Raw genomic sequence first — 57,671 nt, 5'->3', positions numbered from 1 at the left:
GCGAAGACGCTGCTCGATGCCGACCGGATCCGGTTCCGGTGGCGGATGGATGGACTCTCGGGCGACTGGGTGTATGCGGGAACCCAGCGTGAAGCGTTCTATCCCAGCCTTCCCCACGGCAACTACCGGTTCCAGATCGCGGCATCGGCCGACGGCATGACATGGAGCGAGGCCTCCGCGCCGTTCGAGGTCAACGTCGAGCCGTTCGTCTATCAGACCGCGTGGTTTGGTTTTGCCGTCGTGCTGGGCGCCGTGGGCGTGGTGACCGGCGGCCTCAGGTGGCGACTGCGCCAGCATCGGCGCCTCGAAGAGGAACTCCAGCAGCGCGTGAACCGTGCCCTGGCTGACGTCAATACGCTGCGCGGGCTGCTGCCGATCTGTGCCTGGTGCAAGAAGGTCCGCAACGACGGCGGCTACTGGGAACAGATCGAGGTCTACGTCCGCGACCACTCGGAGGCGACCTTCAGCCACGGCATCTGCCCCGAGTGCCTGGCCCGGTTCGACGCTTCCAGAGAGGCCACTCGGCCGGACAACCGCTGACGCAGAGGACGGAAGTCCCGCTCAGTGAGGGCGCCGCCGCAGCCGGACACTGCTGACGGCGCCCCACGGATACGCCTACTTCTTTCTCACCGTCGACGTCGCCTCGTCCATCGTCGCGTAGTAGAGCGAGTTGAACAGGTATTTGAAGGTCGACCAGGTCTGCGCCCGGTACTGGGGCCGGAAACCGAAGAGCACCACACGACCCTTGCCGAGCGGCGCTTCGACGACCGCCGAACGGCCGTTCAGTTTCTCGCCGCCGAGCAGCCATCCGCTCAGCAGCACCGAACCCTGCGGCGGATAGCTCACGATCGTCTTTGCATTGCCGGAGACTGCGAACGCGGGGCTCTGCTCGAACCAGATCATGCCATCGGGTTCCGCACCGTAGGCGATCGGGCTGTTCACGTCCACCACGGCCTTCAAGATCGAGCCGGGACCATAGAAGGTCGCCGAGTCCGGTCCGAGCGCCTCATGGTTGCCCCGGGTGTCGGCCAGCACGTTCTTCACGGGCAGGCCGAACTGTTCGATCGGCAGCATGCTGGCCGCGTCGAGCGCGATCAACGTGCCTCCCGCCTCGGTGAACTCCTTGAGCGCGGCCACCCCTTCCTTTCCCAGACCGCCGGCGTACTCATCCGGAACCGCACCCGGCCGGTGTCCGTTGATCATGCTCGGCGCGCTCTGCTGCGGGAGCACGACCACGTCGTACTTCGCGCGCAGCGCTCCGGCCCGGACGTCCTTGTTCTCGAGCGAGGTGAACGGGACCTCCCATTGCTCGAAGAGCCAGCGGGTCCATCCTTCATCCATCGACGCGACGTACGACTTGTACATCGCGACACGCGGCATCCTCACGGCCCTGCCAGCCGGCAGCACCTTGTCGGCGATCGCCACGAACTCAACGGGGCACGCCTTGGCCGCCGCCGCCACCGCCTGGTGCACCTGGGTGGCCTTCATCGTCTTCGGCTGGCCCGCGAGCGGCACGACCATCGTGCCCGTCGGGTACTGCACGCCGCCCGAGGTGAACGCCACCGTGCTCCACTCCACGCGCACGCCGAGCTTCGCGAGCCGGGTCAGCGCCATGATGCCGCCGTTGTCGTGCTTGAAGAGGTACGCCTTCGCCCTGGCGACCGGCACGCCGGCCACGCGGCCCGACGGCAGCGCGATCCGTTCCTTCACGAGATCGAGGTCGGCCTGGAAGGGCTCCTGCACGGTGACCGTCTCGACGCCCATCATGAGCGGCATGGTGTAGGCCGTCACGTCGTACGGGCGCTGCGGCGGACCGCCGGGGTACTGGCGGAGGTCGGGATAGTGCTGGATCTCGGTGAGCGTCTTGGCGTAGGAACTGGCCGGCTGCGCCATCAGGATCACGTGCGAGCCGGCCGGATACTGCCTGCCGCCGGCGGTGAACGCCGCCTTCGCGCGCGAGATCTCGACGTCTCCGAACTGGAGCGCCCAGAGCATCTTGAACGTGCTGGCCTGGTCCTTCTGATCCGCGGGGATCACGATGGCATACGGCTTCTGCCTGCCGCTCTCCGGGTCCTTCCGGCCGACGGCGTTCGCGTTGACGCGGTAGAAGTTCGACAGCCACTGCTCGCGGTTTCGCGCCGCGTGTTCGAGCACGCCGTCGATGGCGAGATGCTCGTAGTCCATGATGTCGCGCAGCCGCCAGGTGCCCCCGCGCCACGGTTGCGGGAAATTCCACGACACGGTCTTCGCGTCGTAGCCGATGCCTCGCGCCAACTGATCGAACGTCACCTCGACCGGGTTGGCGAGCTTCACGCTGGCGGCTTCGGTCAGCATCCTGACGCCGCCGTGGTAGTTCACATAGCCGCGCGCCGGGGTCCAGGCGTCGTAGATCGCCTGCACCGCGACCCCCTCTTTACCCGCCCCGATGATCCGGTTGGCCATGGCGCCGCCGAGCCAGGTGACGTTGGCGCGCACGATCGGATCGACATTCGAATCCCACGGGTCGACGTAGGGCGGTGCGAAGATGCGCGCCGCGTTCGAGCCCATCTGGTGGAGGTCGTAGCTGATCTGCGGGTGCCAGTGGTTCCAGATCTTCTCCACGCTGATCTGGCTCTCCTTCTGCGTGAACATGTACCAATCGCGGTTGTCGTCGTGGCCGACGTACTTGTGGTAGAGGAACGGCAGGGTGGACGGGTCCAGCTTGCTGCCTGCCACCTTCCTGTTCCACTCCGCCACCATGTTCATCCCGTCCGGATTGTGCGACGGCGAGAGCACGATGATGGTCTTGTCGAGCACGTCTCTCATCCAGGGCGAGTTGTCGGTGGCGAAGCGGTACGCCAGCTCCGGCGACATCTGTGCCGCACCGACTTCAGTGGCGTGGATCGCCATCTGAATGGCGACGATCGTCTTCCCCTCCGCAATCAGCGTCTTGGCCTGCGCCGGAGTGGTCTTTCGCGGGTCGTAGAGCCGGTCGTTGAGGTCCCGGTAGTAGTCCAGCTTCTTGTGGTTCTCGGGCGACGTGACGATGGCAACGACGTAGGGGAGCCCCATCGAAGTCTGACCGAGCTCCTGGACCTTGATGCGCTCGCTCTTCTCAGCCACGGCCTTCCAGTAGGCGACCGCCTGGTCGTAGCTGATGAGCACGCCGTCGCCTCCGACGGTGACTTTCAGGAAGTCGGACGGCGTCGGAATCGACTGCGCCGCGGCGAGTGTCACGAAGGAGGCGACGAGCACGCACGCAAGCGCGCTGACGCGTCGAATGTGTCGCAAGGCTGTTCTCCTGGGAAATGGCGCCGATATCAAGGGGCAGGTCAGAGGGCGTGCCGAGCCGGTGGCGGGCGGTGACAGACCGCGAGTCTCGGACACATCGGTGCCAGCACAGCCGCGCCCCAGGCGTTCATTATGACGGCCGTCTCACGCACGTCAAGCGGTTTCGCACGCGTCTGTCGAGGCCCGCGCGGTTCCATCCCCTCGTCTCGCGGGGATGTCGGCCGTCGTCCGGCGATGCACCGGCTGCACGCTCCGCCTGACGTTCTCCGTTACGGGGTTCACGCTGCGTGAGAACCGGGTCGGGATCCTGACCGTCACGCCGTTGGGAATGCGTGCCGCCGCCTCGACAGCACGCACGTTCGATTTTCGCAATTCGACGGCGATCTTCGCCGTTCGACAGGGCGGCGCCCGACGTTGGGGGCACTGAGGCAAATCCCTCAGTTCTTCAGCTTCGAATCGTTGGCACCCTTGCTGCAACCGTCGCCAGCACACAGGCCGAACCGGGGAATCGGTCGAGAAGGAGAACGACAGTATGCGGACAAGAACCCTTGCTGCGGTCGTGCTGATCGCAGGTGTCGTCTACGGTTGCGCCAGTTCGTCCGTGCCGGCCAGTCCAACGCCCTCCGTGCTGGGCGGCGGCGGGGGCAGCGCGGTCTCCGTCCAGATCGTCATCCTGGGAGGGAGCCAGAACGCGTCGTTCGATCCGAGTCCGGCTTCTGCCGGCCCGGGCTCGACGGTAATCTGGGTCAACTCGGATCCCGGGAGCACCCACCGCATCGTGAGCACCGACGGGTCATTCGACACGGGAGTGATCGACCTGGAGTCGCTGAGCGGGCCGACGGTGCTGAAGACCGATGGCGCCCACTACTACTGCGTGATGCACCCGACGGAGGTCGGCGTCATCAACGGCGCGAACGGGACGGCCCCGCCGTGCAGCGGTCCTCACTGCTGAGAGCAGGAGGCGTCGAGGCAAATCAGGGCGTGATCGTGCCCCACGTTATGGCGCCGGCGCGGATGCCCAGCCGCGACCCCGCCGGGTCGCGGTCCGGCGGCTGGTTGCCGGGAGGCCGCTGGAATGCGATGCGGCTGGCATCGCGGTCGAAGTCGTTCGGTTCATAGATTGCGGTCGCGTTCATGAACGACTGGCGGCCCGTCACGTGGCAGTAGCCCAGGGCGTGCCCCATCTCGTGAACGCGCAGTGACCGCATGTACGGGCTGTGAGCCGCGTCGAAGTCGCGGTCGAGCATGATGGCCCCGGCCACCACGTCGTTGCCGCGGAGCGCGTATCTGCCGTACCCCCAGTATCCGGTCCCTTGGGACAGCCCACGGAACCGGGCGACGACAATGCGGTCTTCGCGCGAGAAGAGATCGACTGTCGCGCCCGGCGACGGCGATTCGACCGTCACCGAGGCGAACGTCGCGAACGTGTTGCCGGTCACCTGGGACAGCCCCCACCCGAGGTCCGCGGCGATCGATGCGCGCTCCCCGGCCGTCAGGCGTTCGTCGAGCGCTGAGAAGGTCGAATCCGAGACCGCCGTGAACCGCAAGACGGCGTCGATGATGACCAGCGAGGGCGCCGTCGTCCACCGGTGGAGCGCGCCGCCGCTCCGCATCATCTGGTCGAACGTCGCCATGTCGAAGTGCGACGGAATCAGGGACAGCGAGGTGTTCGCCGCCGGCATCCTGATCTCGGTCTCATGTTGGACCACGCCCTGACCGGAGACGGTGACGCTGCACGGGCCGGCCTCCGACGCCGTGAGATGGAATGTGCCATCCGCACCCGTCGTTGCCGACACGCCGTCGTCCAGGCTCACGGTGACCGACGGGAGGGGCGCGCCCGTGAGGGCGTCCACGGTTCGTCCGGTCGCCGTCGATGATGTCGGCGTGGTGGTGACGAGGGACGTCGTCGAGGCGGCAGGGGTGGGCGAGACCGGCGCCGAACTGCACGCAGAGAAGATGGCGGCGACCAGGATCGTGGCGACGGGAATCAAACAGACCTGACGCATCGGTCCTCCCGCGATCTACGCGGCTGGATTCGAGGGGGAGCACGTCAGCGCACCAACACCATGGGCAGGACTCGCGCGTGGGGCGAGGTGCAACACCAGCGGACGAGCGCTCGACACGCCCGCTGCCTGTTGGTGGCCGTGATGCGTTTTCGTGGGGGGCCGTTCGCGGTCGCCTCGGGGGGCCGAGGGGCGACCATCACTCACAGGCTACGCGGCCCGCCGCGATTGCGTCAACCTCAGCCAGGCCGCCTCGACCACTGCGGCTGCGGTTCCACGTGTGAAAACTCTTCGGTCGTTGTTGGTCGCCCGAACGCGGGCACGCCCCCGAGGTTTGCACGGTGAATTCCGGCCGGGCTTGATCTGCTGCCCATTCTCGCCGTATCGTCCCACGGTCAGAAGTTATCTGCGATTGTTCCGATCGGCGGCACTGGCTCTGGGAACCACATGTACAACGGCGCTGTGCGTGAATGGCATCGTCGGCGATGGCTGAGCCTCTCGCTGGCGGTGGCAGGGGCGCTGGTTGCATGGGGGGCTTCTCACGCGTTTCCGCTGCTCGTCGGCCGACTTCCGTTCGCGCCGTTCATGATCGTGGGCGGGCTGCTCACGCTCTATGGCGGCCGGGAGCCGGGACTGCTCATGGCCCTCTTGGGCCTGATCGCCACGACGTGGATGCTCGACCCGCCGGTCAGACCGATCGAGTCTGTCGGCGCCGCTCTCATCTCGCTGCCGACCATCTGGTTCATCGATGGGCACCGACGGGCCGTGCGCGCCCTGCACGAGAGTGAGCGCCGGTATCAGCACCTGTGCGAGTTGTCGAGCGACGTCATCCTGAACGACGACCTCGAGGGCCGCATTGTCTCTATCAATGGTGCCGGGCCGCGTCTCGGTGGCTACGTCGCGGAGTCGATGATCGGCCGGCGCAGTGTCGAATTCGTCCTCCCAGAAAGCCACCAGCAGGTTATCGAAGCCAGGAGAAAGCTGCTTGCGACCGGTCCCGGAGGAGCGGTCGCGCTCGAAGTCAATCTCCGTGGTGCAGACGGCTCGACAATCGTGGCGGATGTGCGAACCGGCCTCGCGGTCTCGGACGGTCGCGTGACCGGGTTCCACACGGTCGTGCGCGACATTACCGATCGCCGCCGGCTGGAAGAACAGCTTCGTCAGGGTCAGAAGATGGAGGCCATCGGGCGCCTGGCCGGAGGCGTGGCACACGATTTCAACAATCTGCTGACTGCCATCGTGGGATTCTCCGACATCGCGCTCGACGGCCTCGGCGCCAATCACCCGCAGGCCCAGAACGTTCGGCACATCATGGAGGCAACGGATCAGGCCAGCCAGCTCGTGCGCCAGTTGCTCGCGTTCAGCCGACGCCAGGTTCTCCAGCCGGTGGTGTTGGATCCGAACGAGGCCGTGGCCAAACTCGGGTCGCTGTTGCAGCGCCTCATCGGCTCCGGTATCGCGCTTGACGTGGTCCTGGATCCGCGCGTCGGCCGGATCACGGCGGACCCGAGTCAGCTGACGCAGGTGCTGATGAACCTGGCGGTGAACGCCCGCGATGCGATGCCGGAGGGCGGGCGCCTGACGATGACCACTCGCCAGGTCACCGTGCCAGACCCCATCGTCCGCGGAGGCGCACGAGTCGCCGCCGGATCGTATGTCGTCGTCGCTGTGGCCGACACCGGTTGCGGCATGGATCAGGGGACGCAGGCACGCATCTTCGAGCCCTTCTTCACAACCAAGCCAGAGGGTGAAGGTACCGGCCTCGGGCTTGCCACCGTCTACGGCATCGTCAAGCAGAGCGGGGGCTACATCTGGGTTGACAGCGAGCCCGGCCGGGGGACGCAGTTCGAACTCTACTTCCCATGCACGAGCGACGCCGGCGAGCAGTCGGCGGAACACGCCGAGACGGCGACGATCAGAGGGTCGGAAACGGTGTTGGTCGCCGAAGACGACCCGTTCGTCCTTCAACTGGCCGTCGAAGGCCTGCTGGCACAGGGCTATCGTGTGCTGGGCGCGGCCGATGGCGCTCAAGCGCTGGCGCTGGCGCACGAGCACCTTCAGAGTATTGACCTCGTACTAGCCGACGTTGCGATGCCTGCGCTGTCGGGGCTGGACCTGGTCGATCGGATCAGGCAGTTGCGTCCCGCCATCAAGGTGCTGTTCATGTCAGGTCACGCCCTGCCGCCCTCGGTGAGCGCGCCATTTCTTTGGAAGCCGTTTACGCCTCACAGCCTGGCTCGCGCGCTCCGCACCGTCCTCGACGGTGCGAACTAACCACCTTGCGGCAGTCCGGCTTGCGCCATGCGGCTGGCGGCCTTCGGCCGTCCTGGCGAAGCACGAGGGAGCCGCCCGGATCGTCACATCACCCTGAGTGGAGTACACGCGGCCGCGCCAGACCGGTGTGTGCGCCGCCCTCGGCGACCGCCTGGCCCGGGCCGGAGTCGGCTATACTCCGCTTCGCAGTTTTGCAGCCCTCGATCTGGTGAACAATCGCTCGTTGACGTCGTGCCGGCAGATCCGGGGACCATCACGTGTTCATATCGCTTCTATTCCTGCTGCAGTTGACCCAATCCGCGCCCTCACTCCCGCCGACCGCCGACTCGCAGGCGAACGCCGGCCCGCGCGCGCCAGCAGTCATCGACGGACGCGGCGCGCCCACGGTAACCATTCCCCGCATCGAAGCTGCGGTGCAGGTGGACGGTCGGCTGGACGAGGCCGTCTGGTCGCGGGCCGCAAGGCTGGGCGGCTTCTCGCAGTATCAGCCCGTTGACGGGCGTCCGGCCGAGGAACAGACCGAGGTCCTCGTCTGGTACTCGCCGACGGCGCTGCACGTCGGGATCGTCGCGCATGACCGGGACCCGTCGTCCATCCGGGCGACGGTGGCCGACCGCGACAACCTCGACTCCGAGGACACCGTCACGGTCTACCTCGATACGTTCAACGACCACCGTCGCGCATTCTTCTTCACCGTGAACCCGTACGGCATTCAGCAGGACGGCGTGCTGAGCGAGGCCGGCTTCAACGCGGGCAACTTGAAACAGGACGGCGGAGCGCTCCGCCAGGCCGGTGGGGCGACCGACAAGAACCCGGACTACCAGTTCGATTCGAAGGGCCGTATCACCGAGGACGGGTACGTGGTTGAGCTGCGCATCCCGTTCAAGAGCCTGCGCTATTCCGGCAACGGGCCACAGCGATGGGGTCTCAACGTCCTGCGGACCGTGCAGCGGACCGGCTATCTCGACACGTGGACCGATGCCCGCCGGGCTGGCGAGAGTTTCCTGGCGCAGGCAGGCGGCATCGACGGCCTGCACGACATGCAGCGCGGCGTCGTGACCGAGATTCAGCCGGTCCTGACGACGGCCGTGAACGGATCCCGCGGTGACGTCGCGTCACCGCTCGTGCGGGGCAACGCGGACATCAATCCCGGGGTCAATCTACGGTTCTCCACAACCAACGTGACGCTCGATGCGACCGTGAACCCGGACTTCAGCCAGGTCGAATCGGACGCGAGCCAGGTGACCGTGAACGAGCGGTTTGCGCTGTTCTTCGCGGAAAAGCGTCCCTTCTTCCTCGAAGGCATTGAACTGTTCGCCGCGCCGAACCAGTTGGTGTACAGCCGAAAGATTGTCAACCCGATTGCCGGGGGCAAGGTGACCGGCAAGCTCGGAGGGCTGAACATCGCGTACCTCGCCGTGAAGGAAAAGGAGGACAGCGGCGGCGCCCTGTTCAACGTCGCCCGCCTCCGGCACGACGTCGGACCGAACTCAACCGTCGGTCTGACCTTCACCGACCGGACCGCCGGCGGCGCCTACAGCCGGGTGGTTGCCGCCGACACCCGCGTGATCTTCAAGCGTGTGTACTACGTCCAGGCGCAAGCCGGGAGATCCTGGACCGCCGACGCGACCGGGACTCACGGGGCGCCGCTGTGGATGCTCGAATGGGATCGCACCGGGCGCGCCTTCGGTTTCAACTACAAGGTGACCGGCACGGGGCCGGGATTCGAGGCCGCCGCCGGGTACGTGCCGAGGAACAACGTCGTCGAGGCGCGTGTCTCCAACCGGTACTCATGGTACGGCGCACGCGGCTCGCGGCTGGAGACCGTTTCGCCCCGCGTCAACGTCACGCGGATCTGGCGATACGACTCGTTCGACCGGGGACCGCTCGAGGGCACCGACCAGTTCACCGTGCAATCGCAGTGGCGCGGCGGCTGGAACGCAAACGCGACGGTGAAGCGGGTGTCCTGGCGATTCGAGCCCGAGGCGTTTGCCGCGTACCGCGTGGCCGGCGACGATCAGGCGATCGCTTACCGCCCGAACGACCGTGTGTCCGGCGTGACGCCGAGCATCACGTTCAAGACACCAATCTTCCGGACCTTCAACGCTCAGCTCGACGCGCAGCGTGGGCCGGTCGCTGTTTTCAAGGAAGGCGCCGGCGGACGTGAAACGCGCCTGAGCGCCACAGTGAGCGCGCGCCCCACCGGGGCGCTTCGGATGGAGGCGACGGCGACGTATTCGAGAATCGCGCGGGAGCGGGACGGCAGCGAGTTCGCGCGAACGGTGATTCCGCGGTTCAAGGTCGAATACCAGGTGCTGCGGTCGGTATTCTTCCGCATGGTCGCCGAGTACCAGTCGCAGCGGCAGGCGATCCTGATCGACGCCGCTGACGGCGTGCCGCTCGTCGTCGACGGTGCGTCCCCGGCCGCGCAATCGAGGACAGGCCTGCGCCTCGACTGGCTCGCGTCGTACAAACCGACGCCCGGCACGGTCGCCTTCTTCGGCTACGGCAGTTCGCTGGCGGCCGATCGCCTGAACCCGCTCGCGAACCACCTCGAGCGGATGAGCGACGGGTTCTTCCTGAAGATCGCGTACCAGTTCCGTCGATAGACCCTGAGCTCGCTTGTACTGACGATGCTTCGCGCCCTGCGCACTCTCTGAAACGGGCGTCCCCTGCGCGAGACGTCGGTCAACACCACTGAGTCGAAGGGGAGAGCCGAATCACTCGGGAATGCCGGTTGACTTCGCGCGGGATCCCCGGCTGGCGAGATCCCGCACGACGGTCCACGAGACCTGCGGCCGGCGACCAGTGAAGCTTCGCCTCAATCCGCCGAACTCGCTTCATTCGTCACGCTCTGGCGCCTGGAAGATATCTAGCCTTGGGTCTGCCGCGCAAACTGTTTCATCCACTCCGCCTGCCGCTGCTCCATCTCCTGGGGCGAGAGGTCTTCCTTGTGCGTCGCGATCGTCCAGCGGTATCCGTGCGGGTCGGTGAACGTCCCGCAGCGATCGCCCCAGAACTGATCGCCCACGGCCCCCATGGGCCCGCCAACAACCTGCGCGCCGGCTGCGACGGCGCGGTTGAACAGCGAGTCGCAGTCCTCCACGTAGATCCAGAGCGAGGCCGGCGACCCGCCCATCGCCTTGGGTCCCTTTCCACCCATCATCGCGTCGTTCACCATGATGCGCGAATCGCCGATGCGCACCTCCGCGTGCATGATCTTCCCATCGGGGCCGACGGCACGCGCCACTTCCTCCGCGCCCAGGGCCTTCTTGTACCAATCGAGGGCCTGCACGGCGTTGTCGAGCGTCAGCTGCGGCGTGACCGTGTGGTACCCTTCGGGAACTGCACTCTTCGCTTTCGCCATCTCGACCTCCTTGGTCTCGAGACCACAGTACTCGATTGTGTGGTGACGTCGACGCGAAGTGCAAGGGTGAGACGGCGCGATTCGTGCTGAGCCTCGATGAGGTTGCCGGGCAGCCGGAAGCCCGGCAGGCCGGGTTCGGGACCGTCACCGACTCGGTCCCCATGTGGCTTGTCAACGTAGCATTGCTCGGCTACGATTGCGTCAACCCTGCGTTCTTCGTCCCGTGCGAGGAGCGCAGGCCTTTCGATTCGCCGCCGGTCCAACCATGCTGCCCCTGGAGCGTGCGATATGGCCGAGGCCGCCCCGCTCCAGTCGGAGCGATGGCCCTGGTTCGTGTTCGGGGTCGTTGCGATGGCGCTCGCCGTTGGAGGCTGGCAGTTCAGCCGATTCCAGGAGCGCGAGGTCCTCGCCGCCCGATACAACGAACTCACCACGATCGGACGCCTGAAGGTCGAGCAGATCGTGGCGTGGCGTGCCGAGCGCGTGGCTGGCGTCCGAGTGCTCGCGGACTGGCCGCTCTTCGCATCGACCGTCGATCGGTGGCTTCGGGCCCGCGACGACAGCAGCCTGCGAGCAGCCGTGCAGCGATACCTCACGGTAACGCAGCGCGATCTCGGCTACGCCGACGTCCTCATCGTCTCCAGGGACGGCGCAGTGCTGATGTCGGCGCGCGGCGAGCCGACGCCGGGGGAAGCCCCGCTGCGGGCGGTCGTCGAGGAGGCCGTCGCCTCCCGGCGCGCCGTGTTGAGCGATTTCTTTCGTTGCGCGACGTGCGCCGACCCACGCCTGGACGCGGTGGCTCCGCTGATCGACAGCACAGGCGGCGTGATGGCCGCCCTCGTCACCAGGTCGGATCCCCGGCTGAGCCTGTATGCCGTCCTGAACACCTGGCCGACAGTGAGTCGAACGGCCGAGTCGTCGCTGGTGCGTCGCGACAATGGCGCGGTCCTCTTCCTGAACGAGCTGCGGCATCGGCGGAACACGGCGCTGAGGTTCCGAATCCCGGTCGAGGCGGGTGAACGACCGGCGGTTCGAGCCACGCTCGGAACCGTGGGCCGATTCGAAGGCGTGGACTACCGTGGGATCCCGGTGCTCGCCGACATCCGTCCGGTCCCGGGATCGCCGTGGTTCATGATCGTCAAGGCGGATCTCGACGAGGTGCTCGCCGAATCACGCCAGAGCACGCGGGTGACGGTGGCACTCGTGACGCTTGGGGTCCTGCTGGCCGGCACGGCGCTCGGGTACCTCTCGCGGCGGCGCCAGCGGAACGTCTACCGCGCGCTGTACGACTCCGAGAGCCGCTTTCGAACCCTCATCGAGCACGCTGGCGAAGCGGTGTTCGTTCAGACCAATGGCCGATTCGCGTACCTGAACCCAGCCGCCCAACGACTGTTCGGCGCCGCGACCGCCGCGGAGCTGGTGACGCAGCCGGTGATCGAGCGGATCCCTCCACTCGACCGGGTTCGCGTGCAGGACCAGATCCTCACTCCGGGCGACGATCGGCAGGCGATGCCCCTCGTCGAGGAGACGTGTCTTCGGCTGGATGGGACGCCGGTGCCCGTGGAACTCTCGGCCGCGCCGATTCTGTACGAAGGGCAGTCCGGCACCGTGATCTTCGCCCGCGATATCAGCGAGCGAGTCGATGCCCAGCGCGCGCTCAACGAGAGTGAAGCGTACTACCGCGCACTGTTTGAGAACAGCCCGTTCCCGATGTGGGTCTTCGACCTCGCGACGCTGGAGTTCCTGGCGGTCAACGCGGCCGCCTGCCAGCAGTACGGCTATACGAGGGACGAGTTCGCGCGCATGGACCTGCGGGACATCCGTCCGCCGGAGGACGTCGAACGGCTGCACGAGATCGTGAGCGTCATCGGGCCGGACACGGCGCCCCGCACCGATCTCGTCCGACACAAGACGAAGGGCGGCGCCCTCATCGACGTGGAGGTCACGGGCCAGCGCGTCCGCTTCGGGGACCGGGACGCCCGGATGGTGGTGATCAACGATGTCACCGAGCGGCGCCGTCTCGAGCACCAGCTCCAGCAGTCGCAGAAGATGGAGGCCATCGGCCAACTCGCCGGCGGAATCGCGCACGATTTCAACAACCTGCTGACGATCATCAACAACTGCGCCGACCTGGCCGCCGACGACCTGACGGACTCACACCCCGCCCGGGGATACCTGACGGCCGTCCGCGAAGCCGGCGATCGAGCAACGCGGCTGACGGCACAGCTGCTCGCGTTCAGCCGGAGACAGGTGCGCCAACCGGAAGTGCTCGACGTGAACGAGATCGTCCGGCGCATCGATCCGATGCTCCGGCGGCTGATCGGCGAGGACATCGACCTCGTGACCGTGTGTGCGGATGCCGTCCAACCCGTCGTGATCGATCGCGGCCAGATCGAACAGGTGCTCGTCAACCTCGTCGTCAACGCCCGCGATGCGATGCCGGACGGTGGGAAGCTCACGATTGAGACGACCAATGTCGAGCTCGACGACCACTATGCCGGCGAGCACGTCGGTGTCGTGCCGGGCCGCCACGTGATGCTGTCGGTGGCTGACACCGGGTGTGGCATGGATGCCGAGACACAAGCCCAGATCTTCGAGCCGTTCTTCACGACGAAGACCCCGGGCAAGGGGACGGGCCTCGGGCTGTCCACCGTCTATGGCATCGTGAAACAGAACGGCGGCCACGTGTGGGTCTACAGCGAGCCCGGCAAGGGCAGCACGTTCAAGGTCTACTTCCCCGGCACGGCTGGAACGCCGTCCGCCCCGCGGCCATCGACGCCTACGCAGAGCAGCGGCGGAACCGAGACGATCCTCGTCGTCGAAGACGAGCCGCAGGTGCGGGGCCTCGTGCAGCGGATTCTCGAGCACAGCGGGTATACCGTGCTCACGGCTGCGAACGCGAGCGAAGCACTTGCCGTGGTGGGCCGGGCGCCCGGGCCGATCGACGCCCTCCTCACCGATGTCGTGATGCCGGAGATCAGCGGGAGGCAACTGGCTGACCGTCTGTGCGCGACCTCTCCTGGACTCAAGGTGCTCTTCATGTCCGGGTACACGGCAAACGCGATCGTGCACCACGGTGTGCTCGACCCGGGGATCGCGTTCATCGGGAAGCCATTCACCGCCGACGACCTGAGGCGGAGGCTGCGAGAGGTGCTGGACACGTAGACGCTCGGCGGCCGGTGCCCGGTCAGCCTCGGTGTCAGCCCCTGGCCCAGTGCGGGGCGTTCTCCAGCGAGGACCGCGAGCGGGCGGCGTGTCGAGCGCCCAACGGGGCGGGCTCCATGAGAGCGCATGGATGTCACGTCCGCGGTGCGCGCGCTTCCGGTCGTCGCGGGCCCGGTCCGACAGTTCCTCCCCACACTCCTCGCACCGTCGGGTTCTCAGGCGGATGAAGTCCGACGCGTCGAGCGTCAGCAGCGTGAGGGGCACGACTTCGAGCGCCGAGAAGCAGGCGGCCACACCCATGTTCAGCGTCCCCCTGGCCCGTGAAATACCAATGGTGGCCGGTGCCGAGGATGCCGCCGCCCTCCACTCGCCGGTGGGCCTGCCGATGGACGGGCGAGGGCGGACACCGCTACACTCCGTGTTCATGCCGATCATCAGACGCCGCACGTTTCTGAAATCCGCCGCGACCCCCGCCGTCGGGCTGGTGTTGACGGCCGGACTCCGAGGTCAGGCGCAACAGGCCGAGCGGGTCTCCCTGGCCGGAGACGGATTGAGCCTCTCGCCGCTGGAGTACGCCCGGCTGCTGACGAGGATCGCCGGCTCGGACGGGTTCCACCGGGACACATATCTTCACGGCGGCCCCGTCGAGGAACTCGAGCGACGATTTGCGGCCGCCCTGGGCAAGGAGAGCGCGCTCTTCCTGCCGACCGGGACGCTGGCGAACCACCTCGCCGTGCGCGTGCTGGCGGGCGAACGGCGCCGGGTCCTCGTCCAGGCGGAGAGCCACTTCTACCGGGATGAGGGCGACTGCGGGCAGCTGCTGTCCGGGTTGAACCTCGTGCCGCTGGGGCCAGGCCGGGCGACGCTCCGCCTCGACGAGGTGACGCAGGCGGTGGCGCAGGCTGCAGGGCCGCCGTACCCGGCGCCGGTCGGTGTCATCGCGATCGAATCACCGGTCCGCAGGACCAAGGGACAGGCGTTCGACTTCGACGAGATGAAGCGAGTCTGCGCGTATGCGCGGACGCAACAGATCGGGACGCACCTCGACGGCGCGCGGATGTTCCTGGCGTCGGCCTACACGGGCGTCTCGCCCGCGCAGTACGCGGCGGAGTTCGACACGGTCTACGTCTCGCTCTACAAGTACTTCAACGCGCCGTTTGGCGCCATCCTCGCGGGGTCGCGCCAGGTGGTCGATCGCGTCACCACGCTGCGCCACCAGTTCGGGTCGCTCGTCTACCAGGGGTGGGAGACGGCCGCCGTGGCGTTACACTACCTCGAAGGCTTCGCGGAACGATACGCCGCGGCGGTTCGCCAGGGAGAAACGCTGCTGCGGCTCCTGGAGGCCGACACGAGATTCCGGGTCGAGCGGGTGAAAGGGGGCAGCAACGTGTTCGGGTTCGCGCTGGCCTCCGGCGGCACGCTGGACGCACTCAGAGAGCGCCTGGCCCAGGCAGGCATCGTCCTCGGCGGCGCCAAGGGCGCGACCGAGGGCACGCTCCAGATCAACGAGACCATCAGTCGGCGGCCGCCCGAGGAGATCGCACGCGCGTTCGGCGTCCGGCCGTGAGCGGGCCTGAGGTTCCCACAGCCTCCAATCGTCCTGACGAGCGCAATCCGTCGAACGCGACGACGACCGCGGCCGGCGCACCACGAGGGCAGGTTGAGCCCACGGGCTTCCGAGTGTTTCTTCCGAGGGAGCCGTCATGACTTCCGCTGAGATCAGGATCAAGGTCGGTTCGCGGCTCGCCAGGTGATTGTCGAGGGCGCGCACGATGTCGAGAGCCTCACCCGCCTCCAGGAGAGCGCGTATCTGCGCTCGCGGTTGCGGTACTTGCTGTCATCCATGAAAGCGCTGGCGCCGCCAGACCTCGCGCCCACGGCTGGTCGTTTTCAAGAGTTCGGTCTCGAACACCTGACGCCGATGATCCGCGGCCTGGGTGGAGAACGGGAACTGCTGGCGCTCCTCGCCTGGGGACCCGACCAAGCCGGTCACATGGCGGTTTCAAGCCGCCTTGGTGGGGATCGGTTCCGACTGCCGCCCGTCGACGACCGACCGTGGGCAAGCGATGCGGACGCCGCGGAGCGTTTTGCGCGGGGAGCCTCCGAGGTGGAACCGGACCACGGTCTTCAGATTGCTGAGGATCAAAACCTGATTCTCGCGTCACCGCTGCTCGAATGCGCGCCTGGCGTATCTCCCTCGAGCCAGGACAGCGAGTTTCTTCACTTCTGTGTTCAACTGCCGCGGTCGGTCACGGCCGCGTCATCCGACCTTGCGGCGATCTGCTTGATCAGGCTCGACAGCCACGGGACCGTTGTGGCGTCGGTGCCGACCGTCTGCGGACGACCGGTCGGCGGAAGCGCGCCGATGATGACGATCCGCTGCAACATGGGACGTGCCCTGACCACCAGGCCCGACCGGCCCGGGCGAGGCGTGCAGCTGTTCGTCAGCCAGTGGCTCGAGCCGGAAGCGCGTCTGTCAGGTGAACGGAGGGCATCGTGAACTCGACGGCCGTCCGGTCCACCGTGGTGTTCGTGCACGGTATCTTCTCGTCGGGCGTCATCTTCAAGGACATGAGCGACGCCTGCACGGCGCGGGGCGTGTTCGAGGCGTGCGTGACCTTCGAGTACGACTATCACCGCGACCTGGAGGACAACGCGCAAGCCCTGACCGATCTGCTGGCGAGGATCGAGGGACCGGTCGTCCTCGTGTGTCACAGCATGGGAGGCCTGGTGGCCCGCCTCGCCGTGCTCTCGGGGGACGCGCCGACCGTACGGCGAGTCATCATGCTGGCGACCCCGAACTTCGGCGCCATGAGGACCGCAACGGCCGGCTTGCTCGCGCAACTCGTCCTCCAGGCCACCGGGCGGGTGTCAGCCGTCTTCCGTCACCCCGGGATCCTCGAATTGACACGCATCTCACAGCTCATGAAGGAGCCGATTGCGACGGGGGAGACATTCGCGCGCGGCGTCGAGTACGTCTCGCTTCCAGCACGCTATTTCCACGAGGGGCGTGCAATCCTGGATTGTGGGGACTGGGCCGATGGAAGGATGTCGACGAGGCTGTTCGCTGCACTTGGAGTCGGATTCGAACTGCTGGCGCTCTTTCCCCTGTGGGCCCCCCAGATCCAGCGGCCACACGATGGCATTGTCGAAGAGCGGAGCAACGCGTTCGTGCCGGAGGGCGCAGGGCGGCGCTCGGAGAAGCACGCCTCGATTGTGGATCCGGAGAAGTGGGGATACACCTACGCCCACGTGTCGATTGAACGCTGCGACGACCTGAACCACGTGATGATCCACAGCGACCCGGAGGTCATCGAGCTCGTCGTGGCGCTTGCGGCCGCCGAGTCGTTGTCGGAGTGGTACGCTGACTTGACGGTGGAGCAACGGCTCGAGATCACCGTGCAACCAACGCCTCCCGGGCGCTCGCGGATCAAACGGGCGTCCTCGTCGACATCGAGGTCCAGTTCGCGGGTCCGGACCACCGCCGGATCGCGCCGTCCCTGACCGCCTCCGTGAAGGGCCGCGCCGGTCAGTTCCGTGCCAAAGAGCCCCGCCCTGCCGCGCGATTCTGCGGCGTGAAGATTTTCCGTGCAATGGATTGACCGGGCGCGCAGTCACCGCTACTGTCTGTCCAAGGCTCTCCGGTTCGTCGTTTCAATCAGGTCCCACGTCGGCGAGGTCATCGGCACACTCGAGTCGCTCGGCATCCACCGCCGATCAGACGGAGGCATCCCATGGCCGATCGAGCCGCCCCGCGTCCGAAGAACATCGTTCTCCTGTCGGATGGAACCGGGAACAGCGCAGCGAAGCTGTTCAAGACGAACGTCTGGCGCATCTACGACGCTCTCGATCTGTCCGGCGGGGACCAGATCGCCTTCTACGACAATGGGGTGGGCACGTCGGCGTTCAAGCCCATGGCGTTCCTCGGCGGCGCGCTCGGCTGGGGGCTCAAGAGGAACGTGCGGGACCTCTACGCCTTCCTGTGCAGGAACTACCGCCCGGGCGACCACGTCTTCGCCCTCGGCTTCAGCCGCGGGGCGTTCACGATCCGCGTGCTGATCGGCCTCATCGACAGCCAGGGCATCATCGTCGGCCAGGACGGCAGCGATTTGTCGCGGCTGGTCGCCTGGGCGTTCAGGCACTATCGGCGCCGCTACAACGCGACGCGTGGGCTGGTGACGCCGATACGAAACGTCCGGGACGCGCTGCTGTCCGCGTGGGACTGGATTCGCCGCCTCGAGTCGTACGACAAGGCCGAGCGACTGACGAACCAGCACATCGACTTCGTCGGCGTGTGGGACACGGTCGACGCCTACGGCCTGCCGATCGACGAGCTGACGAAGGGCTGGGACCAGTGGGTATGGCCGCTGTCGATGCGCGACCGCCGACTGTCCCCTCTCGTCGACAAGGCGTGCCACGTCCTCTCGCTGGACGACGAGCGGAACACGTTCCACCCGCTGCTGTGGACCGAGGCCGGCCAGCAGCCCGCCAGTCACATCGCCCAGGAGCGGATCACCCAGGTGTGGTTCGCCGGAGTGCACTCGAACGTCGGCGGCGGCTATCCGGACGACTCGCTCGCGCACGTCTCCTTGCTGTGGATGGCGGAACAGGCCGTGAAACGCGGCTTGCTGATGCAGGGAGGAGCCATTGCGGCGTGGCGGACCAAGGCCAACACCAACGGCCCGATCTACGACTCCCGGCACGGGCTGGCAGGGTACTACCGCTATCAGCCTCGCGCCATCGCGAAGCTCTCCAGCGATCGGACGGCCGGGGTCAGTGTCGCCCGGCCGAAGATCCACGAGAGCGCATTCGAGCGCATTCGCGCGGGAACCGACGGCTATGCGCCCGTCGTGCTGCCAGCGAACTACGCGGTCGTCGATTCCTCAGGGTCGATCCTCGACGGCGTGGCCAACCCCTACGAGGATGCGACCCAATCCCTGTCGCGGTCCCGCGATCAGGAAGCGGTCTGGGACCTGGTGTGGTGGCGGCGGGTCGTGTACTTCACGTCCGTGGCCGTGTCCCTGGTCGTTGCCCTGCGCCCGTTTGTCGCCTACCAGGACAGGCTCGGGTTCCTCGACGGCGACGCGCCGGCGTTGTCCGGCCTCGTCGATCTCGTCGCCAAGGTGCTGCCGGCGCTGGCTGAACCCTGGATCGCCTGCTATCGCAGCTACCCGCTGCATCTCCTGGCCGGCGGCCTCCTGATCGCGGCGACCCTCTACCTTGGCAGCGTCCTGAAGCAGGCGATTGCGGACAGGATGCGGAGTCTCTGGAGTTCGATCGTCGCCGCCCCGCCGAAGGCCGTTCAGCCACACCCGGTTCCAGGCAATCTGGTGTATCGGCTGCGGACGAGTCGGTGGTATCGCGGGCTCTTCGGGGTGCTGAACGCGTACCTCGTCCCGTTCTGTTTCGGCGTCACGATGCTCGTCGCACTCGTGGTCGGTGTGATCGGCGCGGCGAATCGCGCGGCCTTCGAATCGGCGAACCTGTCGGGTTTCGTGTGCCGCGACGACGGACCCGTTCTCCACACCACGAACACGGGTCCTGGTGCCTGGGCGGTGGAGTTCACTCCCGACGAGTTCTGTGGGGCGACAGGCGTGCGGGTCGAGCGGGGCGAACGCTATCGCATCGGCATCCAACTTCCCCAAGAGCCGCAGGCCATGTGGCACGACGGCGACATCCTGGTGACAACGCCGGCCGGATTCACGAGCGGGCGGCGGCCGGCCGTCTTCTACCCGGCGCTCCCGTTCAGGCGGGTGCTGGCCTGGAACTGGTTCGTGCCCGTCGTCCGCGTCGGGGCGAGCGGCGCTGAATACCATTCCCTCGCTCCGGGATTCAGCGAGTTCACCGCCCGACAGTCTGGCCGCATCTTCCTCTACGTGAACGACGCGCTGTTGCCATCGCCCTTCTGGCGCTCCCTGTACGAGAACAACAGGGGAGGGGCGGCCATCGTGACGGTGACCAGGCAGGGCGGTGGAGGACGTCGATGAGCGACACGGCCACGGCCTCGTCGCGCGGAGTATTTCCCCTCATCGGTGCCGACGGCGAGGAGGTCGAGGCCTTTGCGTTCCGCGGCGGGGGCTTCGACACGGTCATGTACCTGGGGGTGGCGCAGGCGTGGCTGCTCATTCATCGGGAGAAGCCGCCGCACGTGCTCTCGGGGGTGTCGGCGGGCGCGGTAGGCGCGGCCGCGATGGCCGAGATTCTCGGCCAGCGAGAGGACGACCGCGCCGCAAGACTCCGCACCTTCGTGCAGGCTTACAGCCAGGCTCCGGGCGAGCTGCTCAGGTCGCTGCTCCCGGATCCTCACGAGATCGAGGCGCAGCATCCGCTGCAGTCGCTCGTGCAACCGACCTACGTCGAGGACGAGCGCCGCGACCGGAACGAGGCCGTGGGGTCGCGCTCCGGCCTCATCAGGCTCGCCAACGACATCCTCGCCGTCGGCCTGCCGATCTCCGCGGCAACCCGCTTCGTACGCATCGGGCTTGGGCTTCGCGCGCTTCCAGCGCTTCGCGGATCCGTTCGGTTCCGTCAGACCGTTGCGCTGGTGCTCTCCCTGTGGGGCCTGGTGCTGCTGTATGCCCATCACCTGATTGGGCCGCTCCTCGGGCTCGTGCGCGGGGTCGTGATGCCGCGAGGCCCGGCCAGCGCGTCCGGAAGGACGGCCGCTCGTCTGTTGTCGGTATGGCGGCGTCCGCTGCGGAAGATCCTGGCCCGGCTGCTGTGGGTGATGGCCTACATCGTGTTCGCTGGTCTGTGGCTGCTTGCGCCCGCTGTGGTGGCGGCCTTGCCGTTCGTGGCACCGCTCACGTTCATCATCGCGATCGCGGTCGTGTTGCTCGCGGGCCTCACGGCCTGGCATTGGCACGTGACGTCCCGTCTATGGACGGTCTGCACGCGTCGCCTGTTGAAGTATTACGACCTGCGGGAGGAACTGGCGGGGTCTTATGACCTCAAGCAGATCCTCGTGCGGCTGTTCGACCCGGACTACTACGGCGAATCGTCGCTGGAGCTGCAAAAGGTGTTGGATCGCGCCCGAACGCCGAATCAGGCGTCGTCGGCCAGCAAGGCGCCGCGCCCGCTGTGGTCGCTCTCGCGCGAGGACCACAGGGACGGCCAGGACCTCGGCTTGCGTCGCCTGCACGTGGCCCCCGCCGCGGCGGATCTGGCAAAGAGGACCCTGACGGCAATTCCCGACGCCGACGTCAAGGACCATGCACTCCGGCCGTCGGAGGTATCGATTGTGGACGCCTTGATGGCGTCACTTGCCGTCTCGCCTTTTCTGAAGCCGGTCAGCCTGCAAGTCGATGGAGGCGAACACATCTATGTGGACGGCACGAATATCGCGAACGAGCCGATCACGGCGTTGATGGACTACCTGCGGACGCGAGTCAATCCGAGCGCCGGTCAAATCGTGGTCTACGCCGTCGGGCCCTTTCCATCGGCGGCCGGCACTGGAGCCGAGACCGTTCCGCACACGCGCCTCACCGATGTCGTCGCGCGGGTCCTCGAACTCCAGCGGCAACAGGTCGCGACGCTCGAACGGCAACTGACGGAGTGCTACACGAAATTGTTGGACCCGCACAGGGCCACCACCGGCGGCGCCAACAAGACCTACCTCAACGTCGTCATCAAGCCGATCGACGCGGCGAGCCCTCTGCAAGTCAACAAGCGGCTGGCGGCGGCCTCAACCGAACGCGAGCGGCAGGACATCGTCCACGAGGCCGTTGCGGAGGGTTGCCGGGCCACGTTGCAGGCGTTTCTCACGGAGCGTGGCCAGAGGACTGCGCTGCGCTGTGCCGGATGGGCCGCGAACCTGGTGCCGTTGCCGTCGCACGTCGAGAGCATCGGCCCCGGCCTGCCGGAGATCTGCGCCTGCTGCCCGGCGCGGGCGTCGCGCATGGCTGGTGCCGATGCGGCCACGGACCTGGCTGCCAGGACACCCGAGGACGCGAGCGCCAAGGCGGGTGCGGCCGCCGAAGAGCGGGTCGACCCTGGTGTGGCGAGTGCACCCGTCGCGGATGGCTCTCCGTGGAGCGTTCTGCTCATGAGCGGGGGCGTGTTTCGTGGCGTGTTTCAGATTGGCGTGATGATCGGCGCGTCCGAGGCGGGCCTGTCGCCGAAGCTGTTCGTCGGATCGTCAGTCGGATCGATCGTCGCCGCGATGGCAACCAGGTTCTTCGCCACGCCTCGGACCTCGCCGGTCGGCACGTGCCGGAGCCGCGATGAGACCAGTGCGCTGCTGGCCGCCACCTTCCTGCAACTCGACCGACTGATCCTCACGGATCGTTTCGCCGACTTCGTGAGACGGTTGACGCTACGAGCCGGCGAAACCCGCGTGTCGCTCCGCGATCTGGACCGCCTCTTCCGGCGTTACGACCTCGGCGGTACGGCATATTTCGGTCGGACGGCGCGGCGAGTCGTGGCAGGCATCGAACGGCTCCTCTATGTGGCGCCGTTCGAACTCCTGGACCTCGTGCGGATCGTGCGCCAGCAACCGTGGGGCAGTGCCTCCCGGAAGGTGCTGGACGCTCTCCAGCACTACCTCGAGCGCAGCGGGGTCGGTCTCGAGGTCCTCGGCGCCGAACGTCTTCGCTGGCTGATCGAGAAGCACGTCCTCTCGCCCGACCACACGGGGTCGGAGATCACCTTCGAGGACTTCGGTCGACAGGTCAATTTCAGGTACCTGTTGGTGACGACGACGAACCTCCAGAGCGGTAAGCTCGAGGTGCTGGGCATGTTGCCCAAGGGCGATCAGAATCCTCCTCGGAGAACGCGGCTCCTCGATGCCTTGCTGGCGAGCAGCGCGTTTCCCGGCGTGTTCCGCCCCCGGCAGGGCTTCGAGGTGTGTCCGGATCTGCCCGATCTCCACCAGTTCACCGACGGCGGCGTCATGGACAACCTGCCTCTCTACGCCGTCGCGCAGTTCCTGGATCGGGCCGAGGATGCAGGGCTGGCCAAACGGCGCCCGACAACGCTCGACGGCTTGCCGGTTCCCCACCTGCTGTTGACGGCGTCGCTCGAGCCCGAGATCCCAGAACTCGACGATCTCGCCGAGGTGCGGAAGATCGCCGGTGCGTGGCCCGCCGTCAGAAAGCGGGTCGTCAGCATCAGCTACAACCAGAAGGTCGATGCGTTCGCCGGAGCGCAGGACGACTTCAGACGGTTGTACACGGCCGACAACGCGTGGACGCCGGTCGATCTCCACGTCGTCACGGTCAAGGCTCATTGGTTGTGTGACACGTACGGATTCCATCCGATGCTCGGGTTCAGGAGCCTGCGGCAGGCCCAGAGCATCGCCCATGGGTGCGCCATGACGCTGGCGACGCTGGCGCGCCTGAGCGGGCCGACGGGGCAGGGCGATCCGAGAGAGCCGGGTGAACGGGAAGCGCAGACCAGATGGGCCGCCGCCTGGGGCCTGACCGACGACTTCGACCGCGAGCAGGCCAATCTCTGGGGCTCCCCGATCCCGTTGCTCACTCCGACGGCCAAGCGAGCTGATGGCGATTGTTGGTTCCGGACACCGACACACCGGTGTCCCTTCAGCCGGAACCGGCTTGGCAAGTTGGTCGCGGCGGGCCGCCTGCCCCGCGAAGTGGCGGCTGATGCCGAGAAGATCTACGCCGAGTGCGGCAAGCTCACCACGCACCGGTCACCTGACGATGGCCCAGCGGGCATTCGCGTGTCACCGCGAGGAACCGACGTCTAGGAGCGAGGAGGAACGGCCCCGTCCCCACTTGGCCACAGGAGGGCTGAACGAGATCTGCGCTCGCACGCGATCGGCCTGGACCGCTAGGCTGGCCGGCGCAACTGGCCTACAATGCAGGCAAGGAGGGGCACGACGATGCATCGATGGTTGCGACAGGTACTCGTGCTTGCAGCAGTGGTCAGCCTCGGGGCCTGTGCGGGATCGAGCTCGTCGCAGGAGTTCGGCCCGTCGGATGCCGATCAGATCAAGCAGATGGTCCGCGATTTCGTGGCCGCATACAACGCGAAGGATGTCGCGAAGATCGGCACGTTCTTTTCGGGCAACGCCGCGTTGATGCCCGCGAACCAGAGCATCCTGCGAGGCATCGACACCGTGAAGGGCTACTACCAGGGGCGTGTGAAGGACGAGGGGGCCACCGACCTGGCCATCGAGCCGATTGCGATTGAGGGGCATGGGCCGCTCGCGTACGTCGCCGGCACCTTCACGCTCACACTGCGACCGCCCGACGGGAGTGCTGCACGGCACGATCGTGGCAAGGTGATCTGGATCGTGCGCAAGTTCGGCGGGCAGTGGAAGTTCGAGTGGCAGATCATGAGCAGCGATCTTCCTCCGGTTGTCCCTCCGACGCGGTAAGGGTCCTCCCGGCGCCCGGATGTCACAGAGCGGTGCTGGGGCGGCGTCCGCCCCAGCGCGCTCGATCATCCTCCTGCCGGAATGCCCTCGGGTCCGCTCCTCCCTCCTCCACGACACCGTCCTCCTCGTTACATCCAACCGGCCGACGACTCAGCCTTGCCGGAAGATCGGCGCGACCGATGAGTGTCGGCGCGAGCACGGTGGGAAGGCGTGCCGCCCGATCGCGGCCAGCGACATCCTGGACGTCGACCGGACGTCGGCCCGTTGCGGGACAACGGAGGCGCGACGAAGACTCGCGAGCTGCTGCCGCAAAGCCCTGGCATCGACGCCGGCACCTCACCGTTCTCCGCGATCGGCACGGCGACGACGACACCCGCCGGATCGTTCGTCGCGTGAGTTCGGAGTCTCCATAACGGCCTCGTCGACATCGACGGCATCGTGGCGCGGTGTCAGAAGGCGACGCCAACCCGCGATCCCGAATACGTGACGTCCCGTGCCGCGCCGTCCGGCACCAGGAGGATTCTGAACCGGCGGCGGACGACCACGTTTGTCGCCCCGCCCGGCGCTCCCGGTTCAATCGTCAACCGTCTCGCCCCGTCGTTCCACGTGATCCTCGTCCACGTGCCTTTCCCTTTCAGGTAGTCCTGGCTGATCCCGTCGTCTTCATACAACGTGTACTGGCCGTCGGCGCCGCGGTAGACCCTGAGTGTCGTCGGCTCTTCGACGGCCTGGCCCGTGTACTGGCGAACCGGATCGATCGGGATGATCGCACCGGCGCGCACGTAGATCGGCATCGTCGCCAGATCCACCGCGCGGGTGATCGTCTGTCCGCCGGCGAGCCGGGAGTTCGTCCACCAGTCGTACCAGTCGCCGCGCGGAAGGTACACCTGCCGCGCCGCGGCGCCCTTCGTGAACACCGGCGCCACGAGCAGGTCGCGCCCCCACAAGAACTCGTCACCGATCCCCCGGGCGCGCTCGTCGTCTGGATAGTGCACCCACAGGGCGCGCATCAACGGCAGTCCCTTCTCGCGGGCTTCCCACGCGAGCGTGTAGGTGTACGGCATCAACTGGTAGCGGAGTTCGGAGTACTTCTTGACGACCGGCTCGATGGCCGGGTTGTTCAGTTCCGACGGCAGGATGTTGCGCGGATCGCCGGGCGGGATGGGCGCGTTCCTGTTGTCGTTTTCGCGCGGTCCGATGTCGCTACCTCCCCAGCCCCACGGGAGGCGGGTCCACCACGTTCTCCCGTGCGAGCGGAACGACCCGCAGAACGCGGCGAACTGGTGCCAGCGGGCGTAGAGTTCGCCCGTCAACTCGCTGTTGGCGTAGAAGCCGCCGATGTCCGAGCCCCAATACGGTCCGATGCTCAGCGAGTAGTTGAGGCCCACGGCGATCTGTGCCTCGAGCGTCTTCCACGACGACTCGGTGTCGCCCGACCAGACCCAGCCTCCCCACTGCGCGATCCCGGGATAGCCGTTTCGCTGGAGGCTCCACGGGCGGACGTCTGCACCGGTCGAGAGCGGCCCCTGGTAGTACAGCTTGTGGCGCTCGATCCGCTCGAACAGGTTGAACCAGTCGCCCTCGTCCGGCCAGAAGGCGTCGACGCCCGCGTTCACCAGGCCGAGGTGCTGCTGCCAGTAGGCCTTGAGATGCGACTCGTCCACCGTTTCTCCGGGGCGAGCTGGAATCGATCCGTGGAGCGTCGGCAGCCTGTTGCGGTCCCATGGCACGACGTGGACGACGACCTTCACGTGGCGCGCGTGCATGTCGGCGAGAACGGCCTTCGGGTCGCGCCTGAACACGTCGGGGTTGAACTCGAACGACGGCTGCTTGGTGTTCCACCCGCGCGGGCAGAATCCCGTGCCGAGGTAGATGACCGCGTCGAGCGGGAGCCGCTTGGCGCGGAAGGTGTCGATGATCTCGAGCAACTGCGCGTCGTTTTCGATCGTGCGGTGCGACTGCATGTAGCCGAGCGCCCATTTGGGCGGCATCGCCGCCCGGCCGGTGATGGCCGCGAAGTCGCCGAGCGCACCCGCCGGGTCGCGCGCGTCGAAGACGAAGAGGTCGTAGAGCCCGGGAATGATGGCGTCCGCAGGCGGCAGACCCTTCCCGAGGTTCTGCTGCTGGTTGCCCTCGGTTTGCGGAGCGCCAGCGGCAGGCGGCTTCCACGGCAGGCACACGCCACGGTCGCCCTTCCGGAGATCGACGCGCACCCACGGGGCTGCGACGAACAGGCCCCAGCCGCTCGTGCCAAGGAGCATCGGCGCCGGGTTGCGCGAGCCGTACATGTCGCTCTGCCAGCGCGGCTCCATCTCGTCCAGCGCCCCGCGGCGGTCGAACTGCACGGGCTGTTCGCGCCAGGGGAGGCCGCGGACCGGCCTCGGCCCTCCTTCCCCCAGGCCCAGGACCGGGCTCTCGCCGAGCGGGAACGACAGGCTGCCGTCGGGCTCGAAGACGATCTCCTGTACCAGTTGGCCGCCGGCACGCCTGACCGTGACCGTGAGCGGCTCCGGCCGCACCTCCACCTCGAAGCGTCCGACGACCTTTCGGACTGGGGCCCCGAGGTCGCGCACAATGAGGCCCGGCGACGGATAGAGGCGCGAGGAGACCGCGGGGTTCGCGGGGAACTCGTCCTTGAAGGTGATCGGCTTGAGCGTCACCCGCAGGCTGTTCGGCCCCGACGTGCGCACGTCGAGCTCGGCTGGCTGTCCTGCCGTCACGATCGAGCGGCCGGTTTCCCGAGCGGCGGCGGATGGGCCGACCGGGAACGGGTCCCGAGCCTCCAGCGCGCAGAAGAATCCGGACGCGAGAACGGCGGCGCCGATGACGATCAGTCGCTGATGCCCGCCTAGGAATAAACAACGTGGACGCGCATTGAAGGTTCCGTTTCGCATAGGGACGTCAGCATACGCCTCATCGACTCGGAGCTGAAGGGAGGTGCGGCTCCGGATCGGTGGTCACGTCGAGGTTCGAGGCACGGTCGGGGGCTTCTTGGTGCGGCCTTTCTTCTTCGAGACCCACGGCGCAATCACCGGACTGCGCCCGGCGTCCAGCTCGGCCCGGATCTTCTTCGGCAGCCCGGCCCGTACGATCTCATACGACGCGGACAGCAACGCCCGGAACTCGCGGTCGGGCAGAGCGGTGAGAGTCTCGGTCGTGATCCATTGGTACTTCCACATGTTGTGGGAAGCGGGCACGACGTCGGCCATCTCGACCAGTTCCGCGTACTTCTCGGGCGTGCACTTCAGGCTGCAGCTGTGGCCATCGAGGGCGATGATGGCGAACATCTTGCCGCCGACCTTGAAGAGCAGGTGTTCTTCCCACTGGACGATCTCCGTGACGAATGGCAGGCCCAGGCAGTGCTCTCGAATTGTCTCGTTGGTCATGGCAGGCTCCCGACAGGGTGACCTTCTTGCCGTAGTGTGCCACGACTCCACCGATCCCGGTTCCCTCGCGTTGACTCTGATGGCGGGCCGGCGGAGCGATCCTTCTGTAATCCCTGGTCCAGAGACCTCGGGCCGGTCGAGACCGCTCCACATCTGCGGTCCCAGGCAAACCGGGTTGCAGGATAGAATCAGGCCGCTCGTCGCCAGGGCTCGGGGTTGGCCTGGTCGGCTGGAGGGAAGGACAAGCCAATATGAACATTGTCTGGTTGTTGCTGATTGCCACGGCGGTGATCACGGCGGTCTTCAAAGGGACCATGCCGGAGGTGTCCAATGCGGCCTTCAAGTCCGCCGGGACCGCCGTGGAGTTGGCCATCGGGCTGGTGGGCGGCATGACACTGTTCCTGGGCCTGATGCGGGTGGCCCAGGACAGTGGCCTGGTCCAGGTCCTGGCCAGGGCCCTGCGCCCGGTGTTTCGATTCCTGTTTCCAGAGGTACCCAAAGATCACCCGGCACTTGGCGCGATCGCCATGAACTTCGGCGCGAATATTCTCGGGCTGGGCGACGCGGCCACTCCCATGGGCCTGAAGGCCATGCAGGAGCTGCAGAACCTGAACCCGGATAAAGAGAGCGCATCGAACGCCATGTGCATGTTCGTGGCCTTGCATTCGAGTTCGCTGCAGCTCATTCCGGTGATGATCATCAGCCTGCGCGCGGCCGCAGGTTCCAAGAACCCATCCGAGATCATCGTCGCCACCATCCTGTCCACCCTGGCGTCGATGGCCGTGGCCGTGGTGGTGTCGAGGGTGTTCGCCCGCTGGCAGGGAAGGAAACTCCAGGGAGATCCCGCATGACCAAGGACCTGCTGAATGCCGCCTCCAGCTGGGTTGTGCCTCTGCTGATCCTCGGCATCCCGACGTACGCCTACGCGGCGAAACGCATCCGCGTCTATGAGAGTTTCATCGAGGGCGCCAAGGAGGGCTTTCAGATCGGCGTCCGCATCATGCCGTACCTGGTCGCCATCCTGGTGGCCATCGGCATGTTCCGGGCAAGCGGCGCCATGGACTGGATGGTGGCGATTCTCCAGCCCGTCGTTGCGTGGGTCGGCTTCCCGGTGGAAGCCCTGCCTTCATCGCTGATGCGGCCCCTGTCGGGCTCGGCTGCCTTCGCTCTCAGCTCCGACATCTTCAAACTCTATGGTCCCGATTCGTTCGTCGGCCGACTGGTCAGCGTGATTCAGGGAAGCACCGAGACGACCTTCTACGTCATGGCCGTCTACTTCGGTTCCATTGCCGTCCGCCGCACGCGCTACACCCTGGCCGCGAGCCTGATCACGGACCTGGCGGGCATCATCGCCGCGTACATCATTTGCAGACTCCTTTTCTAACCATGACGACTCCGCTGATCTCTCCCCCTCGGTTGGTGCGCAAAGACAAGGTGGCACTGATTTCGCCCGCGTCGCCGCCGAAAAGCCGAAGTCTCTTTCTGCGCGGGAAGACACGCCTGGAACAGCTCGGACTGTCAGTCGTGCCCGGCAGCCATGCCCTTGCTGAACACGGGTACCTCGCCGGGTCGGACCAGGAGCGGCGGCAGGACCTCGAGGCCGCGTTTCGGGATCCCGACATCAAGGCGATCTTCTGCTCGCGGGGCGGGTACGGCGTTTCCCGCCTCCTGCCGGGATTCGATCTCCGTCTCGCCAGGCGTCACCCCAAGGCCGTCATCGGGTTCTCGGACATCACCGTCCTGCACCTGGCCCTGCAGAAGGCCGGCCTGGTCTCGTTCTGGGGGCCCATGCCCTGCACGGACAGCGCGTGGACCTCGTTCTCGCTGCGTTCACTCGAGCGAGCGCTGATGTCCCCGGAGCCTGTGGGACGTGTCCCTTTCTCCAAGGGACGCCCGCCAAAGACCCTGCGGCCAGGGATCGCGCACGGGCCGTTGACCGGAGGCACCCTGAGCCTCCTGACGGCCAGCCTGGGGACCGACTACGAGGTGGAGACGTGCGGTCGTGTCGTGTTCATCGAAGATGTGGGTGAGGAACCCTACAAGGTCGACCGCATGCTGACCCAGCTGATGGCTTCGGGAAAGCTGTCGGATGCAGCCGGCTTGGCCCTGGGTATCTTCACCGACACCGAACCGAGGAATTGCCCGGCCAGGCACAGCTTCACGCTGCACGAGGTCATTGCGGACCGTCTGCTGCCGTTGAAGATCCCGATCCTGGCCAACCTTGCGGTGGGCCATGTGCCCGACCAGTTGACGTTGCCCTATGGGATCGAGGTCAGGTTGAACGCCCGGGCGAGAACCCTTGAACTGCTGCAGCCCGGCGTGGCCTGAGCGACCTGCAATGTCCTCACCCCCTCGTTCGTCTACAACCGTGGATGAATGAGGGGGTGTACAATCTCTTTCGCCATATGCCCGCGAGACACTCCGAGTTCCACCGCACCGAACATATCGGATGGCTGCGAGCCGCCGTGCTCGGCGCCAACGACGGCTTGATCTCCACGAGCAGCCTGGTGGTCGGTGTGGCAGCCGCGCAGTCCGAGCGTGCCCCGATTCTGCTTGCGGCGGTTGCTGGCCTCGTGGCGGGCGCTCTGTCCATGGCGGCGGGAGAGTACGTGTCCGTCAGCTCGCAGTCGGACACCGAGGGCGCGGATCTCGAACGGGAGCGCCGCGAGCTCGCGACGTCGCCCGCGCTCGAGCGGGCGGAACTGGCCGAAATCTACAGGGGGCGCGGCCTGACCCCGGAACTCGCCGCGCAGGTTGCCGAACAACTCATGGCGCACGACGCGCTCGGCGCTCACGCGCGTGACGAGCTCGGCATGTCCGAGATGACCCGTGCGCGGCCGATTCAGGCGGCGCTGGCCTCCGCGGCGGCGTTTGCAGTCGGCGCCACGCTCCCACTGGTGCTGGTCCTGGTCATGCCCGTCGCCAACGTCACGATCGCGGTCGGTACCGGCTCGCTGGTCCTGCTGTCGGCGCTCGGCGCCACGGCTGCCCGGCTGGGCGGCGCGCCTCTCGTCGCTGGGGCCGTGCGCGTCGTCTTCTGGGGCGCGGTCGCCATGGGCGCCACCGCGCTGGTCGGCCGGTTGTTCGGCACCGTCGCGTGACCAGGCCTCCGCTCGATCACTCGTACCGCAACGCCACCACGGGGTCAACTTTCGTGACCCGACGTGCCGGAATGTAGCACGCGAGCAGCGCTGCCCCCACGAGGAGCAGGGTCATACCGCCGAACGTCAGCGGATCGGTGGCCGTCACGCCGTAGAGCAACGACTCCACGGTGCGCGTCAGCGCCAGCGAGCCGGCCAACCCTGCGGCCACCCCAACGAAGATCGTGCGCAATCCCTGGCCCACAATCATCTTCAGCACGTCACCGGTGGCCGCCCCGAGAGCGATGCGCACGCCGATTTCCCGCGTGCGGCGGCTGACCGAATAGGCCATCACGCCGAACACGCCTGTCGTGGCGAGCAGCAGCGCGGTGATGCCGAACAGTCCGATGAGGATGACATTGAAACGCCGCGACCCCAACGACGCGGAATACACTTGCGACAGCGTCCGGAACCTCGTCGGGATCTCGGGGTCGAGGTCCTTCAGGATGCCTCGCGCGGCCGACGCGACCAACTCGGTGTCGGCGTCGCTCAGTATCGTCAAGCTGATCGCTGCGCGCGGCCGCTGGAACACGTTCACGTAGACAGTCGGACGCGGCGGCACATCGAGGCCGTAATAGCCCACATCGCCGACGATCCCGACGATGGTCAGCAGGCGCAAGTCGCCGTCCATGTTCCCGAATTCAATGGTGTGGCCGATGGGGTCCTGGCCCGGCCACCGGTCGCGCGCGAGCGACTGGCTGATCACGGCAACGTGCGGGGAATTCGCCCTGTCGCGATCGTCGAAGATTCGCCCTCGGATGAGCGGAATGCCGAGAACCTGGAAGTAGCCGTCCGTGGCGACGCAGAAATCCGCGATGCCCAGCCGCTCCTTGTGCTGGAACATCGCCACGAGACCGTCAACCGTCTTGGGAACCTCGTGCTGGTCCATCAACAGGAATTCGCCGTCGGGAAGGCCGCCATCCGCTAGCGGCAGGCTGCTCGCCGCGCCAACGTTGCGCACGCCCGGGATCTGTCTGAGGCGCTCGATCAAGCGTGAGTAGAAGCTCGCCTGACCCGCCTTGGCTTCGGGATCGGTCAGCCACGGGAGCGAGACGTCCATCGTGACGATCCTGTCCACGCGGAAGCCGGGATTCACGTCGAGCACTTTCATCAGGCTGCGCCCGAACAGTCCCGCTCCGACCACGAGAACCAGTGTGATCGCAATCTGCAGCGCCACGATAACCCGGCCAACGCGCTGACTCCCTTGCGACCCAGCCTGTCCGCGCCCGCCTTCCACGAGGATTTCGCGCAGGTCGCCGGCGGTCGCGCGTGCCGCGGTGAACGCTCCGAGGCCGGCGGCGATGGCTGTGGAAAGGAGGAACGCGAACACCAGCACTGGAATACTGATCGAGACGCTGTCCAGTCGCGGCAGATTGGCCGGCGCCAGCGCCACCAACCCCGCCACACCCCAGAACGCTCCCACGACGCCAAGGCCCCCGCCCACCAGCGAGAGCAGGAATGCTTCGGTGAGGAATTGACGGATCAGCCGTCCGCGCGCCGCACCGAGCGCGCTGCGAACGGCGAGTTCGCGCGCTCTCGCCGACACTTGAGCCAGCAGGAGATTCGCCACGTTCGCGCACGCCACGAGAAGCAGGAATCCGACCGCACCGAGCAGGACCAGCAGTGGGGATCGGGCCTTGCCCGTCATCGAGTCCTGGAGCGGAAGGACAAGTCCATCCTCGAGGAGATAGTCGCCTTGCTCGCTCGACCCGTCGTGAATGCGCCTGGCTATCGCGCTGATGTCTCGATTCGCTTGATCGACAGTCACACTGTCGCGGAGGCGCCCGACCGCGTTGTAGTTGTGCGACGTCCGGCTCGGGTTCTCGCCCTCCAGATCGGCTGGCAGCCACAGCTCGACGTCTGCCGGGAAACGAAACCCGGCCGGGAGCACCCCAATGACGGAGTAGACCGCGCTATCGATCTTCAGGCGAGACCGCGAGAGATCCCGCGGCGATCCGAGCAACTGCCTCCAGTATTCGTGGCTGACGAGAACGGTCGGGCTGGCCCCTTGCCTCCCGTCGCTGGCATTGAACCCCCGCCCGAGGATCGGCTGGACACCGAAGACCTCGAGAAAGCCGGGCGAGACGCGGGCAACCGTCGTGCGCGTGGGCTGCGAAGCTCCCGAAACGGACGCGACGTTGTCCTGGTACTTGGCCATCGCCCGGAAGCTGCGGCTTTGGTCGCGAAAATCGTCGAAGTTCGGGTCCGCCAGGCGCGACGGCCTGCCCTTCGAGGTGACTTCGAAGACGGCCATGATCCGGTTCGGATCGGGGTACGGCAGCGGCCTCAACAACACGCCGTAGACGACGCTGAAGATCGCCGTCGTCACACCGATGCCGAGGGCCAGGGTGAGGACGGCGACGGCGGTGAAGCCGGGGTTCTTGCGGAATTGCCGCAGGGCGTAGCGGCAATCGGCGAGCACGGAGTGGAGCCAGTAGCCGAGGCGTCCTTCGCGAACCTGTTCTTTCACCTGTTCGATCCCGCCCAGTTCGATCCGCGCGGCACGCTGGGCCTCCATCGGCGCCATGCCCGCTCGGATGTGTGACTCGGTCAGCATGTCGAGGTGAAAGTGAATCTCCTCGTCCAGATCTCCCTCCACGCGACGGGACGCGAGGAGGTTTCGCAGGAAACGTCGGACTTTCACGAAGAGCGGCATGCCGAATACCTCTCTGCGAAGCGCTCCCTACGTCTCCGATAGCCGGATGACGTGCGAGATGGCGGACGACAGCCGCTGCCAGTTCGCCGCCTCCGAGGCGAGTTGCCTTCTGCCGAGGCGGGTGAGCGAATAGAACTTCGCGCGGCGGTTGTTCTCGGTCTGCTTCCACTCGGCCGTGATCCAGCCTTCCTGCTCCAGCTTGTGCAGTGCAGGGTAGAGGGATCCTTCGGTGACCTGCAGCACGTCTTTGGAGATGGATTTCAGGCGAAGGCTGATGGCCCACCCGTGCAAGGGCTCGAGCGCCAGGATCTTCAGGATGAGCAGGTCGAGGGTGCCCTGAACGAGATCGGTCGGTTTGCTCATATCGGTTTCCTAGGTGAGCATACACGGGAGTGCCCTAGGTAAGCAAGGGGATGCAGGCGGAGCCGAGCATCACGCAGCCAAACAGCCTCGGGGCCTCCGTGCCGGCTCGCAACCGTCCGGTCCCTCCCGTAACAAACCTATAGGCGCTCTCTGATCGTCTGTGGTTAGATGCCCGCGCGGGCGGAAGGCGGAAGTCCGAGTCCCGGCGCGACCAGACGACGACGGTTCTCAGAGGCGAAGCCTACTGAAGGTCACAGGAGGAGCGATATGGCCCAGGCAGCACCGGCGACGACACCGCGACGGACGTCCGCTTCACACGCGCAGGATTACACCGCGGCACTTTCGATCCTCACCACCCTCTTCTTCATGTGGGGGTTCATCACCTGCCTCAATGACATCCTGATTCCGCACCTGAAGACGGTGTTCTCGCTGAACTACACCCAGGTGATGTTGATCCAGTTCACGTTCTTCACGGCCTACTTCGTGGTCTCGCTCCCGTCCGGCCTCATTGTCGAGAAAGTCGGCTACAAGCGCGGCATCGTCATCGGCCTGGTGACCGCCGGCGTCGGCTGCCTGATGTTCTACCCGGCCGCGGGTACGCGGTCCTATCCGATCTTCCTCACGGCGCTGTTCGTGCTCGCGTCGGGGATTACGCTCCTCCAGGTGTCCGCCAATCCGTACGTGGCCATTCTCGGCAAGCCGGAGACGGCCTCCAGCCGGCTGACGCTGACGCAGGCATTCAATTCGCTGGGAACGACGCTGGCACCCCTGTTCGGGTCGTTGCTGATCTTGTCGGTCGCCGCCAAGAGCGCGGAAGAACTGGCGGCGCTGAATTCATCCGACTTGACCGCGTACCAGTTCGCAGAGGCCGCGTCGGTGCAGGTGCCCTACCTGGGACTCGCGGCGTCGCTGTTCGTGATCGCCGCGGTCTTCGCGTTTCTGAAACTGCCAGTGATTGAAGCGGCCTCGACTCCGGCCGGCGACGGGATTGCGGGGGCCGGCGATCAGCCGAGCGCCTGGAAGTACCCCCACCTGGTTCTCGGGGCGGTGGCGATCTTCGTGTACGTCGGCGGCGAAGTCGCCATCGGCAGCTTTCTTGTGAACTTCCTCGGTCAGTCCGACATCGGCGGCCTCTCGGCGGCGGATGCGGGCCGCTACCTGTCGTTCTACTGGGGCGGTGCGATGGTCGGCAGATTCGTGGGGGCGGGGGTGATGAGGGTGATCCGGCCGGGTCGCGTGCTGACGTTCAACGCCTGCGCGGCGGCCGTCCTGGTGCTGACGACGATGCTGACCACGGGCCATGTCTCGATGTGGGCGATCCTCGCGGTGGGGCTGTTCAACTCCATCATGTTCCCGACGATCTTCACGCTCGCCGTCGATGGCCTCGGCCGCCACACGGGCCAGGGTTCGGGGATCCTCTGCATGGCCATCGTCGGGGGCGCGATCGTCCCTGTCATCCAGGGAGTCTTCGCAGACGCGATCGGGATCCAGCACGCGTTCTTCGTGCCGATCCTCTGCTATGTCTACATCGCGTTCTACGGTCTCAAGGGCCACGTCCATGCTACCAAGGCGTTGGTGGGGGGATAGAAGCAGCAGCACGTGGCCGAATTCAACAGCGCGGCAGGCGTCAAATCGGCTGGCGCAGCCATGATTCCAGGGCCGCGCGGTAGCCGCGGCTCATGGCGACTTCCGCGCCGTTCTGCAGGACGACCGTGAAGTCGCCGTGCGACCGGCCGCGCAGCTCGCTGATCCGCGCCGTGTTGACCGCGGCCGAGCGGTGGACCCGGACGAACCGGCGCGGATCGAGGCGTTGCAGCAGTTGGGTGACACTCGATCGGTAGAGATGGACCTTGGGCCCGGTGTGCAAGTACACGTACACGCCCGCCGCCTCGATCCAGTCCACGTCGTCGACATCGAGGAACGTCACGTTGCCGCTCGCCTTCACCACGAGCCGCTCGAGGAAGCCGGAGCGCGCGTCGACGCTCCGCCGTTCCTGCGTGGCCGCCGTGAGCAGTTCGGCCTGTTCACGAGCCTCCGGCGTCTCGAGGTACTTGCGGGCGCGCTTGATGGCGCTCTCGAACCGCTGATCGCTGAACGGCTTCAGCAGGTAATCGATCGCATGGGCGTCGAAGGCCTGGATGGCGTACTTGTCGTACGCCGTCACGAAGATGACGACCGGGAGTTCGTCCGGCGCGAGTTCCTGCAGGACGCCGAAGCCGTCGAGCGTCGGCATCTGGACGTCGAGAAACACCAGGTCGGGCTTGATATCGCGAATCAGGTCGACCGCCTCGCGACCGTCTGTCGCCGTGCCGAGCACGTCGAAGTCGGCCTCGCGGTTCAGCAACTCGATCAGACGCACCCGCGCGGGCTTTTCGTCATCGACGACGATCGTCCTGATCTTTCCCATGGTCGTCACCTGCCGCAGAACTATTCGACGTGATAGGGGATCGTGACGTCCGCGCAGGTACCCGCCTCAGCGTCCGTCGTCACCTCGAGCGAGTACTCGCCCTTTCCGTACAGCTGTTCCAGCCGCGCCCGGGTGTTGCCCAAGCCGATGCCCACGTGCTCGTCGAGTGTCCATCCGGGGGGCACGCCCGGTCCGTTGTCCCGCACGCGTACCCGGAGATTCCTGCCCGTGCGCCAGGCCGACAGTTCGATGGAGCCCGCGGTCGAGAGTTTCGAGACGCCGTGGCGGATCGCGTTCTCGACGAGCGGTTGCAGCATGAACGTCGGCACGGCGGCTGTCAGCACGTCGTCGTTTACGCGTACCTGCACGTCGAGCCGCCCGGCGAACCGGACGAGCTGGAGTTGCATGTACCGGTCGACGAACATGAGCTCGCGTTCGAGCGGAACCTCCTGCTCGTCCGCGTGTTCGAGCGAGAGCCGCAGGAGATCGCCCAGTTGCTCGATCATCAGGCGCGCCTCGCGCGGCGCGCTCTCGACGTAGGCCGAGATGGAGTTCAGCGCGTTGAACAGGAAATGCGGATCGAGTTGCGATCGGAGCGTGGCGAGGCGCGCCTCGGTCAGCAGGCGCTCCAGCTCGGCGGCGCGGACCTCGCGGTCCTTCAGGTCGCTCTGGTAGTCCAGTGCCATGCAGATTGCGGCGATTGACCAGTAGACGAACGTTCCCAGGCGGTAGCCGGCGCGGGTCAGAGTTTCGAGCAGGGACGGTCCGAGCCAGGGCAAGTCGAGGGGCGTGCCGAGCAGGAGCGTTGCGCCGTAGTTCACGTAGGTGTAACCGACGGTGAAGGCGAGACTGAGTGGCACGTGGCACAGCAGACGCCGTACGAGGGCGTCCTTCCCGAAGGGCAGCTTCCGGTTCACCCAGTAGATGCCGAACGACAGCAGGCCCCACGTGTACCACTGGGCCGCGGCGATCTTCAGCGACTCGAACCACGAGATCGGGACCCACGCGGACGGGGCGACCCGCATCATCCGGGTCGAGTAGACCAGCACGACCAGGGTCCAGAACCCGGCTACCAGCAGCCAGCGCGGGGGACGGCGCCTGGGCACGACTCCGGTCGCCTCGACGGGAGGATCCGTCGCCGCGACCCGGCCCGGAAGCGCTTCGACGATCGAGCGTAGCATCGTGTCCCCGTTCCCTGTACTCGAACGTCACCCGGACAAGTCTGTCTCCGGCCTGGCACCGCGTCGCGCTCAGCGCTCAGCAAGAGTAGCGCGAGTGCTCGCAAACTGGTGACCGGCTCGTGACAGCAGGGTCCGGCTCGTAACAAACCGCTAACGAACGCCTCCGTATCAGTGTAAACAGGTGCGCGTCATGACGCTCCACATTCCTGGCCGCCGACCTCTCGGTCGCGCCGACCGACTCACCTCCTTGTTGAAGAAGAAGGACAACGACCACATGGACGATCAGTCGCTGCCGAGCCGTCGCGACGTTCTGGCCGGGGCCGTGACCATCGCGGGCACGGCGGCCGTGTGCGCCGCGTCGCCGGTGTCCGCGTTGGCGCAGGCACCGGCCCCCGCGGCGGCTCCGCTCGTCATCGCCTCCGATCGGAAGGCCGTCGTCGAGACCGCAGCAGGGAAGGTTCGGGGGTTCGTCAGCGGCGGCATCCTCACGTTCAGGGGCATTCCGTACGCCGCGTCCACGGAAGGGCAGGCCCGCTTCGCGCCTCCGTCCAAGCCGGTGCCGTGGGCGGGCGTCCGTAGCGCGATGTACTACGGGCCGACGTGCCCGCAAGGGCCACGCACGGGCTGGAAGAACGACGAAGAGGCATTCGTCTTCGAGTGGGACGACGGGCAGCCCGGTGAGGACTGCCTGCGCGTGAACGTCTGGACGCCGGGGCTGAACGACAACAAGAAGCGGCCGGTGCTCGTGTGGATCCACGGGGGCCAGTTCCTCGCCGGTTCGGGCCAGGAGTTGAAGGCGTATCACGGCGAGCGCCTCAGCCGGCGCGGCGATGTCGTGGTCGTCTCGCTCAACCACCGACTGAATGTGCTCGGCTACCTCGACCTGAGCGCCTGCGGCAGCCGCTACGCGGACTCCGGGAACGCCGGCATGCTGGACATCGTCGCCGCCCTGCAATGGGTGCACGACAACATTGCCAGCTTCGGGGGCGATCCCGGCAATGTGACGATCTTCGGGCAGTCGGGCGGTGGCGCAAAGGTGAGCACGGTCATGGCGATGCCGGCGGCGCGAGGGCTGTTCCACCGGGCTGCGGTGCACAGCGGGTCCGGACTTCGGATGGTGCCGGCCGAGAGCGCGGCGAAGCTTGCCGCGCTCACCCTGGCGGAACTCGGGCTCTCGGCGTCGCAAGTTGACCAGCTCCACACAATGCCACACGCGCACCTGCTCGAGGCTGCGCAGGCGGCGCAGCGCAAGATGGGGCCGGCCGGCCGGCCCGGGGGGCTTTCCCGGCTCGTCGCTGCCGACCGCGCCGGGCTCGCGGCGGTCGTGGACGGCAAGCACGTCCCGCATCACCCGTTCGACCCGGTTGCGCCCGCCGTCTCCGCGGACATTCCGATGTTGATCGGTTCGACCCTGAACGAGTTCGGCAACGAGATCCAGACGCCGGGTGTCGAGGCCATCACCGAGCAGGAGCTGCAGGCGCGGGCGACGGCCGCCTATGGTGGGCAAGGGGCGCAGGCCGTCGCCGCCTACCGGCGTGCGATGCCAGGCGCGAGGCCGTCGGACGTCTTCTCGCGCATGTCGGCCGCAGCGCAACGCCACAACGCCATCGTGCAGGCGACGCGCAAGCGGGCGCTCGGTGCGGCGCCGGCATTCCTCTACTGGTTCACGTGGCAGACGCCAATTCTCGACGGCCGGCCGCGGGCGTTTCACTGCAGCGAGCTGCCATTCGTGTTCGACAATACGGACCGGTGCGCGGCCATGACGGGCGGCTCGCCCGAGGCCAGGGAGCTGGCCGGGCGGATGAGCGATGCGTGGATCGCCTTCGCGCGCACCGGCAACCCGAACCACCCGGGCCTGCCGAAATGGCCCGCCTTCAGCCCCGACGCGGGCGAGGTGATGGTGTTCGACGACACCTGCGCCGTGCAGTTCGATCCGGACCGCGAACTGCGGAAGTTGACCAGCGGAACGTGAACGGATCCGCCCGGCGACGGCACGCGCGGCCGTGCCGAACGGGTTCTCGCGAGGCGGAGACCTACGGTTCCCCGTGCAGTGCTTGCGACTGTGAACAGCCGGTGTTCCCCAGCAAGGAGTCATTTCATGCGACGTGATGTGAAGGCGCGGCTGGCGGCGTTGGCCGTCGCCCTGGTCCTACTCGGAGGTGGCTGGCATGCCGCACACGCGCAGATCACCAGCGCGTCGGTGTTCGGGAGCGTCAAGGACGCCCAGGGGGGCGTCATTCCCGGTGCCACCGTCGTGCTGACCAGCGTGACTCGTGGCACGGCGATCGAGGTGGTGTCGAACCACGAAGGATACTTCGTCTTCCCGACCGTTTCGGCCGACACCTACAAGATCAAGGTGACGATGGAGGGGTTCAGAACCCTCGAGGTGGCGAGCTTGCAGGTGAACGCCGGCGACAAGAAGAGCCTCGGCGTCCTGACGGTCGAGGTCGGCGCCCTGTCGGAGACGGTCACCGTCGCCGCCAAGGCCACGGACATGCAGACCACGAGCGCCGAACGGTCGTTCAGCGTCGAGGGCGAGGTCGTGCAGAGCGTCGCGGTGAACGGGCGCAGCTTCTTCGGGCTGGCATTCAACGCCCCCGGCATCGTGAACACGGCGTCGACGGTCGGGGCTCTCGGCGCGCAGTCGAACTCGATGAACGCGAACGGGATGCGCGCGAACCAGAACAACGTCCAGATCGACGGCATCACGAGCATGGACACCGGCAGCAACCAGGGGCCGTCCGTGTCGCTCTCACTCGATGCCGTCCAGGAAATCAAGGTCCTCTCGTCGAACTACCAGGCCGAGTACGGGCGGTCGGCGGGCGCGCAGGTCACCGCGGTGACCAAGAGCGGCGGCCGCGAATTCCGCGGCTCCCTCTACTTCGTACGCCGGAACTCCGACCTGAACTCCAACACCTGGTTCAACGAGAAAGCGACCCCGCCACAGCCTGTTCCGCCGCTGCAGCAGCGCGACTTCGGCTACTCGATCGGCGGCCCCGTGCTGCTGCCGGGCGGCTTCAACAAGAGCCGGAGCAAGCTGTTCTTCTTCGTCAACCAGGAGTTCCAGAAGCGTCTCATCGCGCAGACCGTGCCGCAGCGCGTGCGCGTCCCGACCGACCTCGAGCGGAATGGCGACTTCTCGCAGACGCGGGACAGTGCCGGCGCGCTCTACCCCTACATCAGGGACTACACGACCGGTCTGCCGTGCAGTCCGACGGACACCCGCGGCTGCTTCCAGGACGGCGGCGTCCTCGGGAAGGTTCCGGCGAGCAAGATCTACCAGGTGGGCCTCAACATCCTGAAGATGTACCCGGCCGCCAACAGCTCATCGACCATCTCGCAGGGCTACAACTACGTTTCGCAGGACCCGCAGGAGACGCCGCGCCGCCAGGACCTGATACGGCTCGACTGGATGCCGGGCGCCAACTGGCGCATCTACGGGAAGCTGCTGCAGACGGTCGGCACGAACATGCAGCCCTATGGCGGCGGCACGACCGGCTACGGGACGAACCTCCCTCAATTTGGCCTGAAGGATGACCAGCGGAACAACCGGGGAGTGTCGGTGACGTCGGCGGTCACGCTCAACAACACCACATTCCTGGAGCTCACCTACGGTCGGGCGCGAAACGCGTTCACCAACATGCCGCTGTACCCCGACCAGTACAACAAGACGGCGTACGGCCTCTCCGCGCTGCCGATGCTCTATCCCGCGGCGGTGCAGCTCGACATGGTGCCGCGGTTCAATTGGAACGGCCGAGTCGGCACCAGCTTCTCGCCGACCAACCAGACCGAGTACGCGCCGTTCATCAACGCCAACCCCACGCAGGACCTCGCCGGCAGCATCACCAAGACGTTCGGCCAGCACACGGCGAAGGCCGGCGTGTACTTCAGCCACAGCCTCAAGCCACAGAGCAGCCGCGCGGCAGCCAACGGGAACATCAGCTTCCAGAACGACGCATCGAACCCCTTGGACAGCGGATACCCGTTCGCCAACGCGGCGCTCGGCATCTACCAGACCTACGGCCAGGCGGCGCAGTGGGTGGAGGGGAACTACGTCTACAACAACGTCGAGTGGTACCTGCAGGACAACTGGAAGGCCGGGGATCGCCTCACGCTGGACTACGGGGTCCGCTTCTACTGGATGCAGCAGACGCACGACACGAAGAACCAAACCTCCAACTTCCTGCCCGACAAGTACACCCCGAGTTCGGCACCGCGCCTCTACTACCCGGCCGTCGTGAACGGCGTGCGCGTGGCCTACGACAAGGTGACGGGCCAGGTCCAGCCCGCCGCCGCGATCGGCCGCATCGTCCCGGGTTCGGGATCGCTGCAGAACGGACTCTTCCAGGCCGGGACGAACGGCATCGACGAGTACCTCTACCAGAACGCCGGGATCCAGGTCGCGCCGCGGTTTGGCGCCTCGTGGGACGTGACCGGCAAGCAGCAGATCGTCGTGCGCGGCGGCGGCGGTGTGTTCTACAACCGGCCAATGGGCGACACGGTGTACGGCATGATCGAGCAGCCACCGACGGTTGTTCAGCCAACGCTCTTCTACGGGAGGCTGCAGGACATCAACGCGAACAGCGCCCTGGTCGCCCCGCCCACCCTGTTCGCGTTCCAGCAGGACGGCACGTTCCCGCGAGTCTACGCCTACAACGTGGGCGTCCAGGTCCAGTTGCCGTGGCATTCGGTGGTCGACGTGTCGTACGTCGGCACGAAGAGCCGCCATCAGCACACGCAGAAGAACATCAACGCGCCGAGCTACGGGGCCGCCTTCCTGCCGCAGAACCAGGATCCGACGCTCAAGGCCAGCAGCATTCCTGGCGCCACCGCTCTGCCGGTCGACCTCCTCCGGCCGTACCAGGGCTACGGCAACATCTTCATGGTCGACACCAGCGCGTACGCGGATTACAACTCGCTGCAGATGTCGTTCAACCGTCGGTTCCACCAGGGCCTGCTGTTCTCGCTCGGATACACGCTCAGCAAGGCGATGGGCACGTCGAGCATCGACCTGCCGGCGGGCAACAACAACCCGAACCCGAACGTGGTCGGGTTCCCCCGCAATGACCAGTACCAGGCCCAGGCCAATTACGCCCTGCTCGACTACGACCGGCGTCACAACTTCATCGCGCAGTTCGTCTGGCAGACACCGAAGGTGACGAGCGACCGCACCCTCGGCGCCTTCGCCAACGACTGGCAGATCTCGGGAGTCTACCGCCTGGTGTCCGGCGTGCCCTACACGCCCACCTTCACCATTCAAGGCCTCTCGGCCTACGGTCTCACCGGCACGCAGGGGCTCGAAGGGGCACGGTTGCTGGTCGTCGGGGATCCCGGCAGCGGGCACAGCAGCGATCCCTACAGGCAGTTCAACGTGGACGCCTTCGCGGTGCCCAAGGCGGGCAGCGTCGGCCTCGAATCGGGCAAGAACTACCTCGCCGGCCCCATGCAGAACAACCTCGACCTTTCGGTGAGCAAGTTCGTCCCGCTCGGCGGCAAACGCCGGCTGGAACTGAGGGTCGACCTGTTCAACGCGCTCAACACGGACCAGTTCCTGACGGTCAACTCGACGCTCATTCTCAAGAGCTACGCCGACCCGACGCCGACGAACCTGGCGTACGACTCTGCCGGCAACCTCGTGAACAAGTCGGGGTTCGGGACGGTGGCGTCCGCCCGGCCGTCGCGGGAGATCCAGTTGCTGGCCCGCTTCCAGTTCTGACGCCCGCCGTGATCTGGTCCCGGGGAGGGCGGGGGACTGCCGGTCTCTCTCCCTTCCCGGGGACCCTTCATTCGCGATCCGCTCCGAAGAACTTCATGAAGATCTTCGCCTCGGCAATGATCGGCTTTCTTCTCTCCACTGGTGTGGTGACGGCGCAGGCACCCAGGCAGGGCCCCCCACGGGTGGTCTCTCCCGAGGTTCTGCCGGATGGACGCGTGACCTTCCGATTGCTCGCACCGGGCGCCACGAGTGTCTCCGTCACCGGGGACTGGCCGGGCGGCATCGACAGCACCACGACTCCGATGGTGAAGGACGACAAGGGCGTCTGGTCGGCCACCGTCGGTCCGCTGAAGCCCGAGTTCTGGATCTACACGTTCAGCGTCAACGGTGTGACCACCCTGGATCCACGCAACGTCAATACGCGGCGCAACACGGACAAGATCGAAAACACGCTGCTCGTGCCAGGGCCGGAATCGGCGGACTACATCGTGAACGCCGTCCCCCACGGAACGGTGTCACTGCAGTGGTATCCCTCTCCAGCCGTGAACGAGACGCGCCGTGCTTATGTGTACACGCCGGCCGGGTACGAAAACGGGACCGAGCGGTATCCCGTGCTCTACCTGCTCCACGGTGGAAGCGGCGACGAGGATGCCTGGTCGTCCTGCGGCCGGGCCAGCCAGATTCTCGACAACCTGATCGCCAAGCGCAAAGCACAGCCGATGATCGTCGTGATGCCCAACGGGAACACGACGCGGATCGCCGCCCCCGATTTGGTGCCCGCCCCGCCCGCGCTCCCGGCGAATCAGGATCCGGGCCGGTTCCGTCGTTTCCCCGCGAGCCTGGTCAAGGACCTGGTTCCGTTCATCGACAAGATCTACCGGACCCGGACGGACCGGGAGCACCGAGCCATCGCAGGTCTGTCGGTTGGCGGCGCCCAGACCATGTACGTCGCGTTCAACAACCTCGACCTGTTCGCGTGGGTGGCCGCCTTCAGCGGAGGCTATCCCGTCATGCCGGGTGCCGCGATCGATGTTCCGCCTCCCCCGAATGCTGCAAGCCTGAAGGGACCGGACATCGCCCGGTCCATCGATCCTGTGAAGTTCGCCGCCCTCCTGCCACAGCTCGATTCCAGCGCGAACGACAAGTTGCGACTCTTGTACATTTCGATCGGCACGGCGGACACTCTGCAGGCCGCGCACGCCGCGGTGAAGCAGGTCCTGAAGGACGAAGGGATGAAGTACACGCTCATGGAGTTCCCGGGATACATCCACGAGTGGCCGGTCTGGCGCGTGTCACTGAAGGATCTGCTGCCGAGGCTGTTCCAGCCGGCTTCGAAATAGAAGACAAGGACACCTATGAGGCTGATTCACGCGACAGGTGCAATCGTCGTTCTGTCCACGGTTCTCTCCACGGGCCTGGTGGCACAGGAGCCGCCTGCGACGTCGGTGGGCACCCGGGGCGGCCAGGCCCAGGCGGCGGTCCGTTCTCCAGAGGTGCTCGCAGACGGCCGGATCACGTTCCGCCTCCTCGCGCCCAAAGCCGCAGAGGTGCTGGTGCAAGGGAATTGGCAGGGCGGTCGCGACCTGGCGATGACCAGGGACGCGTCAGGTCTCTGGACCGTGACGACGTCGGTGCTCCAGCCCGAGCTGTGGGCGTACACCTTTTCGGTGAACGGAGTCAGGACGCTCGATCCGCGCAACTACAACGTCGTGCGCGACGGCGTCGGATTCATGAACACCGTGCTCGTGCCCGGCGACGCGTCTGCGGTGTTCCAGCCGCGGGCCGTGCCCCATGGAACGGTGACGACGACGTGGTTCCGGTCGGCGGAGTTGAAAGCCGCGCGCCGGATGTTCGTCTACACTCCGCCAGGGTACGAGGAGGGCACAACCAGGTACCCCGTGCTGTACCTGCTGCACGGCAGCGGAGGAGACGAAGCGGCATGGCCGGAGATGGGTGTTGCCAACGTGATCATGGACAACCTGATCGCGCAGGGCAAGGCCAGACCCATGATCGTGGTGATGCCGAACGCGTACTGGAACGAGTTGGCCTCGCTGGACGCTGCCGGGCCGCGCACCGCTCCACCTCCCGGCGTGGGAAGTGGCAATACGGAATTCGCGCCCCACGAGCGGGCCATCGTGAACGACATCGTTCCCTTCGTGGAGAACCACTTCCGCACGCTGGCCGGTCGCGAGAACCGGGCCATCGCCGGCCTGTCGATGGGCTCCGGTATTGCGACGAACGTCGGGCTGAAGCGGCTCGACGTCTTCGCATCGGTGGGCATCATGAGCTCTGGGACTTTTGGCCGCGCGGTGAACGGCGTGGTCCCCGGGGCGAACCTCCTGGAACAGGTCTCCCCGGGCTTTTTCGCCGACCCCGCCGCCACCAATAAGAGGCTCGAGTTGCTCTTCTTCTCGTGCGGCACGGAGGACAACCGCATCGACGCGCTCACCAAGGTCGAAGCGGACTTGCGCGCGCGCAGGATCAACCTCACGTTCAAGCGATACCCGGGCGAGCACGAGTGGAAGGTCTGGCGTCACTCGCTCGCCGACATGGCAGCGATGCTGTTCCGATAGGCAAGAACATTGCCCCTATTCGTTCAACGAGGAGGATTCATGACGTTGAGTCGCTCGAGTGGGATCGGAGCGCTCGTCATCGCGCTCTTCACCGCATCCGTCGCGTTTGCCCAGCCCGACCCTGGAGCCGCGACCCGGCCGGCCGCACCGCGCCTGCTGTCGCCGGACATCCACCCTGACAGAACCGTCACGTTCCGCTTCTTCGCGCCGAAGTCCCAGGAGGTCACGCTCAACGGAAGCTGGGACGGCGGAACCGACATCAAGATGAAGAAGGACGATGCCGGTGTCTGGTCGGTGACGATCGGGCCGATGGCTCCGCAGTTGTGGGGCTACTGGTTCCTCGCCGACGGCGTGAAGGCCCTCGATCCGAGCAACGGCGAGACGCAGCGCGACGGCAACCGGTACGACAACCTGCTGATGGTCTCCGGACCGGAATCCGCGCTGTGGGACTTCAAGGACGTCCCGCACGGAACCGTGGAACAGGTCTGGTTTCCCTCGCCCACGCTGAACCAGGAGCGGCGGCGCATGTACGTGTGGCTGCCGCCCGACTACAAGACCTCGACCGCGAAGTACCCGGTGCTCTACCTGCTGCACGGCGGCGGCGGCGACGAAGACGCCTGGACCACCATGGGCCGCGCCACCATCATCATGGACAACCTCCTCGCGGCCGGCAAGATCAAGCCGATGATCGTGGTCATGCCCAACGGCAACGCCACTCAGACCGTGTCACAGGGCTTCGGCTACGGCCCGACCCCGGCTCCGCAGCAGGTCGTGGCGCCGGCGCCCCCGCCGATCCAGGCTGCCGCGCAGGCCGCCGGACAGGCGGCACAGCCGCCCCGGCCGGCGCAGCCGTACGTGGGGTCTTATCCGAACAGCCTCGTGAAGGACGTGATTCCGTTCGTCGAGAAGTCCTACCGCGTCATCGCCAACAAGGACAACCGCGCCATTGCCGGGCTGTCGATGGGCGGCGGCCACACGATCATGGCCACCACCAACAACCCGCTCGTGTTCGGATGGATCGCCGTGTTCAGCTCGGGCCTCCGCGGCGGCATCGACGAGACCATGACGAAGCAGTTGGCCGCGATGAAGGCCGGCGGACTCCATTTCTACTGGACCGGCGCCGGCACGACCGACCAGGCGCGCGATCGCACGATCGAGCTCGAGGCCGCTGTGAAGGCCGCCGGCATCAAGACGTCCTACAAGGAAATCCCAGGCAGGCACTACTGGTTCCTCTGGCGCGACTTCCTGGGCGACTACGCACAACTGCTCTTCAAGTAGGCACGCCCTGGCGCTTCCCGTGGTCTCAGCGAGGTGTGTGAGCCGGGCCGAGACCATGGGAAGCGGTGATCCGGCCTGGAGGCACTCATGAAGAGATCGTGGTTCCTGGGTCTCGCCATCGTTTTCGTTGCGGCCGTCTCGTTCGGCCAGACGCCCCGTCCCGGTGCGGCCGTTGATCCGACCGAGGATGTCCCGCAGTTCAACCCTGTGGAGTTCAAGGACGGCGTCATCACGTTCCGCATGTACGCACCGCAGGCACAGAAGGTCGAGGTGCGGGGCGAGGCGATCACGGTCGCCGGGAAGAGGTTCCTTCCCATGACCAAGGACGACCGGGGCGTGTGGAGCGCGAGCCTCAGCGGGTTGCGCCCCGACGGTTACACCTACCTCTACATGGTGGACGGCGCGCCCACCATGGACCAGAGGAATACCGGCGCCAAGGTGGGGCCGCGCGGCAACAACAACCGCTTTCTCATGCCGGGCTACCCCGATTTCTACGCCGAAACGCCCGTGCCGCACGGCAAGGTGGAGATCAACTTCTACCCCTCCGAGCTGCTGAAAGAAACGCGCAGGCTCTGGATCTACACGCCTCCGGGGTACTCGACGGGCAGTCAGAAGTACCCGGTGCTGTACCTGCTGCACGGCTCGGGCGATCTCGAAGGCGGATGGGTGGAGGAAGGCCGGGCCAACTTCATCCTCGACAACCTGCTCGCGGCGGGCAAGGCGAAGCCGATGATCATCGTGATGCCGCGCGGGCACGTCATGGCGGATTCACAGATCGACCGCGAGAAGAACAACGACATGCTGCAGCGGGCGTTGTACAAGGAGGTCGTCCCCTACGTGGACTCGCACTACCGCACGCTGACGGACCGCGACAACCGGGCCATCATGGGGCTCTCCATGGGCGGCGGGCAGACGCTGCGCTTCGGGCTGCAGAACACGGGCCTGTTCGCGACGGTGATCGGACTCTCGCCCGCGATCCGCTACCCCGAGGACATCTACAAGAAGATGTTCGCGGACCTGATCGCGAACCCTGAGAAGACCAACCAGCAGATGAAGATGCTCATGATCTTCTGCGGAACGAAGGACCACCTGGTGGATGCCAGCGACGCCTTCGACAAGTTCCTGACGGCCAGCAGGATCAAGCACGAATACGCACGTACCGACTATGAATCGATGTGGCCGGGCCGGCGCGACGACCACACCTGGCCGATCTGGCGCATGAACCTGCGCGACGCAGCGCCGCTGTTGTTCCGCTGATTGGACCGCCGTCACGCGCGACCGTGACGACCGGGCGAGACGGACATCACGGGAGTGCTCGCGGCCCGGAACGACGTCGTGCCTCCGCGCGCCGAGGGCCATTCGGATGCCGACTTGACGCGTGCGCCGGGCGACCATGTAGCTGACCGGCAATACTCGGGAGTCGGCGCCTCTGCCACCAGCGTCACGGCCACCCCGAGCAGCCCCCAGGTGAGGACGGGCGCCACCGCCGCGGCGATGGGGCCTGCGGCGCTTTCGGTGAGCAGTTGCCTGACCAGGCCGAGCCGCGTGGCGCCAAGCGGACAAACAGGCGCGACCTGGGGCTTTCACCGTCGCGAAGCCACTGTGGATCGGCGTGCACCAGGGGGCGAGTGAACCCTCAGCCAGCAGTCGGGGGCTGCCACGCCGGTCTCCACGAAGTTCGGGGTGTGATGCCGATCACCGCGACGGCGGCGCTGGCGACGACCGTCAGTTTCCGTTCGCCAGCGCGAGCGTGAAGCGGTTTGTGCTGAAGTCGCGTGGGAGGCCGTCGCCGGACCGTTCAGCGGTCATGGCCCGGCCCAACAGCAGCGGCGTGTGCGAGCGCCGAGGGTGTGCGGCATCCGACAATTGCCGGGGCTTCGTGGACCAACTCGTCGTTCTCGAGGGCCTCTACCATGAATAGGGCGAAGTCCACGCGGCGCGTCATATTGCTCTCGAGGATGGGATCACCCACGTGCCGACTCCACACGGGCAGGCCTTGGCTCTCGCCCTCTTCAAGGTCGCTCCCGCGCGCGACCGTCCACCGGGTGTTGCTGGCAAACACCCGCCGGCACGCCTCCACCTGGTCGTCGACCTCCACCGCGCGAACCAGCCGCGCGAGCCAGCCCACGACCTTCACGGCCGCTTTGAAGGTCCGCGAGTACACGTCCTGGCCGTCCCGCGTAATGTGCCAGCCGCAGGAGAAGATCAGCCGCGCGCCCGGACGCGCGTGGTCGAGTACCGCCTGGGCCGTCCCCGACGAGTACTGGTGAACTCCCCAAGGAACCAGCACGGTGAGCACCCCGTCACACCCTGCGACAGCCTTCTTGATGACCTCGCGGTCGTTCGTACCGCCGGGGACGACTGTGATGCGCCCTTTGAACGCGTCGAGTTTGCCTACGCTGCGCTCGCGACAGACGCCAACCACCTCGTAGCCCCGGTCGAGCGCGTGCTGCACCATGTGCCTGCCGAGTTTCCCAGAGGCCCCGACAATGCAGACTTTCATCGAATGCATCCCTCACCTCCAAAGGAACTGCCACATCAGATCCAGTAGCATGAATGCCATGGTGCCTCCAGGCGCTCGGACGCCATCTCGCCATCTCGCGGGTTCATCCCGCATTCTCCCCGATCGGTCACAATTGGCGCGAATCCCTGCGGCGGAATGCCTGGCCGGGATGGACGTGTCCATCACCGAAAGGGTATCCATGCAGTACGGTTCCGTCATGTGCGTCGCGACGCTGGTCGTGGCTTGCGCCCACTCCGCCGTTGCAGGGGTCGGAGTCGTGCAGATCGGCAGGCCGTCCGATCCCCCCGCGCATACCTCGGCAGGTGGCAAGGAACTCTACCCCACCGAAGTCACCAACACCTGGAGCGACTACCACATCAGGTACTATTCGATGATCCTGGCGCGGGCAGGAGCGACGCCCTTCTTGATGGTGCGGGTCACGCGGTCGAACACGGGCGGGTCGGCGTCCTTGATGACGAGGTCGTGCTCCGCCGTGATCCGGACCTTGCGAAACGTGAGGCCCCTGATCGGGCTGTCGGGCAGGCCGACAATCCGTCCGGCATTCTCCGAGCCCTCGATCGTCACGTTGTCGATGAGGACGTCCCGGATGGAGGGGACCCTGGTTGGATCGCCCTTGAAGTCGGGGCGGTTGTTGTCGACGTAGTCCAGGATGAACACGATGGCATTCGGAACGTTCTTCATCCTGATGTCGGTGTACCGGATGTCGTCAACCGGACCGCCGGCGCCACGCATCGACTTGATGCGGATGCCGTTGTCCGTGCCCTCGAGCGTGCAGTGGCGGACGAGCATGTGGTGGATGCCTGCGGTCGTGCCCGATCCGATCGAAATGCCGTGGCCGTGCTTGATCCTGTTGTTCTCGATCAGGATGTTCGTCCCGCCGTTCTTGATGACGATGTCGTCGTCGCCCGTGTCGATGTCGCAGTCCCGGATCAGGAAGTTCGTGCCCGGACCGGGATCGATGGCGTCGGTATTGGGCGCGTCGAACGGCGCGCGAACCTTGATGCGTTCGATCGTGAGGTCGGTGATGTTGCTCGGCACCAGGTGGAACTTCGACGAGTTGGTCAGGGTGAGGTCGGCGACGTGGAGACGCTCGCACCCGTTGATCACCACGAGGTTCGGGCGCGGATAGACGACCCGCCCCGGCTCGGTGCCGGCCACGGCGCGCGCCGCGCGCTCGGACCATTCCCACCAGTGGCGGCCGCTGCCGTCAATCGTCCCGGAGCCGGTCAGGGCCACGTCGTGGAGATTCCGGCCACTGATGAGGGGGGCTGGCACCTTCACCTTCGCGGCCACTTCGGCCTGGGACGTGAGCGTGCGGGGATCGGGCAGGCCGAGGGCCTCGAAGGTATCCGGCGCCTGGATCACCGCGCCGGCCTCGAGGTGCAGATCGAGGTTCGAGCAGAGCGTGAAGGGCCGAGTGCGGAAGACGCCCTTCGGCACGACCAGCCTGCCGCCGCCAGCCTTCTCAACGGCGGCGATGGCCTTGCTGAACGCCTCGGTGTTGAGCGTCTTGCCGTCACCCACGGCACCGAAGTCCGCGAGCCTGAACGTGCGGCCGGGAATCCTCGGCAGCGCCGGCCTGAGGCGCTCGACCGACGAGCCCGCGCCGACGGCGTCGAGCCGTCCGACGTGGTCCGCGAGCGCCGGGAACAGCAACACGGCGAGAATCACGCAGGAGAGGCAGGAACGAGTCATACGGCTCCTCGGAGGGCGATCACCAATCGGACGGATGCCGGGCCAGAGTTCTCCATCACCGTGGCGCCCGTCCCGATGAGGCGTCGTTCAGTCTACATCCATTGGTATTACGATAGAGTTTCATCCGGGGCCTCCTCTGAAGTGGACGGCTGTGGAGCAACACCATTCGTTCCAGAGCGCTCAGGATGAACAACATGGTTGGCAAAGACACTCGTGTGCTCTCAATCCGGCGTGCCGCCGCGCGGTCCGGCCGGAAGGCGAGGTTCTCCGTGCTTTCACAAAGCCGCCGATCCCTGACGCGCATTTCCCTCCTCGTCACGCTGGCCGTTCTCCAGGCGCCCGGCACGCCTGCCGCCCAGTCGCCGGAGGACCCGACGCTGGCCAGGTCGGAGCTCGTCGTTCCCAGGCGCGCCCCGGCGGGCGAGCCGATCGCGGTGGCGATGGTCGTCCGGTCCACCTCGGACGAACCGGTCGACGTCTCGGTCTCGGCGGAGATGGGCGACCGGTTCCTCTTCGGCGGCGCCGCCGAGGGCGCGGACGTCCGGTTCGATCCGGGCGAGCGTCGGGTCTCCTGGCGCGGAACGATCCCCGCGCGCGGCGACCGCCGCGTCGAGTTCTCGGTGGTCGCGCCGCGCTGGATGTACGGTTCAGGACTGCAACTGACCGTCGCCGCGGCCAGGGACGGAGAATCCCTGGCGGTCCACCGCACCGAGACCGTCGAGGTCGGGGAGGCCCGCGGAAGCCGGCCCGGATGGGGCGTGCGCGTCGGGCCGGTCATCGTAGGGCCGTACGAGTGCGTCCTGCTGGGCGCGCTGTGCGTGTCGATCGGCCTCTGGGTCTGGCTGCGCAGGCGCGTGGCAGGGTTGCCGATGGCGGCGGGACTCGCCGCCGGCGGTGCGGTTGCCGTGTTCGCGACCCTGACGATCGGCGGCCTGTTCGCGGTTGACGGCACCCGCACGCTCGTCACCGACATCGCGATGCTCCGGTCGTGGGAGCCGGTCTCGTGCACCGTCGTGGACGCGGTTGCCGCCTACGAACCGCCAGCGAGCGGCGGCCGCGGGACGAAGGCCCGCAGCGGCTCCTACGCTCCACAGGCGGTGACGCGGTACCGCTCGGGCCGGACATGGGTGACGGCGCTGGGCTTCTGGTCAGACAGCCACATCTTCGTCAGCCGCCGGGCCGAGAGGCTGGTGGCGCCCTACCGTTCCGGCACGATCACGACGTGCTTTGTCGACCCGGACCGGCCCGACCGGTTCGTCCTCGATCGGACACCCGGCTTCGGCCACCTCGTCCTGGTCGCGATCCTCGCGCTGGGCGCGGCGGCCGTGTGGCTGGCCATCCGGCTGCGACGCAGGCCCGGTCCGACGGAACCTGCTTGAGGTCGCTGGGCAGACATCGGGAATTGTCGTCCACGAATCACGCCTTCACGCTCTCGAGGGGGAGCGCGAGATGAATGGGAGTGGAGAATCCGCCACCTCCACTTCCGGCGTGCTGGCGAGACATCGAACGGCCCCGGGCGGCGTCAACGCCTACGTGGCCTCTTGCCTTCGGTGTCGGGCTGATGAATCTCGGCCAGCACAGGATCCAGCCAATCAGCCAAGACCAGGTATGCCTCGTCGAGAGACGCGAGGAGGCCGACCCGTTCTGCTTCTCGGCGATACGCCACGCGCAGTGCGCGCGGGGGCGGCGGAAGGCGCTCGGGCACGATGTGCGTCGCCCGGCGATCGAATACGTGCCGAATCGCGTCACGGAGCGCCGCCGGGTCGACGTGCTCGTGTTCCCGAATGAGTTGCAGATCGACGATGTCCCTGACCCTGGTGTTTCCGCCGCCTTTGTAGGTCCGAGTGTAGGCGTGCAGTTTCTCGGCGACGTGGCGCTCCAGCGGCACCAACATGAGAGTGATGGGGGCCAGCCCAAGGCCGGCGAGCAGGCCAGGTCGTTGCGCCGGTTGAGCGTCCCATAATTCGGGTGGCGCAATCGTGACGTCCACCTGGACTGGCTCGAAGGGTCGTCCTGCGAGCGAGCTCTCGAGTCCGTACCGAACGGCCAGACGGACCCCGACTTCTTGAAGGGCATCGCTGCTGACGAGAGCGAACGCGAAGTAATCATCCACGTCGTCGACGGCCGCGCGTTGCAGGTCGGCGCGGGCGGCTTCACCGCCCTGGATGTGATCCGCGTCCAGATCGACCGATACGCGTGCGCGCTCACCGAGCCTGGTCTCGAGCGCCATGCCGCCCTTCACCGCCCAGCGACCGGGCGCCACTCTGGCCAGCCGCACCATCAGTCGTTCGAGCGCCGCCTGTCGGCGAACAATGTAGGCAGGAACGCTGAGGCGATGCGCACGAGCTCGCAGCGTCGCTTCGACGGCCGCGTGAAACGCAGCGGGCGTCGCGTAGTCACGCACGGGCGGCTACCTCCCGAATGGCTCGCTTGACAAGCTGTTGAACGCGGGCCGAGCGGTGCTCGACGGCCGCACTCAACTCGTCCGGCGAAACGAGGCCAGTCGCGAACGCGCGGGCCGTCGCTTCGATGACGACGCTGGGGTCAGTGCCAATGTCGGCGACATCGGCGAGCGTTCGGGCGGGGGAGGTGATCTGCACCCCGAAGCGGCTCGCCACTTCATCACGGCGAAGCGGCGTGGTGGTGGTGTGGATCTTCGCGTCGGTCGCGGCCTGAGTGGTTCGTGGTCTGCGATCCCGCGACACGGTCAGATGGACCTCATTGGCTCGCGACGGTGCCAGGTCGTAGAGGGCAAGCGCCGTTTCGTGCGACACGACCGCGTGCCGACGAGCCAGTCTCAGCCAAGCCGCCACGACGTCCTCGTGTGAAGCGGTCGGCACACCAACGAGTCGATAAAAGCCTCGGCGGATCCGCTCGATGTGGCCCGCGCCTACGTGGTGCACCAGGCTTCGAGCGCTGTATCCAAGCGCCCGCGCCTGGGCGGCCGTGAAGTGCCCGGCTTGGGTGGCCGCGACTTCGTAGAGTCGCTGGAGTTTGTCGGTGCGCGTGGGTCTGCTGCCACTCGTCATGATGTCCCTGATAGTATACGCTATACGTTCTTAAATAGGGACACGGCACGAATTTCGCAGAGATTGAAGTGGAGAATCCAGACACCCCTTGGCCGCGCGGAGACACCGTGGAACGCGTGTCTGCGATCAGTCTTCCTCTGAAGGATTCGCCCGCAGAACCCGACTCGATCGGCGTGAGGGCGGCGGGCTCAATGATCGCGCTCTTGTCGTCCTCGACCCACTGGCGCTCGCCACAGGCAATCGGTTCGATCCGGCATGTCGGCGAAGAGTGGGTTGAGTCATTCGTCAGCGCCCGGGCGCCGACCGTTACCTCGCGAGCGGTTCCGTGCCTTCGCTGAGGAGGCTCACGTAGGGCGCGTAGCTGTAGACACGCCCGCGCTGACGCCCGGTGACCTCGCGCACCAGGTCGAGCGCGACGAGACGCTCCAGCGCGGCGGTCGCGCCTGGCACCGACAGTTTCGTGGCTGTGACCAGGCGAGGAATCGTCGTGACGGGCTCTCGTTGGAGCGACTCGTGCACCTGAAGGGCCGTTGGCGCGCCGCGTCCGATGGCGCGCACACGTTCGCGATCGTGCTGCACCATGTCGGCCAGCCGGCGGGCCGTGGTGACGGCGTTCTCCGCCACCTCGATGACACCGTCGACGAAGAACGCGAGCCATCCCTCCCAGTCGCCGTCCGTTCGGACCCGTCCGAGCCGGGCGTAGTATTCCTCGCGCCGTTGCTTGAAGTAGAGGCTCAGATACAGCAGAGGGCGATCGAGGACGCCGTCGACGTGCAGGATCAGCGGCACGAGGAGGCGCCCCAGTCGGCCGTTCCCGTCGAGGAACGGGTGAATCGTCTCGAACTGGACGTGCGCGAGCGCGGCCTTGATGACGGCAGGTGTCGACGTTGGGATGTCGTGCAGAAAGCGCTCGAGCGCGGCCATGCAGTCGGGGACGCGATCGGCGGGCGGCGGCACGAACACGGCCTGCGCCGGTGTGGCGCCGCCGAGCCAGTTCTGGCTCGTGCGGAACTTGCCGGGTCGCTGCTCCGCGCCACGACCCCTTCGCATCAGGCGTTCGTGCAACTCGCGGATCAGGCGGTCCGACAGGGGAAACCCGTCCTTCAGCCGGGCCAGTCCGTGCTCGAGAGCTGCGACGTAGTTCGAGACCTCCACCACGTCATCGAACGGCACCCCTGGGGCGGCAGAGACTTCAAACAGCAGGAGGTCCGAGAGTGAGGACTGCGTTCCCTCAATCTGCGAGGACACGACGGCCTCCTTCCGGACATAGCTGTACAGGAACAAGTCCGGGTTCGGGAGGAACGCCGAGATGCTGTCCAATCGGCCCAACTTGAGCAGCGAGCGGTCCAGCCGCGACCGAAGGGCCGCATCAATCGATACCGCGGGAACCGGGGGCAAGCTCGCTGGTACAAAGGCCCGCGCGGACACGCCGGCGGTCGAGACATCGACGTATTCGCCAGTCGTACGCATCAGGACCTCACAAGTAAGCGCTGCTTATTAACGGGCAGGCCAAGTAAGCGATAACAGTCTAACGCTTATTTGGCCGACGCGGAGGGGGTTTTCAGGGTGCTCGGTGGTGCCGGACTGCGAAGAGGAGTTGGGCTGACAGGTCGAGATTCCGGGAGTCCCTCGTTCTCGCTCACGAGGCTGGCAATATCTGCGATTGGAACAGCAGGGAGCCTACGGATTCTGAACCGCAGCCGGAGTTGGTCCGCCTTCGCAGGGCTCCGGCTTGCCGCGTGGTCGATGCGGTGAACGGCGGCCGGCCTCCGCTCGTGCTGACGGAACAAAACGACCACCTCGACCGACTCGAGGAACGGATCGTTGGCAAGATCGCCCAGTACGCCGGTCGGCTGCACCGCCTGCATGACGGCAAGAGGGAGGTGCGAGTGTACGACTACGCCGATCTCAATGTGCCGATGCTGGCGCGGATGTTCGACCGACGTTGCCGCGGCTACGAAGCGATCGGCTATCGTATTCTCTTGCCGGCGAGTGTCCGCCTTTGTTCGGCGGCGGTGCAGACGAACTTCGGCGAGACCTCGCCGAAGCCTTGGCGGAGGCGGGCGATCCCCGGATGGCCCATCGATGTCCCCCTGCCCTCAGATCCGGTGTGGAAACGCGACTACTCCGGCAGCGTACCGCGGCTCGTCCGCGACGGTGTCGATACGCCACTCGCCAGCCTGTTCGTCCACGTCGCTCGAGTAGTGCCTCTCGACGCACAAGGCGCCGCCCGCGCGCGGAGCGCGACCGAGTCCTTTCTCTATCGCCGGCTCGAGACCATGTCGGACACCAAGGGGCGTTTCACCCTGAATGCTCGGTTGCCGATTGCGTTCGACGGCCAGGGAAACTTGGAGGTCGACCTGCTCTGCGCTGATGTCCGCCTGGCAGTCGAACTGGACGGCGCCCAGCATCTGGGGGACCCAATCGCGTACCGGCGCGACCGCCGTAAGGACCAGTTGCTGCAAGAGAACGGCTACGTGGTGTTGCGGTTCCTTGCTGAAGATGTGGGGAAGGATCTGGACTTGGTGCTCGATGCGATTCTGAGGTCGCTCAGCAATCGGCGATCATCGCTGGTCGCCGACCACAGTCTTGCGACCAGAGGGCGTCCGCGCTGACCCTTGGGATAGGCTGCGGCATCGGAATCCGGGCCCGTCGCGTGCCGGGTCGGCAACGCTACTCCTGCGGCCTTGCCAGGAACTCTCGGCAGGCGTTGACGAAAGCACGAACTTCGCTCCGCACCTTCTCGGCTTCCTCGGCACTGATCTCGACGAAGTCCGAGTAATCAGACGATAGACGCTTCTCGAACGACCGCGGCAGTGCGCGAGCGATCTCGGCAGGGAACCTGCCGGTCTTCACGAAGTGCTGCTGGAAAAGTGCGATGACGCCTGCGTGACGCGCTGAGTCGACATCGCATGTCGCCAGCAGCGCGCGAGCGGCATGAAAAGCGGCGTAGTAGTAGCGGTTCATCGCGCCGCGGTGTGACTGTTGGTCGGCGAGAAGATCGCCTTCCGCACAGGCGGCCGTGGCGCGCTCCATTCGGTGCCGAGCGAGGAAACTGGCTTCCGGCGTCACAACGCAACGCTCTCGCGCGTGACCGTCTGAACGAACAACGTCGTGCGCCACACAGGATCTGTGAGGGATCCCGCCGTGACGACGCGCGGCGAGATGTAGAGATCGCTCGCGACGTTGATGTCGAACGCAATGTCGATGGCCAGGTCTTCAGCCCCCACGCGATCACCGGTGACGACCACGAGTACGTCGAGATCAGAGTCCGGCCGAGAGTCGCCCCTGGCCTTGGAGCCAAA

The 57,671-nt window shown here is 66.5% G+C and carries 40 protein-coding genes (1 of these 40 running past the window's edge); 24 read left to right on the top strand and 16 right to left on the bottom strand.

What is annotated here, in order from left to right:
• Window positions 1-540, top strand: partial view of a two-component regulator propeller domain-containing protein gene (locus VGK32_22635; GenBank protein ID HEY3384566.1) — the end only. Its footprint begins 2,079 nt before the window's first position; 540 of the gene's 2,619 nt are visible here — the last part of the coding sequence; its start codon lies off the left edge, out of view; it ends in the stop codon at window positions 538-540.
• Between the two features lie 75 nt (window positions 541-615).
• On the opposite strand, the gene VGK32_22630 is transcribed toward VGK32_22635, so the two are convergent.
• The gene (locus tag VGK32_22630) at window positions 616-3,270 is read right to left on the bottom strand and encodes a M14 metallopeptidase family protein (protein HEY3384565.1); all 2,655 of its coding nucleotides are present in this window, start codon (window positions 3,268-3,270) and stop codon (window positions 616-618) included.
• Window positions 3,271-3,802: 532 nt separating this feature from the next.
• On the opposite strand from VGK32_22630, the gene VGK32_22625 reads away from it, so the two are divergent.
• Window positions 3,803-4,222, top strand: coding sequence for a hypothetical protein (locus VGK32_22625; GenBank protein ID HEY3384564.1), 420 nt, complete (start codon window positions 3,803-3,805; stop codon window positions 4,220-4,222).
• A 22-nt stretch (window positions 4,223-4,244) separates the two neighbouring features.
• On the opposite strand, the gene VGK32_22620 is transcribed toward VGK32_22625, so the two are convergent.
• A complete protein-coding gene (locus VGK32_22620; protein HEY3384563.1) occupies window positions 4,245-5,276 on the bottom strand; it encodes a carboxypeptidase regulatory-like domain-containing protein in 1,032 nt (343 codons plus the stop codon).
• A 444-nt stretch (window positions 5,277-5,720) separates the two neighbouring features.
• Between VGK32_22620 and VGK32_22615 the strand changes: the two genes are divergently transcribed.
• On the top strand, window positions 5,721-7,547 hold the full coding sequence (locus VGK32_22615; protein ID HEY3384562.1) for an ATP-binding protein: 1,827 nt from the start codon (window positions 5,721-5,723) through the stop codon (window positions 7,545-7,547).
• A 257-nt stretch (window positions 7,548-7,804) separates the two neighbouring features.
• Window positions 7,805-10,156 carry a DUF5916 domain-containing protein gene (locus VGK32_22610; protein HEY3384561.1) on the top strand — a complete coding sequence of 784 codons (2,352 nt, stop codon included), beginning with the start codon at window positions 7,805-7,807 and terminating at the stop codon, window positions 10,154-10,156.
• Window positions 10,157-10,419: 263 nt separating this feature from the next.
• Here the strand turns inward: VGK32_22610 and VGK32_22605 are convergent, their stop codons facing one another.
• Window positions 10,420-10,914 carry a VOC family protein gene (locus VGK32_22605; protein ID HEY3384560.1) on the bottom strand — a complete coding sequence of 165 codons (495 nt, stop codon included), beginning with the start codon at window positions 10,912-10,914 and terminating at the stop codon, window positions 10,420-10,422.
• 288 nt (window positions 10,915-11,202) lie between these two features.
• On the opposite strand from VGK32_22605, the gene VGK32_22600 reads away from it, so the two are divergent.
• The 7 genes from VGK32_22600 to VGK32_22570 all read left to right on the top strand — a co-directional run bounded on the left by VGK32_22600 (window position 11,203) and on the right by VGK32_22570 (window position 24,418).
• Complete coding sequence (locus VGK32_22600; protein HEY3384559.1) at window positions 11,203-14,079, top strand: PAS domain S-box protein; 2,877 nt, start codon at window positions 11,203-11,205, stop codon at window positions 14,077-14,079.
• 298 nt (window positions 14,080-14,377) lie between these two features.
• Window positions 14,378-15,646: a beta-eliminating lyase-related protein gene (locus VGK32_22595; protein ID HEY3384558.1), complete on the top strand. Its 1,269-nt coding sequence runs from the start codon at window positions 14,378-14,380 to the stop codon at window positions 15,644-15,646.
• Between the two features lie 183 nt (window positions 15,647-15,829).
• Window positions 15,830-16,579 carry a hypothetical protein gene (locus VGK32_22590; GenBank protein HEY3384557.1) on the top strand — a complete coding sequence of 250 codons (750 nt, stop codon included), beginning with the start codon at window positions 15,830-15,832 and terminating at the stop codon, window positions 16,577-16,579.
• Complete coding sequence (locus VGK32_22585) at window positions 16,576-17,583, top strand: alpha/beta fold hydrolase (protein HEY3384556.1); 1,008 nt, start codon at window positions 16,576-16,578, stop codon at window positions 17,581-17,583. Before VGK32_22590 ends, VGK32_22585 begins: the two co-directional genes overlap by 4 nt.
• A 230-nt stretch (window positions 17,584-17,813) precedes the next feature.
• The gene (locus tag VGK32_22580; GenBank protein HEY3384555.1) at window positions 17,814-20,066 is read left to right on the top strand and encodes a DUF2235 domain-containing protein; all 2,253 of its coding nucleotides are present in this window, start codon (window positions 17,814-17,816) and stop codon (window positions 20,064-20,066) included.
• Entirely contained in the window at window positions 20,063-23,785 is a 3,723-nt protein-coding gene (locus VGK32_22575; GenBank protein ID HEY3384554.1) for a patatin-like phospholipase family protein, read from the top strand. Before VGK32_22580 ends, VGK32_22575 begins: the two co-directional genes overlap by 4 nt.
• Window positions 23,786-23,920: 135 nt before the next feature.
• Window positions 23,921-24,418 carry a DUF4440 domain-containing protein gene (locus tag VGK32_22570; GenBank protein HEY3384553.1) on the top strand — a complete coding sequence of 166 codons (498 nt, stop codon included), beginning with the start codon at window positions 23,921-23,923 and terminating at the stop codon, window positions 24,416-24,418.
• A 449-nt stretch (window positions 24,419-24,867) separates the two neighbouring features.
• On the opposite strand, the gene VGK32_22565 is transcribed toward VGK32_22570, so the two are convergent.
• Both VGK32_22565 and VGK32_22560 read right to left on the bottom strand, forming a co-directional pair.
• A complete protein-coding gene (locus VGK32_22565; GenBank protein HEY3384552.1) occupies window positions 24,868-27,312 on the bottom strand; it encodes a TIM-barrel domain-containing protein in 2,445 nt (814 codons plus the stop codon).
• A 63-nt stretch (window positions 27,313-27,375) separates the two neighbouring features.
• On the bottom strand, window positions 27,376-27,804 hold the full coding sequence (locus VGK32_22560; GenBank protein HEY3384551.1) for an MmcQ/YjbR family DNA-binding protein: 429 nt from the start codon (window positions 27,802-27,804) through the stop codon (window positions 27,376-27,378).
• Window positions 27,805-28,055: 251 nt separating this feature from the next.
• On the opposite strand from VGK32_22560, the gene VGK32_22555 reads away from it, so the two are divergent.
• Genes VGK32_22555 through VGK32_22540 form a run of 4 tightly spaced genes read left to right on the top strand, consistent with a single transcriptional unit; the run spans window position 28,056 to window position 30,905 of the window.
• Window positions 28,056-28,655: a nucleoside recognition domain-containing protein gene (locus tag VGK32_22555; GenBank protein ID HEY3384550.1), complete on the top strand. Its 600-nt coding sequence runs from the start codon at window positions 28,056-28,058 to the stop codon at window positions 28,653-28,655.
• Window positions 28,652-29,188: a spore maturation protein gene (locus VGK32_22550; protein ID HEY3384549.1), complete on the top strand. Its 537-nt coding sequence runs from the start codon at window positions 28,652-28,654 to the stop codon at window positions 29,186-29,188. The genes VGK32_22555 and VGK32_22550 overlap by 4 nt, the downstream gene beginning before the upstream one ends.
• A 2-nt stretch (window positions 29,189-29,190) precedes the next feature.
• Entirely contained in the window at window positions 29,191-30,132 is a 942-nt protein-coding gene (locus VGK32_22545; GenBank protein ID HEY3384548.1) for an LD-carboxypeptidase, read from the top strand.
• Between the two features lie 56 nt (window positions 30,133-30,188).
• Window positions 30,189-30,905 (top strand): VIT family protein, encoded by a 717-nt coding sequence (locus VGK32_22540; GenBank protein ID HEY3384547.1) that lies wholly within the window; start codon window positions 30,189-30,191, stop codon window positions 30,903-30,905.
• Window positions 30,906-30,921: 16 nt separating this feature from the next.
• Here VGK32_22540 and VGK32_22535 read toward each other — a convergent pair whose 3' ends face one another.
• Entirely contained in the window at window positions 30,922-33,600 is a 2,679-nt protein-coding gene (locus tag VGK32_22535; GenBank protein ID HEY3384546.1) for an ABC transporter permease, read from the bottom strand.
• 27 nt (window positions 33,601-33,627) lie between these two features.
• The gene (locus tag VGK32_22530) at window positions 33,628-33,963 is read right to left on the bottom strand and encodes a PadR family transcriptional regulator (protein HEY3384545.1); all 336 of its coding nucleotides are present in this window, start codon (window positions 33,961-33,963) and stop codon (window positions 33,628-33,630) included.
• Between the two features lie 267 nt (window positions 33,964-34,230).
• Here VGK32_22530 and VGK32_22525 point away from each other — a divergent pair, with 267 nt between their 5' ends.
• Window positions 34,231-35,550, top strand: coding sequence for a sugar MFS transporter (locus VGK32_22525; protein ID HEY3384544.1), 1,320 nt, complete (start codon window positions 34,231-34,233; stop codon window positions 35,548-35,550).
• A 40-nt stretch (window positions 35,551-35,590) separates the two neighbouring features.
• On the opposite strand, the gene VGK32_22520 is transcribed toward VGK32_22525, so the two are convergent.
• Window positions 35,591-36,370, bottom strand: a complete 780-nt coding sequence (locus tag VGK32_22520; protein HEY3384543.1) for a LytTR family DNA-binding domain-containing protein — start codon at window positions 36,368-36,370, stop codon at window positions 35,591-35,593.
• Between the two features lie 20 nt (window positions 36,371-36,390).
• A complete protein-coding gene (locus tag VGK32_22515; GenBank protein HEY3384542.1) occupies window positions 36,391-37,551 on the bottom strand; it encodes a histidine kinase in 1,161 nt (386 codons plus the stop codon).
• Window positions 37,552-37,741: 190 nt separating this feature from the next.
• Between VGK32_22515 and VGK32_22510 the strand changes: the two genes are divergently transcribed.
• The 6 genes from VGK32_22510 (at window position 37,742) to VGK32_22485 (ending at window position 48,375) form a co-directional block, all read left to right on the top strand.
• Window positions 37,742-39,523 (top strand): carboxylesterase family protein, encoded by a 1,782-nt coding sequence (locus tag VGK32_22510; protein ID HEY3384541.1) that lies wholly within the window; start codon window positions 37,742-37,744, stop codon window positions 39,521-39,523.
• 126 nt (window positions 39,524-39,649) lie between these two features.
• Window positions 39,650-43,267 (top strand): carboxypeptidase regulatory-like domain-containing protein, encoded by a 3,618-nt coding sequence (locus VGK32_22505; GenBank protein HEY3384540.1) that lies wholly within the window; start codon window positions 39,650-39,652, stop codon window positions 43,265-43,267.
• Window positions 43,268-43,362: 95 nt separating this feature from the next.
• Complete coding sequence (locus VGK32_22500; GenBank protein HEY3384539.1) at window positions 43,363-44,607, top strand: alpha/beta hydrolase-fold protein; 1,245 nt, start codon at window positions 43,363-43,365, stop codon at window positions 44,605-44,607.
• Between the two features lie 15 nt (window positions 44,608-44,622).
• Window positions 44,623-45,840: an alpha/beta hydrolase-fold protein gene (locus VGK32_22495; protein ID HEY3384538.1), complete on the top strand. Its 1,218-nt coding sequence runs from the start codon at window positions 44,623-44,625 to the stop codon at window positions 45,838-45,840.
• Window positions 45,841-45,879: 39 nt separating this feature from the next.
• Window positions 45,880-47,118, top strand: coding sequence for an alpha/beta hydrolase-fold protein (locus VGK32_22490; protein HEY3384537.1), 1,239 nt, complete (start codon window positions 45,880-45,882; stop codon window positions 47,116-47,118).
• A gap of 87 nt (window positions 47,119-47,205) precedes the next feature.
• On the top strand, window positions 47,206-48,375 hold the full coding sequence (locus VGK32_22485; GenBank protein HEY3384536.1) for an alpha/beta hydrolase-fold protein: 1,170 nt from the start codon (window positions 47,206-47,208) through the stop codon (window positions 48,373-48,375).
• Window positions 48,376-48,916: 541 nt separating this feature from the next.
• Here the strand turns inward: VGK32_22485 and VGK32_22480 are convergent.
• Both VGK32_22480 and VGK32_22475 read right to left on the bottom strand, forming a co-directional pair.
• Window positions 48,917-49,621: an NAD(P)H-binding protein gene (locus VGK32_22480; GenBank protein ID HEY3384535.1), complete on the bottom strand. Its 705-nt coding sequence runs from the start codon at window positions 49,619-49,621 to the stop codon at window positions 48,917-48,919.
• A gap of 384 nt (window positions 49,622-50,005) precedes the next feature.
• Window positions 50,006-51,337 (bottom strand): glycosyl hydrolase family 28 protein, encoded by a 1,332-nt coding sequence (locus VGK32_22475; GenBank protein HEY3384534.1) that lies wholly within the window; start codon window positions 51,335-51,337, stop codon window positions 50,006-50,008.
• A gap of 194 nt (window positions 51,338-51,531) precedes the next feature.
• Here VGK32_22475 and VGK32_22470 point away from each other — a divergent pair, with 194 nt between their 5' ends.
• Window positions 51,532-52,716 (top strand): DUF3592 domain-containing protein, encoded by a 1,185-nt coding sequence (locus tag VGK32_22470; protein HEY3384533.1) that lies wholly within the window; start codon window positions 51,532-51,534, stop codon window positions 52,714-52,716.
• Window positions 52,717-52,859: 143 nt separating this feature from the next.
• On the opposite strand, the gene VGK32_22465 is transcribed toward VGK32_22470, so the two are convergent.
• The 3 genes from VGK32_22465 to VGK32_22455 form a co-directional block, all read right to left on the bottom strand.
• Window positions 52,860-53,741, bottom strand: coding sequence for a nucleotidyl transferase AbiEii/AbiGii toxin family protein (locus VGK32_22465; GenBank protein HEY3384532.1), 882 nt, complete (start codon window positions 53,739-53,741; stop codon window positions 52,860-52,862).
• The gene (locus VGK32_22460) at window positions 53,734-54,366 is read right to left on the bottom strand and encodes a type IV toxin-antitoxin system AbiEi family antitoxin domain-containing protein (GenBank protein ID HEY3384531.1); all 633 of its coding nucleotides are present in this window, start codon (window positions 54,364-54,366) and stop codon (window positions 53,734-53,736) included. The genes VGK32_22465 and VGK32_22460 overlap by 8 nt, the downstream gene beginning before the upstream one ends.
• A gap of 306 nt (window positions 54,367-54,672) precedes the next feature.
• The gene (locus VGK32_22455; protein ID HEY3384530.1) at window positions 54,673-55,836 is read right to left on the bottom strand and encodes a Fic family protein; all 1,164 of its coding nucleotides are present in this window, start codon (window positions 55,834-55,836) and stop codon (window positions 54,673-54,675) included.
• Between the two features lie 269 nt (window positions 55,837-56,105).
• Between VGK32_22455 and VGK32_22450 the strand changes: the two genes are divergently transcribed.
• Complete coding sequence (locus VGK32_22450) at window positions 56,106-56,981, top strand: DUF559 domain-containing protein (GenBank protein ID HEY3384529.1); 876 nt, start codon at window positions 56,106-56,108, stop codon at window positions 56,979-56,981.
• A gap of 58 nt (window positions 56,982-57,039) precedes the next feature.
• On the opposite strand, the gene VGK32_22445 is transcribed toward VGK32_22450, so the two are convergent.
• Window positions 57,040-57,438: a HEPN domain-containing protein gene (locus tag VGK32_22445; protein HEY3384528.1), complete on the bottom strand. Its 399-nt coding sequence runs from the start codon at window positions 57,436-57,438 to the stop codon at window positions 57,040-57,042.
• Window positions 57,435-57,671: nucleotidyltransferase domain-containing protein (locus VGK32_22440; GenBank protein HEY3384527.1), on the bottom strand; the 237-nt coding region annotated here is incomplete at its 5' end. The genes VGK32_22440 and VGK32_22445, both read right to left, overlap by 4 nt.

It is taken from the genome of Vicinamibacterales bacterium (assembly GCA_036504215.1).
Lineage (GTDB): Bacteria > Acidobacteriota > Vicinamibacteria > Vicinamibacterales > Fen-181 > FEN-299.
This window is presented reverse-complemented; position numbering and strand designations above follow the sequence as displayed.

Excerpts from the sequence above, each read along its gene's own strand:
- VGK32_22550 (HEY3384549.1), top strand. The coding sequence starts at position 28,652 with ATGACCAAGGACCTGCTGAATGCCGCCTCCAGCTGGGTTGTGCCTCTG.
- VGK32_22615 (HEY3384562.1), top strand. The coding sequence starts at position 5,721 with ATGTACAACGGCGCTGTGCGTGAATGGCATCGTCGGCGATGGCTGAGC.
- VGK32_22555 (HEY3384550.1), top strand. The coding sequence starts at position 28,056 with ATGAACATTGTCTGGTTGTTGCTGATTGCCACGGCGGTGATCACGGCG.
- VGK32_22535 (HEY3384546.1), bottom strand. The coding sequence starts at position 33,600 with ATGCCGCTCTTCGTGAAAGTCCGACGTTTCCTGCGAAACCTCCTCGCG.
- VGK32_22600 (HEY3384559.1), top strand. The coding sequence starts at position 11,203 with ATGGCCGAGGCCGCCCCGCTCCAGTCGGAGCGATGGCCCTGGTTCGTG.
- VGK32_22510 (HEY3384541.1), top strand. The coding sequence starts at position 37,742 with ATGACGCTCCACATTCCTGGCCGCCGACCTCTCGGTCGCGCCGACCGA.
- VGK32_22460 (HEY3384531.1), bottom strand. The coding sequence starts at position 54,366 with ATGACGAGTGGCAGCAGACCCACGCGCACCGACAAACTCCAGCGACTC.
- VGK32_22620 (HEY3384563.1), bottom strand. The coding sequence starts at position 5,276 with ATGCGTCAGGTCTGTTTGATTCCCGTCGCCACGATCCTGGTCGCCGCC.
- VGK32_22495 (HEY3384538.1), top strand. The coding sequence starts at position 44,623 with ATGAGGCTGATTCACGCGACAGGTGCAATCGTCGTTCTGTCCACGGTT.
- VGK32_22525 (HEY3384544.1), top strand. The coding sequence starts at position 34,231 with ATGGCCCAGGCAGCACCGGCGACGACACCGCGACGGACGTCCGCTTCA.
- VGK32_22475 (HEY3384534.1), bottom strand. The coding sequence starts at position 51,337 with ATGACTCGTTCCTGCCTCTCCTGCGTGATTCTCGCCGTGTTGCTGTTC.
- VGK32_22625 (HEY3384564.1), top strand. The coding sequence starts at position 3,803 with ATGCGGACAAGAACCCTTGCTGCGGTCGTGCTGATCGCAGGTGTCGTC.
- VGK32_22515 (HEY3384542.1), bottom strand. The coding sequence starts at position 37,551 with ATGCTACGCTCGATCGTCGAAGCGCTTCCGGGCCGGGTCGCGGCGACG.
- VGK32_22560 (HEY3384551.1), bottom strand. The coding sequence starts at position 27,804 with ATGACCAACGAGACAATTCGAGAGCACTGCCTGGGCCTGCCATTCGTC.
- VGK32_22575 (HEY3384554.1), top strand. The coding sequence starts at position 20,063 with ATGAGCGACACGGCCACGGCCTCGTCGCGCGGAGTATTTCCCCTCATC.
- VGK32_22570 (HEY3384553.1), top strand. The coding sequence starts at position 23,921 with ATGCATCGATGGTTGCGACAGGTACTCGTGCTTGCAGCAGTGGTCAGC.
- VGK32_22595 (HEY3384558.1), top strand. The coding sequence starts at position 14,378 with ATGTTCAGCGTCCCCCTGGCCCGTGAAATACCAATGGTGGCCGGTGCC.
- VGK32_22545 (HEY3384548.1), top strand. The coding sequence starts at position 29,191 with ATGACGACTCCGCTGATCTCTCCCCCTCGGTTGGTGCGCAAAGACAAG.
- VGK32_22580 (HEY3384555.1), top strand. The coding sequence starts at position 17,814 with ATGGCCGATCGAGCCGCCCCGCGTCCGAAGAACATCGTTCTCCTGTCG.
- VGK32_22505 (HEY3384540.1), top strand. The coding sequence starts at position 39,650 with ATGCGACGTGATGTGAAGGCGCGGCTGGCGGCGTTGGCCGTCGCCCTG.
- VGK32_22480 (HEY3384535.1), bottom strand. The coding sequence starts at position 49,621 with ATGAAAGTCTGCATTGTCGGGGCCTCTGGGAAACTCGGCAGGCACATG.
- VGK32_22500 (HEY3384539.1), top strand. The coding sequence starts at position 43,363 with ATGAAGATCTTCGCCTCGGCAATGATCGGCTTTCTTCTCTCCACTGGT.
- VGK32_22485 (HEY3384536.1), top strand. The coding sequence starts at position 47,206 with ATGAAGAGATCGTGGTTCCTGGGTCTCGCCATCGTTTTCGTTGCGGCC.
- VGK32_22605 (HEY3384560.1), bottom strand. The coding sequence starts at position 10,914 with ATGGCGAAAGCGAAGAGTGCAGTTCCCGAAGGGTACCACACGGTCACG.
- VGK32_22490 (HEY3384537.1), top strand. The coding sequence starts at position 45,880 with ATGACGTTGAGTCGCTCGAGTGGGATCGGAGCGCTCGTCATCGCGCTC.
- VGK32_22455 (HEY3384530.1), bottom strand. The coding sequence starts at position 55,836 with ATGCGTACGACTGGCGAATACGTCGATGTCTCGACCGCCGGCGTGTCC.
- VGK32_22470 (HEY3384533.1), top strand. The coding sequence starts at position 51,532 with ATGGTTGGCAAAGACACTCGTGTGCTCTCAATCCGGCGTGCCGCCGCG.
- VGK32_22520 (HEY3384543.1), bottom strand. The coding sequence starts at position 36,370 with ATGGGAAAGATCAGGACGATCGTCGTCGATGACGAAAAGCCCGCGCGG.
- VGK32_22530 (HEY3384545.1), bottom strand. The coding sequence starts at position 33,963 with ATGAGCAAACCGACCGATCTCGTTCAGGGCACCCTCGACCTGCTCATC.
- VGK32_22565 (HEY3384552.1), bottom strand. The coding sequence starts at position 27,312 with ATGCGAAACGGAACCTTCAATGCGCGTCCACGTTGTTTATTCCTAGGC.